At 61.4% G+C, this 56,567-nt stretch carries 53 protein-coding genes (2 of these 53 only partly in view); 25 read left to right on the forward strand and 28 right to left on the reverse strand.

Translation table 11 applies throughout. The features are described from left to right. Both BMZ46_RS24355 and BMZ46_RS24360 read left to right on the forward strand, forming a co-directional pair. A protein-coding gene (locus BMZ46_RS24355) for an NCS1 family nucleobase:cation symporter-1 (protein WP_074688805.1) crosses the window boundary here: on the forward strand, positions 1-49 show its final stretch. Its footprint begins 1,436 nt before the window's first position; only the last 49 of its 1,485 coding nucleotides appear in the window; its start codon lies off the left edge, out of view; the stop codon is at positions 47-49. Between the two features lie 129 nt (positions 50-178). Then, the gene (locus BMZ46_RS24360; RefSeq protein WP_074688804.1) at positions 179-1,462 is read left to right on the forward strand and encodes a Zn-dependent hydrolase; all 1,284 of its coding nucleotides are present in this window, start codon (positions 179-181) and stop codon (positions 1,460-1,462) included. 60 nt (positions 1,463-1,522) lie between these two features. On the opposite strand, the gene BMZ46_RS24365 is transcribed toward BMZ46_RS24360, so the two are convergent. Next, positions 1,523-1,729: a hypothetical protein gene (locus BMZ46_RS24365; protein ID WP_039767201.1), complete on the reverse strand. Its 207-nt coding sequence runs from the start codon at positions 1,727-1,729 to the stop codon at positions 1,523-1,525. Between the two features lie 172 nt (positions 1,730-1,901). Between BMZ46_RS24365 and BMZ46_RS24370 the strand changes: the two genes are divergently transcribed. From BMZ46_RS24370 to BMZ46_RS24380, 3 genes are all read left to right on the forward strand, one after another. Then, on the forward strand, positions 1,902-3,392 hold the full coding sequence (locus BMZ46_RS24370; RefSeq protein ID WP_074688802.1) for a helix-turn-helix transcriptional regulator: 1,491 nt from the start codon (positions 1,902-1,904) through the stop codon (positions 3,390-3,392). 190 nt (positions 3,393-3,582) lie between these two features. Continuing rightward, positions 3,583-3,825 (forward strand): DUF1652 domain-containing protein, encoded by a 243-nt coding sequence (locus tag BMZ46_RS24375; RefSeq protein WP_039767197.1) that lies wholly within the window; start codon positions 3,583-3,585, stop codon positions 3,823-3,825. A gap of 909 nt (positions 3,826-4,734) precedes the next feature. Continuing rightward, complete coding sequence (locus BMZ46_RS24380) at positions 4,735-5,331, forward strand: trimeric intracellular cation channel family protein (RefSeq protein ID WP_254778409.1); 597 nt, start codon at positions 4,735-4,737, stop codon at positions 5,329-5,331. Positions 5,332-5,376: 45 nt separating this feature from the next. Here the strand turns inward: BMZ46_RS24380 and BMZ46_RS24385 are convergent, their stop codons facing one another. Further along, the gene (locus BMZ46_RS24385) at positions 5,377-6,144 is read right to left on the reverse strand and encodes an SDR family oxidoreductase (RefSeq protein ID WP_039767192.1); all 768 of its coding nucleotides are present in this window, start codon (positions 6,142-6,144) and stop codon (positions 5,377-5,379) included. Positions 6,145-6,182: 38 nt separating this feature from the next. Beyond that, positions 6,183-7,250: a phosphotransferase family protein gene (locus tag BMZ46_RS24390; protein WP_074688799.1), complete on the reverse strand. Its 1,068-nt coding sequence runs from the start codon at positions 7,248-7,250 to the stop codon at positions 6,183-6,185. 190 nt (positions 7,251-7,440) lie between these two features. Between BMZ46_RS24390 and BMZ46_RS24395 the strand changes: the two genes are divergently transcribed. Continuing rightward, the gene (locus tag BMZ46_RS24395; protein WP_039767186.1) at positions 7,441-7,836 is read left to right on the forward strand and encodes a DUF4280 domain-containing protein; all 396 of its coding nucleotides are present in this window, start codon (positions 7,441-7,443) and stop codon (positions 7,834-7,836) included. Position 7,837: 1 nt separating this feature from the next. Here the strand turns inward: BMZ46_RS24395 and BMZ46_RS24400 are convergent, their stop codons facing one another. From BMZ46_RS24400 to tssB, 12 genes are all read right to left on the reverse strand, one after another. Next, a complete protein-coding gene (locus BMZ46_RS24400; protein WP_074688797.1) occupies positions 7,838-8,380 on the reverse strand; it encodes a toxin-antitoxin system YwqK family antitoxin in 543 nt (180 codons plus the stop codon). 12 nt (positions 8,381-8,392) lie between these two features. Continuing rightward, a complete protein-coding gene (gene tssI, locus BMZ46_RS24405; RefSeq protein WP_074688795.1) occupies positions 8,393-10,402 on the reverse strand; it encodes a type VI secretion system Vgr family protein in 2,010 nt (669 codons plus the stop codon). A gap of 19 nt (positions 10,403-10,421) precedes the next feature. Further along, positions 10,422-11,336: an endonuclease/exonuclease/phosphatase family protein gene (locus tag BMZ46_RS24410; RefSeq protein WP_074688793.1), complete on the reverse strand. Its 915-nt coding sequence runs from the start codon at positions 11,334-11,336 to the stop codon at positions 10,422-10,424. Positions 11,337-11,365: 29 nt separating this feature from the next. Continuing rightward, a complete protein-coding gene (locus BMZ46_RS24415) occupies positions 11,366-11,956 on the reverse strand; it encodes a hypothetical protein (protein ID WP_074688791.1) in 591 nt (196 codons plus the stop codon). An 83-nt stretch (positions 11,957-12,039) separates the two neighbouring features. Further along, positions 12,040-13,011: a hypothetical protein gene (locus BMZ46_RS24420; protein ID WP_074688789.1), complete on the reverse strand. Its 972-nt coding sequence runs from the start codon at positions 13,009-13,011 to the stop codon at positions 12,040-12,042. 73 nt (positions 13,012-13,084) lie between these two features. After that, entirely contained in the window at positions 13,085-15,625 is a 2,541-nt protein-coding gene (tssH, locus tag BMZ46_RS24425; RefSeq protein ID WP_074688787.1) for a type VI secretion system ATPase TssH, read from the reverse strand. Between the two features lies 1 nt (position 15,626). Then, the gene (gene tssG, locus BMZ46_RS24430; protein WP_074688785.1) at positions 15,627-16,652 is read right to left on the reverse strand and encodes a type VI secretion system baseplate subunit TssG; all 1,026 of its coding nucleotides are present in this window, start codon (positions 16,650-16,652) and stop codon (positions 15,627-15,629) included. Next, on the reverse strand, positions 16,616-18,409 hold the full coding sequence (gene tssF / locus BMZ46_RS24435; RefSeq protein WP_074688783.1) for a type VI secretion system baseplate subunit TssF: 1,794 nt from the start codon (positions 18,407-18,409) through the stop codon (positions 16,616-16,618). Before tssF ends, tssG begins: the two co-directional genes overlap by 37 nt. Further along, positions 18,393-18,836: a type VI secretion system baseplate subunit TssE gene (tssE, locus tag BMZ46_RS24440; protein ID WP_074688781.1), complete on the reverse strand. Its 444-nt coding sequence runs from the start codon at positions 18,834-18,836 to the stop codon at positions 18,393-18,395. Before tssE ends, tssF begins: the two co-directional genes overlap by 17 nt. Before the next feature lie 15 nt (positions 18,837-18,851). Next, positions 18,852-19,349 (reverse strand): Hcp family type VI secretion system effector, encoded by a 498-nt coding sequence (locus BMZ46_RS24445; protein ID WP_025111453.1) that lies wholly within the window; start codon positions 19,347-19,349, stop codon positions 18,852-18,854. A gap of 77 nt (positions 19,350-19,426) precedes the next feature. After that, on the reverse strand, positions 19,427-20,911 hold the full coding sequence (gene tssC / locus BMZ46_RS24450) for a type VI secretion system contractile sheath large subunit (RefSeq protein WP_039767165.1): 1,485 nt from the start codon (positions 20,909-20,911) through the stop codon (positions 19,427-19,429). Positions 20,912-20,940: 29 nt separating this feature from the next. After that, positions 20,941-21,483: a type VI secretion system contractile sheath small subunit gene (gene tssB / locus BMZ46_RS24455; RefSeq protein ID WP_007958861.1), complete on the reverse strand. Its 543-nt coding sequence runs from the start codon at positions 21,481-21,483 to the stop codon at positions 20,941-20,943. A 228-nt stretch (positions 21,484-21,711) separates the two neighbouring features. On the opposite strand from tssB, the gene BMZ46_RS24460 reads away from it, so the two are divergent. The 5 genes from BMZ46_RS24460 to tssA are packed head-to-tail and all read left to right on the forward strand — an operon-like array spanning position 21,712 to position 29,222. Beyond that, a complete protein-coding gene (locus BMZ46_RS24460) occupies positions 21,712-22,158 on the forward strand; it encodes a hypothetical protein (RefSeq protein WP_039767163.1) in 447 nt (148 codons plus the stop codon). Positions 22,159-22,204: 46 nt separating this feature from the next. Next, positions 22,205-23,536 carry a type VI secretion system baseplate subunit TssK gene (tssK, locus tag BMZ46_RS24465; RefSeq protein ID WP_039767161.1) on the forward strand — a complete coding sequence of 444 codons (1,332 nt, stop codon included), beginning with the start codon at positions 22,205-22,207 and terminating at the stop codon, positions 23,534-23,536. Positions 23,537-23,554: 18 nt separating this feature from the next. Continuing rightward, positions 23,555-24,319 (forward strand): DotU/TssL family secretion system protein, encoded by a 765-nt coding sequence (locus BMZ46_RS24470; protein WP_074688779.1) that lies wholly within the window; start codon positions 23,555-23,557, stop codon positions 24,317-24,319. Beyond that, positions 24,316-28,137, forward strand: a complete 3,822-nt coding sequence (locus tag BMZ46_RS24475) for a type VI secretion system protein (RefSeq protein WP_074688777.1) — start codon at positions 24,316-24,318, stop codon at positions 28,135-28,137. Before BMZ46_RS24470 ends, BMZ46_RS24475 begins: the two co-directional genes overlap by 4 nt. Beyond that, positions 28,134-29,222, forward strand: coding sequence for a type VI secretion system protein TssA (gene tssA, locus BMZ46_RS24480; RefSeq protein ID WP_074688775.1), 1,089 nt, complete (start codon positions 28,134-28,136; stop codon positions 29,220-29,222). Before BMZ46_RS24475 ends, tssA begins: the two co-directional genes overlap by 4 nt. Here tssA and BMZ46_RS24485 read toward each other — a convergent pair. Both BMZ46_RS24485 and BMZ46_RS24490 read right to left on the reverse strand, forming a co-directional pair. After that, a complete protein-coding gene (locus tag BMZ46_RS24485) occupies positions 29,219-30,187 on the reverse strand; it encodes a 2-hydroxyacid dehydrogenase (RefSeq protein WP_039767151.1) in 969 nt (322 codons plus the stop codon). The genes tssA and BMZ46_RS24485 overlap by 4 nt on opposite strands. A 172-nt stretch (positions 30,188-30,359) precedes the next feature. Further along, the gene (locus BMZ46_RS24490) at positions 30,360-30,743 is read right to left on the reverse strand and encodes a tautomerase family protein (RefSeq protein ID WP_007958838.1); all 384 of its coding nucleotides are present in this window, start codon (positions 30,741-30,743) and stop codon (positions 30,360-30,362) included. A 274-nt stretch (positions 30,744-31,017) separates the two neighbouring features. Between BMZ46_RS24490 and BMZ46_RS24495 the strand changes: the two genes are divergently transcribed. The 3 genes from BMZ46_RS24495 to BMZ46_RS24505 all read left to right on the forward strand — a co-directional run bounded on the left by BMZ46_RS24495 (position 31,018) and on the right by BMZ46_RS24505 (position 32,970). Continuing rightward, the gene (locus BMZ46_RS24495; protein ID WP_074688773.1) at positions 31,018-31,212 is read left to right on the forward strand and encodes a hypothetical protein; all 195 of its coding nucleotides are present in this window, start codon (positions 31,018-31,020) and stop codon (positions 31,210-31,212) included. Positions 31,213-31,263: 51 nt separating this feature from the next. Beyond that, positions 31,264-31,434, forward strand: coding sequence for a hypothetical protein (locus BMZ46_RS29420; RefSeq protein WP_166742324.1), 171 nt, complete (start codon positions 31,264-31,266; stop codon positions 31,432-31,434). A 255-nt stretch (positions 31,435-31,689) separates the two neighbouring features. Beyond that, positions 31,690-32,970 (forward strand): HAAAP family serine/threonine permease, encoded by a 1,281-nt coding sequence (locus tag BMZ46_RS24505; RefSeq protein WP_064597506.1) that lies wholly within the window; start codon positions 31,690-31,692, stop codon positions 32,968-32,970. A gap of 292 nt (positions 32,971-33,262) precedes the next feature. Here the strand turns inward: BMZ46_RS24505 and acnB are convergent, their stop codons facing one another. Further along, on the reverse strand, positions 33,263-35,872 hold the full coding sequence (acnB, locus tag BMZ46_RS24515) for a bifunctional aconitate hydratase 2/2-methylisocitrate dehydratase (protein WP_039767143.1): 2,610 nt from the start codon (positions 35,870-35,872) through the stop codon (positions 33,263-33,265). A 469-nt stretch (positions 35,873-36,341) separates the two neighbouring features. On the opposite strand from acnB, the gene BMZ46_RS24520 reads away from it, so the two are divergent. Next, on the forward strand, positions 36,342-36,812 hold the full coding sequence (locus tag BMZ46_RS24520) for a DUF1289 domain-containing protein (protein ID WP_039767141.1): 471 nt from the start codon (positions 36,342-36,344) through the stop codon (positions 36,810-36,812). A 42-nt stretch (positions 36,813-36,854) separates the two neighbouring features. Here the strand turns inward: BMZ46_RS24520 and BMZ46_RS24525 are convergent, their stop codons facing one another. Beyond that, entirely contained in the window at positions 36,855-37,718 is an 864-nt protein-coding gene (locus BMZ46_RS24525; RefSeq protein ID WP_074688767.1) for a universal stress protein, read from the reverse strand. Positions 37,719-37,877: 159 nt separating this feature from the next. Between BMZ46_RS24525 and BMZ46_RS24530 the strand changes: the two genes are divergently transcribed. The 3 genes from BMZ46_RS24530 (at position 37,878) to BMZ46_RS24540 (ending at position 40,621) form a co-directional block, all read left to right on the forward strand. Further along, positions 37,878-38,486 (forward strand): MiaE family protein, encoded by a 609-nt coding sequence (locus BMZ46_RS24530; protein ID WP_074688765.1) that lies wholly within the window; start codon positions 37,878-37,880, stop codon positions 38,484-38,486. A gap of 140 nt (positions 38,487-38,626) precedes the next feature. Further along, positions 38,627-39,334 (forward strand): response regulator, encoded by a 708-nt coding sequence (locus tag BMZ46_RS24535; protein WP_011334763.1) that lies wholly within the window; start codon positions 38,627-38,629, stop codon positions 39,332-39,334. Continuing rightward, complete coding sequence (locus BMZ46_RS24540) at positions 39,335-40,621, forward strand: ATP-binding protein (protein ID WP_074688763.1); 1,287 nt, start codon at positions 39,335-39,337, stop codon at positions 40,619-40,621. Positions 40,622-40,654: 33 nt separating this feature from the next. Here BMZ46_RS24540 and BMZ46_RS24545 read toward each other — a convergent pair whose 3' ends face one another. Then, entirely contained in the window at positions 40,655-41,554 is a 900-nt protein-coding gene (locus tag BMZ46_RS24545; RefSeq protein WP_074688761.1) for a bestrophin family protein, read from the reverse strand. Between the two features lie 29 nt (positions 41,555-41,583). After that, positions 41,584-42,582, reverse strand: a complete 999-nt coding sequence (moaA, locus tag BMZ46_RS24550) for a GTP 3',8-cyclase MoaA (RefSeq protein WP_039767130.1) — start codon at positions 42,580-42,582, stop codon at positions 41,584-41,586. A gap of 357 nt (positions 42,583-42,939) precedes the next feature. Between moaA and BMZ46_RS24555 the strand changes: the two genes are divergently transcribed. The 4 genes from BMZ46_RS24555 to BMZ46_RS24570 all read left to right on the forward strand — a co-directional run bounded on the left by BMZ46_RS24555 (position 42,940) and on the right by BMZ46_RS24570 (position 47,962). Beyond that, the gene (locus tag BMZ46_RS24555; protein WP_039767129.1) at positions 42,940-45,264 is read left to right on the forward strand and encodes an FdhF/YdeP family oxidoreductase; all 2,325 of its coding nucleotides are present in this window, start codon (positions 42,940-42,942) and stop codon (positions 45,262-45,264) included. A gap of 109 nt (positions 45,265-45,373) precedes the next feature. Further along, positions 45,374-46,789 (forward strand): cytochrome ubiquinol oxidase subunit I, encoded by a 1,416-nt coding sequence (locus tag BMZ46_RS24560; protein ID WP_074689296.1) that lies wholly within the window; start codon positions 45,374-45,376, stop codon positions 46,787-46,789. Positions 46,790-46,806: 17 nt separating this feature from the next. Beyond that, positions 46,807-47,823: a cytochrome d ubiquinol oxidase subunit II gene (cydB, locus tag BMZ46_RS24565; RefSeq protein WP_074688759.1), complete on the forward strand. Its 1,017-nt coding sequence runs from the start codon at positions 46,807-46,809 to the stop codon at positions 47,821-47,823. Beyond that, the gene (locus tag BMZ46_RS24570; protein WP_074688757.1) at positions 47,810-47,962 is read left to right on the forward strand and encodes a DUF2474 domain-containing protein; all 153 of its coding nucleotides are present in this window, start codon (positions 47,810-47,812) and stop codon (positions 47,960-47,962) included. Before cydB ends, BMZ46_RS24570 begins: the two co-directional genes overlap by 14 nt. An 82-nt stretch (positions 47,963-48,044) precedes the next feature. Here the strand turns inward: BMZ46_RS24570 and BMZ46_RS24575 are convergent, their stop codons facing one another. Continuing rightward, positions 48,045-48,896, reverse strand: coding sequence for a CAP domain-containing protein (locus BMZ46_RS24575; RefSeq protein ID WP_064597492.1), 852 nt, complete (start codon positions 48,894-48,896; stop codon positions 48,045-48,047). Positions 48,897-49,095: 199 nt separating this feature from the next. Here BMZ46_RS24575 and BMZ46_RS24580 point away from each other — a divergent pair, with 199 nt between their 5' ends. Further along, positions 49,096-49,716: a cell wall hydrolase gene (locus BMZ46_RS24580; RefSeq protein WP_074688754.1), complete on the forward strand. Its 621-nt coding sequence runs from the start codon at positions 49,096-49,098 to the stop codon at positions 49,714-49,716. A gap of 87 nt (positions 49,717-49,803) precedes the next feature. On the opposite strand, the gene BMZ46_RS24585 is transcribed toward BMZ46_RS24580, so the two are convergent. The 4 genes from BMZ46_RS24585 to BMZ46_RS24600 form a co-directional block, all read right to left on the reverse strand. Continuing rightward, positions 49,804-51,210, reverse strand: coding sequence for a heavy metal sensor histidine kinase (locus BMZ46_RS24585; protein ID WP_074688752.1), 1,407 nt, complete (start codon positions 51,208-51,210; stop codon positions 49,804-49,806). Beyond that, positions 51,207-51,878: a heavy metal response regulator transcription factor gene (locus BMZ46_RS24590; protein WP_007950581.1), complete on the reverse strand. Its 672-nt coding sequence runs from the start codon at positions 51,876-51,878 to the stop codon at positions 51,207-51,209. Before BMZ46_RS24590 ends, BMZ46_RS24585 begins: the two co-directional genes overlap by 4 nt. Before the next feature lie 12 nt (positions 51,879-51,890). Continuing rightward, positions 51,891-52,148, reverse strand: a complete 258-nt coding sequence (locus BMZ46_RS24595; RefSeq protein WP_064597487.1) for a DUF2790 domain-containing protein — start codon at positions 52,146-52,148, stop codon at positions 51,891-51,893. A gap of 147 nt (positions 52,149-52,295) precedes the next feature. Further along, positions 52,296-53,009 carry a murein L,D-transpeptidase catalytic domain family protein gene (locus tag BMZ46_RS24600; protein ID WP_011334749.1) on the reverse strand — a complete coding sequence of 238 codons (714 nt, stop codon included), beginning with the start codon at positions 53,007-53,009 and terminating at the stop codon, positions 52,296-52,298. A gap of 151 nt (positions 53,010-53,160) precedes the next feature. Here BMZ46_RS24600 and BMZ46_RS24605 point away from each other — a divergent pair, with 151 nt between their 5' ends. Further along, on the forward strand, positions 53,161-54,774 hold the full coding sequence (locus BMZ46_RS24605; RefSeq protein ID WP_074688750.1) for a L,D-transpeptidase family protein: 1,614 nt from the start codon (positions 53,161-53,163) through the stop codon (positions 54,772-54,774). 3 nt (positions 54,775-54,777) lie between these two features. Here BMZ46_RS24605 and BMZ46_RS24610 read toward each other — a convergent pair whose 3' ends face one another. Continuing rightward, positions 54,778-55,293 (reverse strand): HvfX family Cu-binding RiPP maturation protein, encoded by a 516-nt coding sequence (locus BMZ46_RS24610; protein WP_074688748.1) that lies wholly within the window; start codon positions 55,291-55,293, stop codon positions 54,778-54,780. 57 nt (positions 55,294-55,350) lie between these two features. Then, entirely contained in the window at positions 55,351-55,554 is a 204-nt protein-coding gene (locus tag BMZ46_RS24615) for an HvfA family oxazolone/thioamide-modified RiPP metallophore (protein ID WP_074688746.1), read from the reverse strand. 241 nt (positions 55,555-55,795) lie between these two features. Here BMZ46_RS24615 and glsB point away from each other — a divergent pair, with 241 nt between their 5' ends. After that, a protein-coding gene (gene glsB, locus BMZ46_RS24620) for a glutaminase B (protein WP_011334745.1) crosses the window boundary here: on the forward strand, positions 55,796-56,567 show its 5' portion. The gene runs 137 nt beyond the window's last position; the window shows 772 of its 909 coding nt (coding positions 1-772); its start codon is at positions 55,796-55,798; the stop codon falls past the right edge of the window.

Below are 56,567 nucleotides of genomic sequence, written 5' to 3' on the forward strand. Positions count from 1 at the left end.
GTTGTGCGCGATGCGTGCGACGCCTTCGGTAGTGAAATCACCGGTGTAGCAGATGATCGTTCCCACGTTCCGCGTGGGAATGCAGCCCGGGACGCTCCGCGTCCCCACAGCGGACGCAGAGCGTCCATGGATGAATTCCCACGCAGAGCGTGGGAACCAACTGCCTGAGGAGATCCCCATGAACGCAGCCGTAGACGTTCTGCAATCGACCCATCAGCACATCAACCGCGACCGCTTGTGGGCGTCGCTCATGGAACTGGCCAAACTCGGCGCCACGGTCAAGGGCGGGGTCTGTCGCCTGGCCCTGACCGACCTCGACCGCCAGGCCCGCGACCTGTTCGTGCAGTGGTGCAAGGACGCCGGTTGCAACGTCACGGTCGATGAAGTTGGCAACATCTTCGCCCGTCGCCCCGGGCGTAACCCGAACCTGCCGCCGGTGATGACCGGCAGCCACATCGACACCCAGCCCACCGGCGGCAAGTTCGACGGTTGCTTCGGTGTGCTCGCCGGGGTCGAGGTTCTGCGCACCCTCAACGACCTCGGCGTGGAAACCGAGGCACCGCTGGAAGTGGTGGTCTGGACCAACGAAGAAGGCTCGCGCTTCGCCCCGTGCATGATGGGCTCCGGCGTGTTCGCCGAAAAATTCACCCTCGAAGAAACCCTGGCCAAGGTCGATGCCGACGGCGTAACGGTTGGCGAAGCGTTGAACGCCATCGGCTACGCCGGGCCGCGCAAGGTCAGCGGGCACAAGGTCGGCGCCTATTTCGAAGCGCACATCGAACAAGGCCCGATTCTTGAGGACGAGCAGAAAACCATCGGCGTAGTACTCGGCGCACTGGGGCAGAAGTGGTTCGACCTGAAACTGCGCGGCGTCGAAGCCCACGCCGGCCCGACCCCGATGCACCTGCGCAAGGATGCACTGGTTGGCGCCTCGGTGATCGTCGGCGCGGTCAATCGCGCTGCCCTCGGCCACCAACCCCACGCCTGCGGCACGGTCGGTTGCCTGCAAGCCTATCCCGGCTCGCGCAACGTCATCCCCGGCGAAGTACGCATGACCCTCGATTTCCGGCATCTGGAACCGGCACGCCTCGACTCGATGATCGCCGAGGTCAAGCAAGTCATCGAAGCGACCTGCGAAGAACACGGCCTGACCTATGAACTGACCCCGACCGCCGACTTCCCGCCGCTGTACTTCGAAAAAGGCTGCGTCGAAGCCGTGCGCGGCGCCGCCAAAGGTCTGGGCCTGTCGCACATGGACATTGTCAGCGGCGCCGGCCACGACGCGATTTTCCTCGCTGAACTGGGCCCGGCCGGGATGATCTTCGTACCGTGCGAAGGCGGCATCAGCCACAACGAAATCGAAAACGCCGCGCCGGATGATCTGGCGGCCGGGTGTGCGGTGTTGCTGCGGGCGATGCTGGCGGCTTCGGCGGCGGTGGCGGGCAAGCAACGCGCGGCGTAAAGCCAGGGTTGGGTAGTCAAGAGACTGTGGCGATCTGGCAGATCGCCACAGACACCCGGCTCAAGTTGTTCTTTTGTGGCTCAGCTCTGCCTTGCGCCGTTCCTTGCCATCCGGGCTGCCGATGTTCAACAGCCTTCTTTCGATCATCACGTTTTCCAGTGCCTGCCGCTCTGCCGGGTCCATCTGGTGTTCGCGCTTTTTCAGCTCCAACAGAATGGGTGTGGACCACGTGCGATAGGTCCGTTCGGTAATACGGTCGCTCGTCATTTTTGTCTCTCCTTGATCAGATGCCCGGCCGCAGGCGCGGGCACAATCCGTCGAGGTACTAACGTTAGACGAGAAAGCCGCGAGGCGCGAATAGTCAACGCTCAATCGTGGTTGGCACGATCACAACCGTCCGCGGTCGTAAATTTCACATGCGCGAACTTGTGGAGAATCAATGAGCCGGGACGTCCTGACCACCGAAACCAATCGCCGTCAGTTGCAACAAATCATTGCCGGGCTGTCTGACGGGGTGATTCTGTTGGAGATCGACCAGACGATTCTCTGGGCCAACGAAGCGGCGCTGACGATGCATGGCGTCAGCCGCATCGGCGAGCTGGGCAACAACGCCGGGGAATATGCCGAGCGCTTCAATCTGCGGTATCGCAACAACCACGCGCTGGCACCGGAGCAGTACCCGATCTGCCGTGTGGCCGCCGGCGAAACCTTCAGCGACGTGCTGGTCGAAGTCTCCCCGTGCAGTGACGAGGAACGCACCTGGGTGCACAGTGTGCGCAGCATGGTGCTGACCGATCGCGATGGCGAGGTCGAGTCGCTGGTGCTGATCATGAGCGACGTCACCGATTGGGCCAACGCCGAGCAACGCTTCGAAAAAACCTTCAATGCCAACCCGGCGCCGGCGGTGATCTGCCGCCTCAGCGACCTGCGTTACATCAAGGTCAATCCGGGGTTTCTGGAAATGACCGGCTACGCCCGCGATCAGGTGATCGGCGCCTCGACCTATGAGCTGGATATTCTAGAACGGGCCGAGCGCAAGGACCTGGCGATCCAGCGCCTGCGTGATGTCGCGACCATTCCGCAGATGCAGGCCGAACTGCGTCTGCCGGACGGTGGCAGCAAACAGGTTATCGTCGCCGGCCAGCCGTTGGTGCTCAACGACGAAGACTGCATGCTGTTTTCGTTCGTCGACATGGAGCCACGGCACAAGGCCGAGGTCGCCCTGCGCCAGAGTGAGGAGCGGTTCGCCAAGGCCTTTCGCCTGACGCCGGTGCCGATCCTGATTTGCAGTGCCGACGAGCAGCGGCTGATCGATGTCAACCAGGCCTTCCTCGATACCTTGGCTTACGACAGCGACGACGTGCTCGGCAAGACCGTCGCGCAACTGGACTTCATCGATGAACAGGCTGAGCGCGCCCGGTTGCTGGCGGCGCTGGAGAAGACCGGCCGGGTCGATCGCGCCGATATGCGAATCCGCAAGAAAAACGCCGAAGTGCTGGAGTGCGCGGTGTCCGCTGACACCGTCAACATCCAGGACACGGTGTGCTATCTGCTGGTGCTGATGGACATCACCGAGCGCAAGCACACTGAGCTTGAACTGGTGGCAGCGATTGAAGAGGTGATGAAGGATGCGTCGTGGTTCAGCCGCACGCTGATCGAAAAGCTGGCCAATGTGAAGAAGATCAACTCGCCGCAGTTGCCCAGCGTTTCGTTCACCGATCTCACCGCCCGCGAGCGCGATGTTCTGGGGCTGATCTGCGAGGGGCTGGCGGACAAGGAAATTGCTGCACGGTTGAAACTGGCGCCGAATACAGTGCGCAATCATGTGGCGACGGTTTATTCCAAGCTGGATGTGCACAGCCGCAGCGAGGCGATTGTCTGGGCCCGCGAACGGGGGTTGTTCTCGGGGAGCAGCCGGGGGCAGCGGTAAGGTGCAAATGCACTAGTTCATGGGGTGCAAATTCGGGTGTCTGACAAGGCAGGCTGTTCTTAGGCTGGTGGGGTGCGATGCGGGTTTCGTTCGTGATCGTGTCCCTTCCGTCGTTGTTATTGGATCAGACCATGAATGTGTTGTTTGTCATTGAACCTGGCGTGTTGCGTCGATTTTCGGAGCTGGCGCAATGATTTATCTGACGCAGTTGCGGGCGCAACTTGAGCGTAGTTTTTCGCCGTTGGCTTGTGAGTGTGTGGTGGATGGGGATCATTCGCTTACGGTGAAGCTGTATCACCCGGCTTCAGGGCAGGTTGATCTGGTGATTAGTGGGTTGAGTCTGGATGCGTTGCGTACTTCGGAGGCGGTGGATGCTTTGGTTGATGAGTTGCGGTATGAGCTTGAGAGTAATTCGTTGCGAACGCCGGGGTGAACTTGGCGGCCTCTGGGCCGACCAGGTTCTTGTTCGGTTTGGGTGAATATCCGGTTCTTCGGGTGCAGCCGCTGGCGGTTTCGCCCTTACGGCGAGTCACCTTTTCCAAACGCCGAAAAGGTAACCCAAAAGGCTTTACCCTGACGTACGGCCCTCGCTGTGGCTCGGGTTCCTTCGCTCCGGGATTGATCCGGGGGCATCGCCTCCGGTTTGCTTCGCTGCACCTCCTCTCGATGTGTTTGGCTTCGCCAAACGGTCGCTGCGCTCCCACCCCCCGGATCAATCCCTCCACTCAGCCTGCCGACGGGCCCTGCGATCAAAAGCGGTGCTCGAGCTAACGCTCATCGTGGTGAGTGGTGAAGAGCGCTAAGCCGACTTGTTTGATCGTTCCCACGCTCCGCGTGGGAATGCAGCCCGGGACGCTCTGCGTCCCAATCTGACATTCACCTATAGGTGATGGCTTGTCGGCGGTGGCGATTGATCAGTCGACTCATTCCGAAAATCGACAGCAAATCCTGCCAGTTCGAGCCATTTCACTGGCACTTGCAGTCCACTGGTCTATAAGGAATGAGTGGTTCGGTTTCCATAGCCGGGCGTTGTTCTGCTCGGCGACGGGAGTTTTCTTCCATTCATCGCGGGTCATCCTATGAACAATCCTGGGAAACGCGTGTGTGCTTCGTTGTTGTCGGCTTTCGGTCTGGTGCTGCTCAGTGGTTGTGCCAGTCCTCCACCCCCTCCGCCGGCAGCACCGCCTCCGCCACCTGAGCGCACTTGTCAGGTCATGGAAAATACCGAGGTCGCCGGTGATGCCTATGCCGACGGGCAAGTGACTCGACACATCACCAAGACCCGTTGCGTCACTCAATAAGCCGGGCGCCGTTAAAGGCGCGGGTCGAGTGGATTGTGCTGGTGGCCGATCTGGTTGGCACCGCAGTCTTCGCCGTGGAAGGCGCGATTGCGGCGATGCGCAGTCAGCTAGATCTGCTCGGGGTGATGGTGATTGCGTTCATTGTCGCGCTCGGTGGCGGGGTGACCCGTGATCTGTTGATCGGTGCCACGCCGCCCAAGGCTGTGGCGGACTGGCGCTATCCGGCGCTCGCATTTGCCATGGGCGGGGTGGCGTTTGTTTTTCATGAGCGGGTGCTGGGCTGGTCCGGTTCGACGCTGATCGTGCTGGATGCGGCGGGATTGGCGCTGTTTGCCGTGGCCGGGGCGCAGAAGGCGTTGAATTTCGGGATCTCGCCGTTTGTGGCCATGTTGATGGGCACGATTACCGGGGTCGGTGGCGGGGTGCTGCGTGACATTGTGCTGGCGCGGGTGCCGGTGGTGTTGCAGGCGGATTTGTATGCCAGTTCGGCGTTTGTCGGCGCGGCGGTGTTGATTGTCGGGCGCAGGCTGGGCGTGCCGCCGGTGGCGGCCGCGTTGCTGGCGGGGGCGGCGTGTCTGTTGTTGCGGTTGTTGTCGGTGCATTTTGGCTGGCAGTTGCCGAAGGTTCTGGAGGCATGAAAAAGGCAGCCCCTGGGCTGCCTTTTCTTTTGCGTCAGAGGCGGATCAGGACAGGAAGCCGCCGTCCACGTTCAGCGCCACGCCGGTGGTGTAGCTCGACGCATCGCTCGCCAGGTACAGCACGGCGCCGGCCATTTCGCTTGGGTCGGCTACGCGCTTGAGTGGGATCTGCGTCAGGGCCTGTTTCAGGATCGCGTCGTTTTTCACCAGGGCCGAGGCGAATTTGGTGTCGGTCAGGCCCGGCAGCAGGGCGTTGCAGCGGATGCCGAACTGCGCGCATTCCTTGGCGAAGACTTTGGTCATGTTGATCACGGCGGCCTTGGTCACCGAATAGATTCCTTGGAAGATCCCCGGCGAAATGCCGTTGATCGAGGCCACGTTGATGATGCTGCCGCCGCCGTTTTCGCGCATCAGCTTGCCGGCTTCCACCGACATGAAGAAGTAGCCGCGGATGTTCACGTCGACAGTTTTCTGGAAGGCGCCAAGGTCGGTGTCCAGCACGTTGCAGAACTGCGGGTTGGTCGCGGCGTTGTTGACCAGGATGTCCAGCCGGCCGAACTGTTCCTTGATTCCGGCGAAGACCTGGCTGATCTGCTCCATTTCGCCGATGTGGCAGGCGATTGCTGTGGCCTTGCCGCCGGCGGCGATGATGGCGTCGGCCACGTGCTGGCAGCCTTCGAGTTTGCGGCTCGAAACGATCACATGTGCGCCTTGCTGGGCCAGCAGTTTGGCGATGGCTTCACCGATGCCACGGCTGGCGCCGGAGACGAAAGCGATCTTGCCGTCGAGGTCGAACAACTGAGTCTTGGACATGGGATTCCCTTGTAGTAAGCCTTGTTATAACGCCGTCATCAGAGGCTGGATTTGGCAATGACCTGCAGGCTCATCTGCTCCAGCAGTTTGTTCATGTGAATGAACTGCGCGAAGCGTTTGTCCTGGGTCTGGCCATGGAAGAAGCGGTAGTAGATCTGCTGCACGATGCCGGCCAGGCGGAACAGGCCGTAGGTGTAGTAGAAGTCGAAATTGTCGATCTGGATGCCCGAGCGTTCGGCGTAGTAATCGACGAATTCGCGGCGCGTCAGCATGCCCGGGGCGTGGCTTGGCTGGCGGCGCATCAGTTGTACCGGCGCCGGGTCGTCCGCCTGGATCCAGTAGGCGAGGGTGTTGCCCAGATCCATCAATGGATCGCCAAGGGTAGTCAGTTCCCAGTCGAGCACGCCGATGATCTGCATCGGGTTGCTCGGGTCGAGGATGACGTTGTCGAAGCGGTAGTCGTTGTGGACGATGCTGGAGGTCGGGTGATCGGTCGGCATCTTGTCGTTGAGCCAGGCTTTGACCTGTTCCCAGTGCGGTGCGTCCGGGGTCAGGGCTTTTTCGTAACGCTCGCTCCAGCCTTTGATCTGGCGGGCGACGTAGCCTTCCGGTTTGCCCAGATCGCCGAGGCCGCAGGCGTTGTAATCGACCCGGTGCAGCTCGACGAAACGGTCGATGAAGCTCTTGCACAGGGCTTCGGTTTTCGCCGAATCCAGCCCCAGCTCCGGCGGCAGGTCCGAGCGCAGAATGATCCCCTTGACCCGTTCCATCACATAGAACTCGGCGCCGATCACCGAATCGTCGGTGCAGTGCACGTAGGCTTTCGGGCAATACGGGAAACCGTCGCGCAACTGGTTGAGGATGCGGAATTCGCGGCCCATGTCGTGGGCGGACTTGGCCTTGTGGCCGAACGGCGGACGGCGCAGGACGAATTCCTGGTCCGGGTATTCCAGCAGGTAGGTCAGGTTCGACGCGCCGCCGGGAAACTGGCTGATCTGCGGTGTGCCGGTCAGGCCCGGAATATGCGCCTTGAGGTACGGATCGATCAGGCTGGCATCGAGTTCTTCGCCAGAGCGGATACGGGTGGACTGGTCAGTAAGCGCCATGCTTATCCCTTCTGCTTATTTTGGAGGCCAGACATCATTGGCTAATCTAATGGCGCGCTCGGGCGGTCACAAGCGCGGTTCGGTCTTATAGGTTAGCGTGTTGGACGATAATCACCTTTGGGAATGTGCGCGGCAGGCCGCTGGCGACTAAGGTTTAGCGCAGATGCCTTGTTCACAAAGGAGCTTTGAAATGGGCTGCCCGCAAGTCTGTGCCAGCGCCACCCTGCAATGCAGTTTCGGCGCCGCACCGGCGGTGCTCAACGTGCTGCCGGTCAACCGCACGCTGACCGGCGGGATGCCGGCGGCGAACATCATGGATCATATTCCGCTGGTCAACGTCACCACCTTCGGCATGTGCATGAGCATGGCCAACCCGATGGTCGCCGCTGCCACGGCTGCGGCATTGGGCGTGTTGACGCCGATGCCATGCATTCCCGCTACCGCCACGCCGTGGATTCCCGGCGGCCCTCCGACGTTGCTGCTGGGCGGGATGCCGGCGATCGATGCCAACAGCACATTGATATGCAACTGGGCGGGGGTGATCAAGATCGTGATGCCGGGGCAGATGCAGATGTTGATTCCCTGATTCAGGCTTGCTGTGGATCCGTCCACTTGCGCAACCACCAGCGCATCCGGGAAATCGGCTTGCCATCGGCATCCAGCGGCCGCCCGTCCTCGGCAAATCCTTGTTCCGGTTCCATCAACTGTCCATTCAGATAGCGCGCATCCACCGCCGGTTTGCCATTGGGATGAAACCGTTGATAGCGCCCCTCACGCACGCCATCGCGATAGAACTCGGCCTCCGCTACTTTTCCGTCGGGAAAGTAGTTGAACGCCTCGCCATGCAACAGCCCGCGGCGGTAGGTGGCCTTGCGCTGCAACCAGCCCTCGGGTGCGTAGAAACTGGCGATGCCTTGCAGCTTGTCGCGCACGAACGGCATCTGCGCCGAGACCTTGCCGTTGGGGTGATAGAGCAGGGACGTACCCTGCAATTCGCCCTGGCTGTAATTCAGATCTGCCTGCGGGCGACCGTCATCCTTGATATTCAACGGGCCGTCGAGCTGGCCGTCCTGCAGACGCCCCTTGAGGTGTTTGTCGTCCTGCTGCAGGTCCAGCAGTGTGATTGCCATGGCTTCTCCTTGTCAGTTGACCTGTACCAGTCCGCCCTTGATGGTCAGCATGCCGCCGCCGTCCACGGTCTGTGAAGCCGCGCCCTTGTTGGTCAGGCTGATACCGGCGTCGTTGGTCAGCGTCGTCCCGGCCTTGTTGTCCAGCGAGGTACCGGCCTGATTGGTCATGGCGGTGCCGGCCTTCTGGGTGATCGAGGTGCTGGCCGAAGTCGCCAGATCCGCGCCGCTCTTGATCGTGAAGCTGCCGCCACTTTGCAGGGTGAGGGTGCCGCTGACCTTGATCGTCAGGTTGCCATCCACCGTCAGACTGTAATCGCCGGTGACCTTGTCGGTGTAGTTGCCGCCGGTACTGTGGTTCTGGTCGGCGCCGACCTTCACGGTGCGGCTGTCCTTAACATCGAGGCTGTCGCTGCCGGTCTGGATGGTCACGCTGCGTTTGCCTTTCTCCAGCGTCACGGTTTCATCGCCGTCCTTGACCGTGCGGGTGCGGGCGTTCTGTACCGTGAGGGTTTCGTCATGGCCGACGGTGGCGGTGGTGTCGTTGAGCACGTTGATCTTCAGATCTTTCTGCGCTTGCAGGAACACTTCTTCGGCGTCTTTCTTGTCCTCGAAACGCAGCTCGTTGAACCCGCCACCGCCCTTGGACGATTGAGTCTTGATCCCCGACTGGGTCTGGTTCGCCGGCAAGGCATAGGGCAGGGCGTTGTCGCCGTTGTACACGCAACCGGTGACCAGCGGCCGGTCCGGGTCGCCGTCGATGAAGGTCACGATGACTTCCTGACCGATGCGCGGCACAAACTGCATGCCGAAACCCTTGCCGCTCCAGGGCAGCACCACGCGCACCCAGCAGGAACTGGTTTCATCGTTCTTGCCGTCGCGATCCCAGGGGAACTGCAACTTGATCCGACCGTATTCGTCGGTCCAGATTTCTTCGCCGGACTTGCCGACCACGACGGCGGTTTGTGGATGCATGCGCGGTTTTGGTGTGAGGCGTTGCGGACGAAATGGCGTGGCCTTGGGGATCGCTTCGAAGCGATTGCGATAGCTTTCGTGGCTGGCGTCGTGGGTCACCCGAGTGACGACCCAATCGATGTTCAGGGTCGCATCTTCGTGGCCGTCGAGGGTGAACCAGTGACCCGGAATCAGCCAGCGACAATCGCTCTCGCCGACGAAGCGTTTCTCTTCACTGCGCAAACCGTCGACCCGCTGCTTGGTCAACGCATCGCCCCGAGCCTTGGCGTTGTAACCGCCGGGATGTTCATAAATCGAACGCGGCCCGGCCACGGCTTCGGCCTGCCCGTATAGCGAAGTGGTCGGCGTGGTGAATTCGTAATCCGTTGCCTTGTACACGCCGGCCACCGCTTGCAGACACACCTGGCCTGAGCGGATGCCGTGCAACTCACGCTCACCCATTTGTTGACCCAGATACTTGACCTTCGGGCCGTTGGGGATCTGCACGAATGCATCGTTGCTATCACCCAGCACCAGCGTGTGCTTACCCTCGTCGTGGGTGAAAAACCAGAAGATGCCTTCCTCCTCCAGCAGCCGCGAGACGAAGGCGAAATCGGTCTCGCCGTACTGCACGCAGTATTCGCGTGGGGTGTAGCTGCCGGTCAGCGACAGCTTGAAGTCGGTAAAGCCGTGGGCCTTGAAAATCGTCGTGACGATGTCTGAAGTGGCGAGGTTCTGGAATACGCGGTTGTTGCTGGCCAGGGTCAGCCACCAAAGCCATGGCCTTAGCACCAGCTGATAGCGCTCGGCGGTCGCGTCGGCGGGGAGCTGGCGGATCTCGGCGACCAAAGCGTCGAAGGGACGGAGCTGGGCGTCGTTTTGCAGGGTGGTGGTGACGTGGGTGGCGATGGCGGTGGTCAGGGTGAGAGTGGTGCCGTCGTTGAGGCCGTTGAGGGTTTGCGAGCCCAGAACGTTCAGCGTTTCGTCGCCGGACAGCGAATCAGGGTAAAGCGCCGACAGCGAGGTGGCGGTGAGGGAGAGCGTAGTGTTGCTGTCGGTGGAACGGGGCATTGAACGACCTTTACGAGAGTTATTCGAGTGTAGCCTTGAGCGTGAACAGCACCGGGAAATGGTCGCTGCGAATGGCCTGGCCCAGGCAGCGCGGCGCGATGCTGACGGTGTTTCCATCCATGTCGCTTTCGATTTGAACGCTACCGTCGCAGCTTGCCTCCCAAGCGTGTGGGGCATGAACATAGGCGTAGTCGAGCATCAGCAGGATGGGCAGTATTTCGCAACGCTCGATGGCTTCCATGTTCATGTAGTGGTCGAGATAGGAATGCGGCGTATGGTGCATGTCCTGCCCGAATTCCTGGCGCAGGCGCAGTTCGTTGGTCGCCCGCTGCAAGGTGACATTACGTACGCTCAAATGGGTATAGCCGGCACCTTTGGGCAGCAATCTGCTCATGCCGAGCATTGTCTCGGGCCCTTCGACGGCATTCACGTTCAGATCGCCGCCAAAAAACAGCAACTGTTTGATACCCAGGTTATCGGCGTTGCTTTCGATGAAACCGATGGTGTCGAGAATGTTGCCGGGTGCCATGTAGGACGCGTTGGCGTGATAGAACGCAAAACCATAACTTGAAGCTTTGTGACGAATGATCAGCGGTGCGCGTTGCTCGGTGTCCGACAGAATGTAACGCTCGGTGACATCGTCGAACTCTTTGGCGATGGCATCGCGAATCAGCACCATGGAACCGAGAGTGGTGTGTTTCTTCTTGCCTCCTTCCTGCGCGAGCACTGAGGCGAGGGTGTAGCTGCCCATCAAGTCGCTGACCAGACTTTCATTGATCGATCCGGTTTTGCCCACTTCAAACAGAGCAATAATGTCTGGCTTCTTTTGCTGAATGAAATAGTCCAGAAACTGCTTTTTATCCGAATACGCGCTGGAAAGCTTGGCCCGCTGATTATCGAAGTGCTGCGTATTCCAGATCATGATCGAGTACATGCAACGCTCCTTCTGCAAGCTCTTTACGACTAATCGAGTGAGTTCAGAACCGTTCGATACACATCGCTGCCGCGCATCAAAACCACCGAAGTAATCAGGCTTCCGGTATAGGCAAGCACTTCGTTACTGCCGCCCCGAAACAACGGGATGACATAGGAAGGCAGCGTATGGCGTTCGGCGACGTATTCTTCGATGTCTTGCAGGGTGGGGCCGTAAATCTTTCCCTGAATCTCGAACCGGTAGTAACCACCGTGACCGAAATTCTCGGAAATACCGGAGTAAGTCCCGCACGGCACAAAATGACTGTAGTAATTGGGCGTACCGAAAGCCGTTTCCACACCCACCCGAGCAACAATCTCTTGATTGATCTGCTGGGCGTTCAATTGATTTAACGGGACAGGAACATTTCCGAGGATGATTTCCTTGCCGCTGCGCAATGTAGAACAAGGTTTTTGCGCGATCCGGGTGCGTATTTCGTTTTCCAGGTTGGGTTTGATGATCTTTACCTTCTGCAGATAGCTGCCTACGGCAATCGGGGCATTGATCGGCGGCAGGCTGGCTTCAATAACAGCCTGCTCCCATAGTTCAGTGGTGCCTCGATATAGAACAGTCCGGTACATACGCACTCCTTCGCACTCGTTGAACATGAGATAGCAGTCACTGCACTGCTGGAGGGGAAAAACCGTTAATTTCCCGTCGACCGTTACACCTCGACGGCCACGGGCACGGTGACAACGGGCGCCGGCCAGGTGACTGCATCCACTCTGTTGCCGCTAAACAGCAGATTGAAACGAGGATTAGCGGTGTCGACTTTGCACAGTCCAGGCGCCACGAGGGCTGGTATGAACTCTGAAGGGCAGGTGGAGTCGGTCGCGGTAGTCGATGGACGGGCATCTTCCGGGGTATGAAGTGAGGCGCCGTTCACGAGAATCCTCTTGTAGTTATCAATCCATTTCTGGCAATTCTCACAGGCGGCTTTTTTGCCACCGAGGAAGATTTTGCTCTTTGAAAAATGACCCTCGACCATGCCCTTCGTAAAAAACTTGAGCAGCGCCAATTCAGCGTGAACGTTCTCTTCATTGTTTTCGATCACGTTGACGGTTTGTGTACCGATGCTGGCTAACGAAGTCACAAGGTGAAGGCTGCCGGTGGTGGTGTTCAGTTTCTTGGGATCAATGCTTTTGCCCGCCAGTTTTTTATACAGCCAGGCATGCGGAGCCTCGATGTCTTTTGGCAGCTTTGTTTCAATATCGACAATTTTTTTGATCTTGGTCGTTTGTTCTGCGGTCAGGGGGGCGGGGTTGAATGATGCATTGACGGCGTGGACGGCACTGTAGCCGTCTCGATCCTGGGCCGAGTAAAAGTACGCCATACCCAGCGAGTGCAAGGTCACACTCGGTGCACTGAAAATCTTGTGCGCTTTATACAAGAGTTGCATCAGGCTGCTGAGATTGGTGACGCCGCAACGATTGAGCATATTGAGGACACCCGTGTGCTCACGTGGGTTTGCTGCAATAAAAAGACGCTCCTCACCCTGAAAGAACGCGCACTGCACTTCCTGGATATCAAAAGCCCTGGATTGCTCATAAGCATGGGTGACCCAGTTTTGCCCGCTGGCGAGCGAGCCCAGAATGATTGAAATCTTGGCCAGATCGTATTGGTTGCTAAGCTCCATGCGCGTGTCGCCTTCTCTCTGACATCAGTAAAAACCTGTGCCTGCAATGCTGTGACTGGCTAATAGCGTTTCCCTACTCCAACACCCACTCCGCCAATTTCCCTGTCACCTGCGTCATCAACACATTCTCGACATCCCGCGCGCCTGCCGCGCTGCATTTGGCGAGCACGGCTTTGACGATTCCCGAATCAAACTCGAACTGCTTGCCGGTAGCCGCCTTGTAACGGCCCCGCAGTTTTTCCAGCTTCGCCAGCACAATCCCTTCCAGCGTCTGCTCATCCAGTGGTCGATACGCGACCACCGTCATGCGCGCCAGAAACGCCGGGCGGAAGGCTTGCAGGAGGACTTTGTGCAGTGCTTCGTTGAACGCTTCCGAGCCGAGTTGTGCAGTCGGTGTATCGAGCAATAACTCAGCGCCGACATTGCTGGTGGCGAGCATCACGGTGTTCTTGAAGTCGACCACCAACCCGGTCCCGTCTTCCATCAAGCCCTTGTCGAACACGTTGTAAAACGCTTCCAGCACATCCGGGTGCGCCTTCTCGATTTCATCCAGCAACACCACCGAATACGGCTTGCGCCGCACGGCTTCGGTGAGCACGCCGCCACTTCCATAACCAACGTAACCGGGCGGGGCGCCCTTGAGCTGGCTGACGGTGTGGGCTTCCTGATACTCGGAAAGGTTGATGCTGATCAGATTGCGTTCGCCGCCATACAACGCGTCGGCCAGCGCATACGCGGTTTCGGTTTTGCCAACGCCCGTGGGGCCGACCAGCAGGAACACACCGACCGGTTTCTGCGGATCGGTGAGCCCCGCACGATAGGCCTGCAATCGTTGGGCGATGGTATTGAGCGCAGTGCTTTGGCCCATCACTCGCTGGCCCATGCGTGTGCCGAGAGTGCGCACGGCATGGGCTTCGTCGGCGAGCATTTTGCCGACGGGGATGCCGGTCCAGCCGGCGATCACGGCGGCGACGGTTTTGCCGTCGACCTGCTCGGGCACCAGCGGATCGTCCTGACGGATCGCATCGAGTCCGGCTTCCAGGCGCAGCAGTTCGGCGGCAAGGTGGTCGATGCGACTGTCGATGGCTTCGTCGGGCTTGTCGCTGTCGGCGCTTTCGCTCAATGCCAGCAACTCGCGGCGAGTGTCGAGCAGTTCACGCACGGCGACACGCTCTTCGCCCCAACGGGTTTCCAGTTCGCGGATGGCCTGGACGTTGGTCTTCGATTCACTTTCCAGCAGGGTAATGCGCTCGCGGTGATCGAGCCCCGTGGCCTGTTCCCGGCGCAGACGTTCGACTTCTTCTTTGAGGCTTTGCTGACGATGGCGCAGGCTCTCCAGCGGTGGCGGCACGTCGTGCTGGCCGAGGGCGACCCGGGCGCACGCGGTATCGAGGACGCTGATGGCCTTGTCGGGCAACTGGCGACCGGAGATGTAGCGATGGGAGAGTTTCACCGCTTCGTGGATTGCCGCATCCAGCACTTGCACGCCGTGGTGCTGTTCGAGTTTGGCGGCGACGCCACGGAGCATTTCCACGGCGGTGATTTCGTCCGGTTCTTCCACCTGCACCAGTTGAAAACGGCGGGCGAGGGCCGGGTCTTTCTCGAAATATTTTTTGTATTCCATCCAGGTCGTGGCGGCCAGCGTTCGCAACTCACCTCGGGCCAGCGCGGGTTTGAGCAAGTTGGCCGCATCGCTGCCGCCTTCGGCACCGCCAGCGCCGATCAACGTGTGGGCCTCGTCGATGAACAGGATGATCGGCTTGTCGGCGCTGCGAACCGCGTCGATCACACCTTTGAGCCGCTGTTCGAATTCGCCTTTGACCCCGGCACCTGCCTGCAACAGACCGAGATCGAGCACCCGCAAACTGACGTCCTGCAACGACGGTGGCACATCCCCGGCGGCGATGCGCAGCGCCAGACCTTCGACCACGGCGGTTTTGCCTACGCCCGGTGCCCCGACCAGAATCGGGTTGTTCTGCCGGCGCCTCAGCAGAATGTCGATGCACTGGCGAATTTCACCATCGCGACCGACGATCGGGTCGATGCGCCCGGCATGGGCGTCGGCAGTCAAGTCCTGGGTGTATTGATCGAGCACCGAGTCTTGCCGTGGCGTTGAACTCCCCGAAGATGAAGTGCGCGGGCCAACGTGCTCGCGGGAGTTTTCTGTCCACTCCAGCAGATTCGCGCGCAGGGCTTCTTTCGGAATTCGCAGCAATGACGACGCGCTGTTGAGCAGCAAGCTGCGGCGCTCGTCACGGTCGATCAACGCCAATAAAAGCAGCCCGGAACGAATGCTGTCGATCCCCAACACACTGGCCTGTACCACGGCGTCTTCCAGCAATCCCAGGGTGTGCGAAGACAGCGCTGGTGTGCGGGTGCTGCCAGCCTTGAACAAGTCCAGCGCCTTGTTGATTTCCGCCGTCAGCGCATCCCGTTCCAAGCCAAAACGCGGCAGCAGAAACGCAAAATCGCCGCCCTCGATATCCAGCAACTCCAGCAACAGATGCTCGATCTCGACAAAGTGATGCCCGCGCTGCAAGCACCGTTGCGCGGCACGTTCGAGGGCGCGGCGGTTGTCCGGGTTGAGGCGTCCGATCAGGCTGGCCAGTTCCATTTCAGGTGATCTCCAGCTGACGCAGGCGGGTTTCGATCCGTTGCACGGCCAGGCTGGTCTGACGTTGCAGGCCACCGTTCCAGCTCAACAGGGCCGGGGTTTGTCGGCCGAGTTGCAGTGGCCCCGCACCGCGCACCAGCAGCACCAGTTTCACGTCCAGATCCGGGCCGAAATAGAGCGCAGCGAGGCTGGCCAGCGCCGGATGCGCTTCACCATCCGGCAAGAATCGCGCAGCCTGCGCTGAAGACAACGGCCCCAGCGTCAAACGAACTCCGGCATGTTCATCCCAGACCCGAGTACCGGCGACAGCGCTGCGGCCGAGTTGCAGATTGCGTCCGCCGGCCTTCATGACGCTGCGGCTGGCGCGTGGAATCTCACGCCACGCCCCTTCATAAGCGCTCAGTTCCACCGCCACGGTAAACTGCTCACGGACAATCGCCGCGAACCCCGCCAATGACCGGCGGCCATCGGCGTACAACGCGGTGCATGCCAGAACGGCGCAGTCGGGAATCGCCTGGCGCTCTTGCAGGGATTTGGGCAATAACCCGGTCAGCGCCCGCAGTTGCGCCTGCACCGGCGAAGCGCCGGGCGTGGTGAAACCGAGGGCGATCCGGTGTTTGCGCATCACCTTGTACAGCAGACTCAGCAACCGATGCTGGAACAGGTCGAGGAACTCGGCGGGCGCATGATCCTTGGCTCGTGCCCGTTGTTGCAGCCATTCCTGATAGGCGTAAGGCAGCGGGCCGTCGGGGCCGCCGAGGCCGAACATCGGCGAGTTCAGGGTCAGCGGTTCACCGGGGTTTTCCTCCAGGCTTTCGATCTGGCTGGCGGCGAACAACGGCGTCAGCGGCCCGCGCAATTTCAGCGCTTCGGCCTGTGGCGATGTACCCGTACCAAGGGAGTCGGCCTGGGGTTGTTCGCGCTCCAGCAACAGCAACGCCTGCAACCATTCGAACGCCTGCGGATCACGGCGCAGGCGCTGGCTCAGGGTCAGAGCGACAGGGGCATGCCGGCTTGGGGTTGCCATGTCTTGACCTCCTTGTCTGCCTGCATGAGCACCGTGCGCACAAAGCGATTGGCCGTTGCGTACACCGAAAAGAACTGCGCGAGCACCGCCGAGAACAACACCGCGCTGCTGCCGACGAAATGCTGTGGATCAAGCTGCAATTGCACTTCAAGCCCGTTGCGCCAGCCGCGCCAGGCATCGGCGCCGACATGTCCGATCACTCGTTCACAACCGAGGCTCAGCAGACCTTCAATCTGGCGCAGGGCGCTGGCCTCATCGCGCAGGTTGTGCAGGGTCAGGATTTCCTTCAGCGCATCCAGCGCCTGCGGCCCTTCGACCAGCGACAGATGATTGAGGGTCAGTTGCGACACCAGCCGCCAGCGCGAATCACCGTCCAGCCGCGGCAGACTTTGCGGACTCGGCGGATTGCGCAGACGTGCCCACGCCACCGGGCCCGGCCGTTCGAAACCCAGCGGCGTACCGGCGGGCAGGCTCTGGGCCAGATGCCGGTTGGTGCACAGCAATTCGGCGGTCAGGCTGTAATCGGGCAGGTCGGTCTGCGGTTCGAAACGGGTGTCGACGATGCTGACCAGAAGATCGCTGCCGAGCCGGTTCGGCGTCTGTCCGTTGACCCGTCGCGCATGCCAGTAACGTTGCCGGTCACCGCTGCTGTGCTGGCTGCCGTAGTACGCCGGCAGGCGTTGCACACCGCTGGCGGAACTGGCGCGGATGCTACGAATGCTGTGGATTTCGACGCTGTTTTCCCGGTGGCTGTCGGCGATCAGTCGGTATTCGCTGCGGGTGCCGTCCGGGCGCAGCGGCTCCGAAGTGCGCGGAAACAGGTTGATCACCGGTGCGCAACCCAGCGCGATATCGCTGGCCTGCAAGTGCAAGCGGCCGGCCGGGGCCCGATCAAAAACGATGTAGAGATACAGCGTCTGGCTGTCACTCGACACGCCGGACAGTGGCAGATCAAAGAAGTGGAATTTGTCCGGGAACGCGAAGTACTCGGCCAGCAGGCGCATACCTGGATGCACGCCGTCTTCGTCCGGCAGCAGCACCTCGTCGTCGGCGAAACCGACGATCTTCGGCAGGCCTTTCACGCTGGCAGGAGTGCTCCCGGGCAAGCCGGCCAACACTTGCACCGCGTGGGCGCCGAGCAAGTCATAAAGGCTGGCGTTGACCACCGGTGACGCGGCCAGGTGAATGCGCAAGTGGTCGATGCCAAGCTCCGACCACTGGCTGTCGCCGAGACAACGCAGGCTCAGGCGCAGCGCCGAGCGGGACTGCGCAACGCCAGTCAGCGCCTGCGCTTCATCGCTGCCGAGCAACAAGGCTTCGCTGATTTCGACCGGCCACAACCGCACAGCGGCGCTGGTGCGAAAGTGAATGCTTTCGCCCTTGCTGGTGGTGACGAACAGCGGCGTGTCCCGGGGCAGGGGATAGCCGCCGTCGAGGTTGCCCTTGCTCGGATCCGGCTCGAACTGGACGATGGCGCAGGACGGCAGCGGGCGCATGGCCAAGGGATAAAGCTGTTCGAGCAATGCGTCGCTGAACTCGGCGTAGTCGTCATCCAGCCGCCGTTGCAGACGTGCGGCGAGCAGGGCGAAACCTTCCAGCAATCGTTCGACATGCGGGTCCGGGCATTCGCCGGGAGACAATTCCAGACGTCGCGCGACTTTCGGATAACGCTCGGCAAACTGTCCGCCGGCGTGTCGCAGCCAGGTCAGTTCGCGCTGGTAGTAGTCAAGTAGTTGCGGGTCAATCGAGTCGCTCATGGCGCACCTCCAGCCCTTCATTGCCGGGCTCGATGACAAAGGCCACCGGCCAGTGCTGCGAGCCGCTGCGCAACTCGCCGAGCAGGCGAATGCTCAGGCGCTGCGGATGCTCGGGCAGGGGATTGACCTGAACCTCGCCGAGCAGCAGACGCGGTTCGAAATGGGTGACGGCTTCGCGAATGTCCCGCGCCAGCCGACGACGGTCATCGCTGCGCTGTTGTTGCAGGGCGCTCCAGTCGGCGATGCCGTAATCGATGACGCTGGGCGGGGAGGTCAGGGTGCGCGGGCCACGGCGAGTGTTGAACAGGCGCGCCAGTTCGGTGTGCACCGAATCGAGCAGGTCCTGGCGATCGAACACCTGCACGACGTCCGTCTCGCTGGACGCGATGCGTTCGAACAGCGGCGGGAGAATGCCCGTGCCTGCCATGGCCGTTGCGTCCGGTTACTTGCTGGCCTTGTTCGCCGCCAGGTCCCAGACCGTGCCGGCGGTGCCTTCCTTGGTGCCGTCGTCCTTTTGCGCGGTGAGTTCCCATTTGATTTTGGTGAAGTTCAGGGAAAGCGTCTCCACCGGTTTGCCACCGGTGCCGCCACTGACGCTGACGTTTGAGATCACCACGTTGGTCAAGGTGTAGATGATGAACGGCATGATCTGCCCGCTGCCTTCGGCGGCGTTGCGACCGATGGTGATCTTGGCTTCCGGGATCGGCTTGCCGGCGCAGCAATACTCGTTGAGCGAGGGGGTCGAACTGTCAATGAATTTGGTCAGGGTAAATTCACCGATGTGCGGCCGGCCGGAGGTACGCTCCGAGTTGCTGACGTCGTTGGTCACCTGCATCGCCACGTTGTGGCTGTAGGACATGACTTCGATCTTGTCCTTGTAGCCCTCGAGCAGGCTGTCGCCTTTGATGTCGCCGCCGAGGTCGAGAATGATTGCATCCATCGCTTGAAACTCCTGAAAGGTGTCGTGCCAGGCAAACGGGGGAGCGCCCGCAGGAAAATCCTGCGGGCGCAGACAGGTCAGGCTGCTACCGGAGGCGGCAGGGTCGCGACCAGACGGATCGATGCGGTCAGCTCTTCAAGCTGAAAGTGCGGCCGCAGGAACACCGTTGCGCGATAGGCACCGGGCTTGCCGGCGACTTCGGTGACGTCCACCCGCGCTTCACGCAACGGGTATTGCGCCTTGATCTCTTGCGGTGCGTTGTCGTTGATCAGTACGTAGTCGGCGATCCAGTTGTTGAGATAGGTCTGGACGTTGTCGCGGGTCATGAAACTGCCGACCTTGTCGCGCATGATCACCTTCAGGTAGTGGGCGAAACGCGATGCCGCGAGCACGTATGGCAACATCGCCGAGATCCGTGCGTTGGCGTTGGCCTCGTTGGTGTTGTAGACCTTGGATTTGTTGGTGGTCTGGCCGCCGAAAAATACCGCGATGTCGCTGTTCTTCTTGTGGCACAGAGCGATGAAACCGAGGTCGTTGAGTTCCTTCTCGCGGCGGTCGGTGATCGCCACTTCGGTCGGGCATTTGAGCGACAGATCACCGGAGCTGGTGCGGAAGGTATGCGCCGGCAGGCCTTCGACTGCGCCACCACCTTCAGCGCCACGGATCGCCGCGCACCAGCCGTATTTGGCAAAGGCCTCGGTGATGCGTTGCGACAGCGCCCATGCGGCGTTGCCCCACAGGTATTTGCTGTGGTCGGTGCCGTTGGTGTCTTCGACGTAGTTGATGCCTTCCACCGGCGAGGTGTCCGGGCCGTAAGGCAGGCGCAGCAGGAAGTGTGGCAGCACGAGAGAGACGTAGCGTGAGTCTTCGCTTTCGCGGAACGAGCGCCACTTGATCAGCTCCTGGCTCTCGAACACTTTCGACAGGTCACGCGGAACGGCCAGTTCGGTGAAGCTGTTCATGTCGAACAGGCGCGGGCTGGCGGCGGCAATGAACGGCGCGTGGGCAGCGGCGGCGACGTTCGACAGTTTCTCCAGCAGGCCGATGTCCTGCGGGTGACGGCCGAAGGTGTAGTCACCCACCAGCAGACTGAACGGGTGGCCACCGAAGGTGCCGTACTCCTCTTCATAGATCTTTTTGAACAGCGCGCTCTGGTCGAACTCGACGGCTTTTTCCAGGTCGTTCTGCAGCTCTTTCTGGGTCACGTTGAGCAGGCGCAGTTTCAGCCGGGTGCTGGTTTCGGTGTTCTGCACCAGCATGTGCAGGCCACGCCAGGACGCTTCGAGCTTTTGCAGGTCCGGGTGGTGCAGCACTTCGTTGAGCTGGGCGCTGATCAGCTCGTCGATCTGGCTGATGCGGTCGTTGATCATCGCCACGGTGTCCTTGTCGATGGCCATGCCTTCGTCGAGTACCTGGGTGGCGAATTCCGCGAGCATGTCGCGGGCGTAATCCTGCTGACTGTCGTCATGGGCCATGCGGCCCTCGGCGATGATTCGGTCGAGCAGGGATAAAGTCTCGGCAGCAGCATTTTCGCTGGCTTGATTCTGGGCGGCGGCGGGCATGGCGAATTCTTCCTCGGTCAGGTGGACGATCAGGCTTGCGGTTCGGCCGGAGCTTCGGCATCAGCGGCCGGGACAGCGGTGTCCGGGCGGGCCGACTTGATTTCCTGCAAGCCTTCGGTGTTGGCGATGACGTCGCGCAGCAGCTTGTCCAGATCGTCATTGCCGTCGAGTTTGGTCAGTAGATCGCGCAAGCGCTGGCGGGCTTCGAACAGGCGCCGCAGCGGCGTGACTTGCTCCACCACCTTGACCGGGTCGAAGTCGTCGATGTGCTTGAAGTTGAGTTCGATATTGAGCTTGCTGTCGTCGCCGCTGAGGGTGTTGTTGACTTGCAGCGTGGCGCGGGGGGCGATGGAGGCGAGGACGTCGTTGAAGTTGTCGCGGTCGATTTCGGTGAAACGGCGTTCGGTCAGTTTCGCCAAGGGTTCGAGCGGCTTGCCCGAGAGGTCGGCCAGGATGCCGACCACCAGCGGCAATTCCTTTTTCTCGATGGCATTACCGATTTCGACGTCATAGGTGATTTGCACGCGGGGCGGGCGAACCCGGTCGAGCTTGTGCTGGGTACTTTCTGCCATGTCGGCGGACTCCGATGCGATGAGCGGGCGCAATGCATCGGGGAGGCCCGTTCATCGCTTTCCCTTGCTGGACCACAGGTTAGAAAGGGTGGCAGATGACCTGTCGTTCCTTTGACAAACCTTCCTCATTCGGCTGTAGGAACCGAACTACCCAAGACGCTAGAACAGGTCTATAAAAATGCAAGCGAAAAACTTTTTTGGACTGACTGGCGAAAAGGAAAATTCATTTTGTCTGCACGACTTTTTCTAACAATCGGGTTTGCGCTGCTCGCCGGTTGTTCGTTTTTCGGGCCGAAAGTCGATCTCGACAGCCTGACCCTCGACGTCGCCCCCAAGGCCAATGACGACACCCCGATCGCCGTGGATTTCATCGCGGTCAACGATCCGGATCTGCTCAAGCAATTGTCGGGCATCAGTGCCCGCCAGTGGTTTGCCGAGCGCGAGCAGTACCAGCGCGACTATCGTCAGCTGATGAGCGTGTGGGGACTGGAGCTGGTGCCGGGGCAATTCATCGACCGCCAGCCGTTCCCTTTGGGGGGCAAGCGGGCGGCTGGACTTTTGGTCTTCGCCAGCTATAACACTCCCGGAGCGCACCGCCTGCGGCTGGACGATCAGAGCGACGCATGGCTCAAGTTCGACAGTCGCGAGATGAGCCTGGTCAGCAAGGAAAACTGAAACACACCGTCCGCCGCCGGTTCGCGGTGCAGTCGAAGGGAGTCGTATGAGTCTGCTACCTGACGCGGTCTGCTGGCATGAAGGCATGCAATTGCTGCCCCAGCATTTTCAGTTACAGGGCCTGCGGGCCGAGGCCCTTGGAGCGCATCTGGCTCAGTCGTGCAATCCGTGGTTCTTCGGCGTCAGCCACATGGAGTTCGACCCGTCGGCGATGAGCGCCGGGGTGGTGCGGGTGCTGTCGTTACAGGGGACGATGCCGGACGGTCTGCCGGTCAATCTGCAAGTCGGCGTCGACCCGACGCTGGAGCTGGACGTCGCTGCCGCGATCGACGCCACGGAGGATGCGACGGTGACGGTTTATCTGGCGATCAGTCCGCTGTGGCGCGCCGGTCAGTTGTTGCCGCTCAAGGGACGTTTGCAATCGGTGGTCGGCGAGGCATTGCCGGATCTCACCAGCGGTGAATTTCCTGAATCGATCACGGTGTGGCGCCCCAATCCACGGCTGTGCACGCAACTGAACAAGGCCGATTCGATCTGCCTGCCGCTGCTGAAAATCCGCAAGGAGGGCGGCGGTTTCCTGCCATTGCCGTATACGCCGCCGACACCGGTCCTGTTGCCGGAATCCCCATTGGGTCGGCGGGTGGCCGGGCTCTGCGCGCGGGCGCGGGAGAAGTGCCTGTTTCTCGGCGGGCGATTGCGCCAGGCGCAACAGGCCGGCAATCAGGATGACGCGCTGGAAATCCGTCGGCAGATGACGGCGTTGTGGGCGCGGTTGCCGGAAGTGGAAGGGGCGCTGATCAGCCGTGTCGCTCATCCGCAAAGCATTTATGTGCAACTGCTGGGACTCGCCGGTGCGTGGTCGGCGCTGGACCCGCTGGCGGGCGTGCCGGCTTTTGCTCCACTGGATTTTCTCGAATTGCAGCGCGGTTACGAACCGCTGCTCGACTGGCTGGAAAACACCCTGGAGCTGATCCGCGCCGGTTACCGCAGCATCGCATTCGAGCGCGGCGAGCAGAGTTTTTCCATTCAGTTGCCGGACGAGCAACCGAGCCAGCGTCTGGTCATCGGCCTGCGCATGCCCAACGGCGCCAGCGAGCAGGCGGCCGACGAATGGCTGCGCGGCGCGATCATCGCCTCGGCTCCGCACATTACCTTGCTCAGCCGTCAACGCATGAGCGGTCTGACGCATCAGGCCATGAGCCGCAGCGAGCAGGTGGCCTACAGCGTCGGCGACGACACCCGGTTGTTCGTGGTGACCGCCGAAGGTAGCTGGTTCGATGCGCAACTGCCGCTGATGATCGCCGCGCCGGCCACCCGGCTGACCAGCAGTCCGTGGCAAGTAGTGTTGTTTGTCGCCCAGAACAGTGAACGTGCCTGATCACACAAGGAACGTCGTATGTCGCAAGGAAGTGCCGCAAGCCTCGGGTTGCAGGACGCTCCGCTGAGCAGTGCGTTCCGCCACACCTGGCAGCAGTGGTCGCATGACTGGAGCCAGTTGCCCAAGGACAGCGAGGACGAAGCGGCGCTGGTCGAAACCGTGGTCGAACTCTCGACCCAGGCTTCGCAACGGTTGTGGCGCACCGCGTTTGCCCGGGTCGGCGATTCGGCGACCGAGCAGGTCAAGGCGTTGGTGTACGCGTTTGTCGCGCTGGTCGATGAAACCCTGCTGTTCAGCCCGTGGCCGGGCCAGAGTGCCTGGCAGGAAAAGCCCCTGGAGTCGCGACTGTATTCCAGCCGTCAGGCCGGCGAGCAAGTGCCGGCGGCGATCCAGACCCTGCTCGATGAACAGCAGCCCACCACCCGCGATCTGGCCAACGTGTATTTGCAGTGTCTGATCCTCGGTTTTCACGGACGCCTGCGCGGTGAGCAGGGCCAGGTGCAGCGAGAGAAATGGCGGCGGGCGCTGTTCACGTTTGCCTGGCAGGACGAGGCCGATTACGCGGGTGTCAGCCAGCGTCTGGTACAGCCTTCGCTGGCGACACCCTTGCAGTTGCCGGTGCGCACGGCGTTGCCCGATGGCTTTCGTCTGGCGCTGGGCATTCTGGCGATGATTCTGCTGCTGACCGGGCTCGGGCAGTTTCTGTGGCGTGACATCCGTCAGGAACTGGAGCCGGTGTTGCAGGCGCCCGACACGCTGGCGGCGCCGGAGCAAGACTCATGAGTAGCCTGACGATCGTGGCCTGGGTGGTCGTCATCCTTCTGCTGCTGGTGATCATCGCGGTGGCGGTGTGGTGGTTGCGTACCCAGAGCGGCGCGGCGATCCGCAGTTTCTACGCTGCGGTGCGGCACATGGAACAGGAGCAGGGCGCCCACGACCGGTATCAGATGCCGTGGCTGCTGATGCTCGGCGATGAAACCCAGGGCGCGCAACTTGCCACCCAGTGGCGTTTGCAGCCGACCGATAAACCGGCGTGGTTCGGTCGCTGGTGGTCGGACTCCGAAGGCGCGGTATTGGTGGTGCCGCAAGCACTGTTTTTGCCGGAAGACGGCATGCACCTGCAACGCGGCGGCTGGTGGCGTCTGCTCGGGTTGATCCTGCGCCTGCGCAGCAAGCGCCCGCTGGACGGGGTGATCTGGACGGTGCCGGTCAGTCGGTTGAGCAATCTGGAACAGGCTACGCAACTGGGGCTGGCGGCGCGTCGGCGTTTCATCGATCTGTTGCAGCGCTTTGGTCTGAGCCTGCCGGTGTACGTGGTCATCACCGGGCTGGAAGAACTCCCGGGATTTCAGGAACTGATCAGCGCCTTGCCGGACGAGGCTCGCGATCGCACCCTGGGCTGGTCGTCGCCCTATGCCCGCGATGCGGTGTGGCAGGGGCAATGGAGCGATCAGGCGCTGGATCGGCTGCACCGTTCGGTGGCGGAAGCGGTGATCGAAATCGGCACCTTGTCCGGGCATTTGAGTGCGGATCTGTACGCCTTGCCGGAACGCCTTGAAACCTTGCGCCGAGGTTTGCAGAGCGTGTTGGAGCCAGTGTTTCAAGGCAATGCTCAGGGTGAGGCACCGTGTTTTCGTGGCGTTTACCTGACGGCCAATCAGCCGGCCGACGATGCGCTGGACGGCTTTTCTGCCGGTGACAGCGGTCTGCAGCAAAGTGCATTTGTCCGTCAGTTGTGGCGTCAGCGAATAGTCGGCGAACGCGGGCTGGCCCAGGGCGTACCGCGCCTGTTGCGCCTGCGCCAGCGCTGGCAGCGAGTCACCGCCGGGGTGGCGCTGGTGGTCGGGGTGGTGTGGGCGGTGGCGATGCTCTGGGTCTGGCAGGCGTCGGTCAAGGACGCCCATGAATTGGCGCGGCTGCTGCAGGGCGCGCAGAAAAATTACGTGGCGGTCACCGACGACGAGCATCGGGTCGAGCCGACCCGGCGCAACGTGCAGAACTTCTGGCGGGTGCTGGAACGGGCGCCGCACTGGCACTACGTTTCGCTGGCCTTTCCGACGTCATGGTTTTCCTCGCTGGACGGGCGACTCGAACAGGAAGTGTTCAGGTCGACCCAGCGCCACATGCTGCAACCGCTGCACGATCTGCTGGTCGCGGAGCTCGCGAAAATCAAGGCGATCCGCGCCACCGACCGGCGCGCCAGCGTCGAAAGCGAAGACCCGGCGCAGTGGCAGAATTATCAGAAGGCCACGGATCTGGTCGAGCGGGCCTTGCGTCTGGAACAACAGAATCAGTTGTTCGCCCAGGTACAGAACAATCAGCGGACGCCGCTGGAGGATTTGGCGCAGCTGAGCAACAGCGCGCTGTCACTCAACCTCAACGCCGGCACCTTGCCCCATGCCGCCTACTACAACCGGCTGCTCGCAGCCAGTGATGGCGGCGACTTCCAGGCTCTGGATCTGAGCGTTGAACGGCCGTTGATCGTGAGTAATTTCACCGGGCTGATGGAGCGCTGGCTCGATCAGTATTTTCTGGCCGACAACTTCGTCAGCAAGGCCGGCTACCTCAAGTTGCATCTGGAACAGCTTGAAGCCGGGAGTGGCAACAGCCTCACCGAACTGGAAGACCTGCGCGCCCTGATCGACGACCTGCAAGCGGCGATCGCCCTGACCAACTCGACCTGGAGTCGCGGCAAGGGTCAGGAGCTGGTGCCGGGTTATCGCGAATTTCTCGACAAGGTGCGCAAGAGTTCATTGCTGGGCCCGCCCGTAGAGCAGCAGCTTGATGCGCAGGCCGGCAAGTTGCAGCAGAGTTTTCGCGATCAATGGATCGCCCAGGTGGGTTCGCGGGGCAATCTGCTGGTGCAGCAGGGCAGCGGGCAACTGGCGCTGCAGGATCAGGTGGTCAAGCTCAACAATGCGGTGCAGGCCCTGTTCAAGCGCGACTTTGTCTCGATTGCCCTGCGCGCCAGTCAGAACAGCGTCAATCGGCAAGGTCAGACCGTGGACGGCGATGACCTCAACGTGTCTCTGAATTATTTCGCCAGCTATAAAACTTACGTTGCCGAAGAGCTGCCGCGCATTCCGCCGGCCTATCGCGAAGCATTGCTGCAAGCGGCTGAAACCGCCGCGGCGCAGGCGATGTGGTTGAGCCTCAAGGATCACGATGACCAGACTCATGCCTACGCGGTGTTCAACGTGCAGGCGGTGCAGGCAATGAACCTGCAAAAGGCCTTTGTCGAGGTGCATCGCAGTGATCTGGCGGCGCGTCTGCAAGGGGCGTTGAACCGCCGGGCGATGGCGCAGATTGTCGGCGGGCTGGATGAAATTACCGCGCAGCCGCTGTTCGGCGGCCGTACGGAAATCAGCCAGTGGGACGGCTCGAAAAACCTCGGCCTGCAACTCTATGGCGCCAGCGATGTGCAGGATCTGAAACTGAGCCTCAAGCAGCAATTCAACACCATGCTCGGCATCACCGAGCGTCGCGCTCCGGCGCTGGAGTGGCTGAAGACCCAGCAGGGCAATCTGTCGGCGCTGGATTACGAGCGCGTGACCCAGTTCAGCGCGCTCAACGACGAATTGCTCAAGTACAAGGATTCCAACCCCGCCAGTTCACCGGCGCAGATCGAGCAACTGGTCAGCCGCGACTTCATTGAAATGGACACCGGCTCCTGCGTGCAGGTGTTGCAGACCGCCAATCTGACCGGCGGGCGTGGCACCCTGGCGATGCGTGCGGTGGAGCTGCAGCAGTCGGCCCTGCAACGCTGCCAGCTCCTGCAACAGCAACAGGCAGCCGCCGCGTGGAACGAGTTGGCCGGCTATTTCAATCAGTACTTGGCCGATCGCTTTCCTTTTGCCAACGGTGTTCAGGCTCAGGATGCCGACCCGGCGCGGGTTCAGCACTTTCTGGAAATCATCGACAAGTGCTTGCCGGTGGCTCAGGCCGGACTGGTTCTGAGCCAGACCCCGGAGCGGCTGGCGGCGGAAGATTTTCTCAACCGGGTGAAACAGGCCAGCGTCTGGCTGACGCCGCTGTTCGTGCGGGACAAGAGCGGGATTCTCGGCGTCGAACTCGACGTGCGCTGGCGCACCGATCGCGAAGAAGAGAAGGGCGCCGATCAGGTGATTGCCTGGGGCTTGCTGGCCGGTAATCAGCAGATCAGCTATCCCGCTGCCGACCAGCCGAACCTGCGCTGGATGCCCGGTCAGCCGATCCGCCTGACCCTGCGCTGGGCGCGCAACGGCAAGGAGCGTCCGGTCAACGACCCGCTGCAACCGAACCTGGTGGTGCGCGATCTGGAGGCCGGTTGGGAGTATGGCGGGCCGTGGTCGCTGCTGCGCCTGATGCGCGCGCACTTCTCGGTGCAACGTCAGCCGAGCATGGATTACACCGATTTTCCGTTGAGCCTGCGTCTGCCGGTGACCGCGCAGAATGACAGCGTCACCAGCGAATTCACCCGGATGTTCGTGCGCGTGTCGCTGATGAGCCAGGGCTCGAAACTGCCGTTGTCGATTCCGACGTTGCCGACCCGTGCGCCGCGTTCGCCGTTCCAGGTGACCGGTACCACCGCCGCCCTTGAATCGCAGAAGGAGGATTTGTGAGCCTGCCCTCGATCCCATTGCCTGACCTGATCGATCAGTTGCTTGCGCCCATCAGCGACGACGCGCCCTGTGGTGCGGACCTGCGCTATGAGCGCGAGTACGACCAGTTGCGCGATCTGCGCCGTGAGGACGACGCGAGTTTGCCCACCGGCGTCTGGCAGTCGACCCTGAAACGGGCCAACTGGCCGGAAGTCGAGCGGCTGACCACCCTGCTATTGCTCGAGCGCAGCAAGGACCTGATGCTCAGCGCCTGGTTGGGCGAGGCCTGGCTGCACCTGCAGGCACTCGATGGACTGCCGGGCAGTCTGGCGCTGATTGCCGGTCTGTGTGAGCGCTATCCCGAACAGTTGCACCCGCAGGCCGATGACGGTGACCAGTCGTGGCGGGCGATTCCGCTGGAGTGGCTGGTGCGTCGCTACAGTGAAGTGCTGCTGACCCGGGTGCCTTTATTTGGCACGCACAACAGCGACTTTGAGGGTTATACCCTCGAAACCTGGCGACGGATTCAGATGCAGCAGGTGCAGGCCAACGACTCCAAAGGCGCCAAGGCGTCAGCCGAAACTGCGCGCAGCGAACACAAGAAACTCATCGAGCAGGTGCGGACCACGCCCATGGCCTTCTGGCTGCGCCATCAAGGCAATCTGCTGCTGAGCCTGCAACACCTGCAGCGTCTCGATGCCTGGTGCGATGCGTATCTGGGAGATCAGGGACCGGGGCTCGGGCCGTTGCAGGACACCCTTCAAGCGTTGCTGACACTGGTTCAGGAGTTTATCGCCATGCACCCACAACAACCGCTGTCGGCACCGCCGCCTGCACCGGTCGCGGTCTCTCCGGTTGAAGCTTCTGTCATGACCGCGCCCGAAGCAGCTCCAGTGAATCGCGAACCGGCCAGCCGCGAAGAGGCTTATCGGCAATTGCTGTTGATCGCCGAGTACCTGGCCCGCACCGAACCCCACAGCCCGGTGCCGTATCTGATCCGGCGCGGGGTCGAGTGGGGCAACAAACCGTTGAGCGAGCTGCTCGGCGAGTTGATTTCGGCAGACGCCGAATCCCGGCGTCTGTGGACCTTGCTCGGCGTGCTTTAGTGCACGCGCTGGTTGTTGAGTTTCGGCGGTAGCTGGAGCGGCGTCAGTACCGGTTGCCCGGAGAAGAACGCCATCAGATTCTTGCCCACCAGCTCAACGGTGCCTTGGGTGGCTTCCGGTGACAACCCGGCGACGTGAGGGGTAAGAAGCACGTTGCTGAGGTTTTTCAGCGCATCGGGCACTTGTGGCTCGTGATCGAACACATCCAGCGCTGCGCCGGCGATTCGACGTTGTTCCAGTGCGGTGATCAAGTCGGCAGTGGCGATCACGCTGGCACGGGCAATGTTGACGATGAAACCATTGGGCCCCAGGGCATCAAGCACCGGGCGGGTCACCAGATGCTGGCTGCCGATGCCGCCGGGCGTGGCAACCACCAGAAAGTCCGAGGCCCGGGCCAGTTCGGTCGGGGTCGAGCAGAACGCGTAAGGCACGTCGCTGCGCACCTGACGGTTGTGGTAGCTGATCTCCATGTCGAAGCCCAGGCCCGCGCGTTTGGCAATCGCCATCCCCACCGCACCCAGCCCGAGAATCCCCAGGCGCTTGCCGGCCAGCGACGGGCGCATGATTTTCGGCCACTCGCCCCGACGCACCGCCGCATCGCAGCGCGGAATGTCCCGCACCAGCGCCAGCAGCATGGCCATGGCGTGGTCGGCCACCGACGAAGCGTTGACGCCGGCGCCATTGGTCACGATCAGACCCCGGTCGCTGGCGGCCTGCAGGTCGACCTGCTCGTAACCGGCGCCGATCACGCAGATGATTTTCAGCGCGGGCAATGCGGCGATCTCTTCAGCATATAAACCCAGCGGGCCGCGGGTCAGCACCGCGTCAATCCGCGCCCCATGGGTGGCGATGGCTTGCGCGCGTTCGGCAGGGGTCGGTGCAAGAATCAGGTGAAAACCCTGATGTTCGAGAATCGGCAAATAGTCATTGATGGTTTCAACCAGTACCAGAACGGTGGCGGGCATTGCTCGGCTCCTGTGATCGTCGGTCTTCGGGCGCAAAAGTCGGTTCAGAGTGCTGACTCCAGAGCGGTTTGGCAATGGCTGGCGCGGCCCCGCATCAGGCAGTGTAGGAGCTGATGCGGGGAGCGCGCGGGTGCTTCGTCAGAAGGTGAGGCCGGCGCCCGTGGTCACAGGATCAGGTCACATACTGGGCGATGCCGTTGCCGAACGACCAATTCTCTTTTTTCACCTCCACCAGATTGATGAACACATCCTCCTGACGCACGGCCAGTTGCTGGTTCAGGTTGCGCGCGATGGTCTGGAACAGCCGTTGTTTCATCTCGACGGTGCGGCCTTCGCTGATGGTCAGCTGGATGAACACGATGCCGTCGCTGCGCTGGATCCCCAGGTATTGCGGGTCATAGACGAAGTGCTGGTCGTCGTGCTCGGCCAGCACCTGAAAGTTGTCGTGTTCCGGCACATTGATCTCGCTGCGCAGGGCGGCGTAGATCACTTCGCCAATGCGTTTGGCGAACGTCGGGTCCGGGTTCTTCTTGATGTCGACGCGGACGAGGGGCATGGGATGGCTCCACAGGCGAGGGGGACTGGACGGGAATGTCAGTCAATTCGCCATTGGGTATAGCCGAAAAATGCCGGTCAGTGAGGTTGTTTAAAAACGTTAGGAAATGGACGCACCGTCCTGCGGGATTTACGGATGTTGCCTACGAGTGCTGCCGGATTCATCCGCTATACGGCGGGGTGAGAAGCGCGGAACCATAGAGAGCAGGACGGGATGCGCTCTTCAGGACGGAGCGGCAACCCGGACGGAAATTGCCATCAGCCAAGGAAGGCCAATGCTTCATAACGATCGTGAAAGTCTGGAACTCGACAGGTTGGAACATGAGTCACGAAAGCTCGTGGCTGAAAGACAAAAGCTGCTGGCGGAGGAAAAGAAGCTGAGGTGGGAGGCAAACTTGTATCCAGTCGCGGTATTTGGTGGGGTGTTGACTGCATTCACTGCAGTAGCAGGATTTTTTTTCAAATTTTGAGTGTTCGCCTTTCAAAACAGTCAGGCCCAGGGAACCCAGAGGAAGATCAGCATGAGTACATATGACCGCAAGGCCAGAATGGAACGCTCAGAGCGAGAGCACGATGAGTGGGTCGAAAGAATGCGCATCAAACACAAAGGTGAAATGCTTCCGATGTTGGGGTTATTTGGCTTCGGCATCTTCTGCATGTCCCTTGGCTTCATATTGGCCCGATTGATCTGATCGGGCTTTCCCATGGCTCATTCGGCGCCTGCGCATGCCATAAAACGACATTTGGCGTATCTGGTGCCGACAGTCTTTTTCCCAAAAGCGACAAGCCTCCGATCTGCTCCGCACAACCATTCCTCAGCTAAGTCTTTGCTTCTGCTCATTTATCGCGGAGAATCGCGCCCCTGTTTCGGCCGGAGCATGTCTGTCGGTTTTTTCCGACGCGTCCTGACCGAGTGGCAAGTGACCGGAATGCGGAGATCCGACCGGATGAATGATCAGGCCAATAGCGTCGAACAACGCTTTGAGGCGGCAGCACCAGCCGAACTGTCGAGCTGGAATCGCCATGACACTACCTGGATGTTGGGACTGTTTGGGACGGCCATCGGCGCCGGTACCCTGTTTTTGCCGATCAACGCAGGTCTGGGTGGCTTCTGGCCGCTGGTGATCCTCGCGCTGCTGGCGTTCCCGATGACGTTCTACGCACACCGCGGTCTGACCCGCTTCGTGCTCTCCGGTCGCGAAGGCGCCGACATCACCGACGTGGTGGAACAGCATTTCGGCATCAAGGCCGGCGCGCTGATCACCCTGCTGTACTTCTTCGCTATCTTCCCGATCCTGCTGATCTACAGCGTTGGCCTGACCAACACGGTCGCCAGTTTCCTCGAGCACCAACTGCACATCACGCCGCCACCGCGCGCGCTGCTGTCGTTCGTGCTGATCCTCGGCCTGCTGGCCGTGGTGCGCTGCGGCGAGCAAGTGATCGTCAAGGCCATGAGCCTGATGGTGTATCCGTTCATCGTCGCGCTGCTGTTCCTGGCGGTGTACCTGATTCCGCACTGGAACGGCGGCATCCTGACCACCGCTTCGCAAGTGCCGGCACCGTCCGCGCTGCTGCACACGTTGTGGCTGGCGATTCCGGTGATGGTGTTCTCGTTCAACCATTCGCCGATCATCTCGGCGTTTGCTGTGGATCAGAAGCGTCGTTACGGCATTCACGCGGATGAGCGCAGCTCGCAGATCCTGTCTCGCGCGCACCTGCTGATGGTGGTGATGGTGCTGTTCTTCGTGTTCAGCTGCGTGCTGACCCTGTCGCCGGAGCAACTGGCCGAAGCCAAGGCGCAGAACCTGTCGATCCTGTCGTACCTGGCCAACCATTTCAGCAACCCGACCATCGCGTTCGCGGCACCGCTGATTGCGTTTGTGGCGATTTCCAAGTCGTTCCTCGGCCACTACATCGGTGCCAGCGAAGGCCTGAAGGGCTTGATCGTCAAGAGCGGCAAGCGTCCGGGCGCCAAGGCGCTGGACCGCATCGTGGCGGCGTTCATGTTGGTGGTGTGCTGGATCGTGGCGACCCTGAACCCGAGCATCCTCGGCATGATTGAAACCATCGGTGGCCCGGTCATCGCGGCGATCCTGTTCCTGATGCCGATGTACGCGATCCGCAAAGTGCCGGCGATGGCCCGTTATCGTGGGCAGATGTCGAACGTGTTTGTCACCGCAGTGGGTCTGGTGGCGATTTCGGCGTTGATCTATTCGCTGACGGCTTGAGGTTCAACACCAGATCCCGATTGATCTTGTGAAACACAAAGGCCGATCTGCCTCGCGGGTCGGCCTTTTTTGTGCCTGCGATCTTCGCGGGCAGGTTCGCTTCCAAGATGATCGTTCCCACGCTCTGCGTGGGAACGCAGCCAAGGACGCTCTGCGTCCTGAACCGTGACGCAGAGCGTCACAAGAGGCATTCCCACGCAGAGCGTGGGAACGATCAGCGCCAGCCGTTCAGCAGGCATAAAAAAACGCCGCTCATCTCGCGATGGGCGGCGTTTTTCATTGCGTTGCAGCGTTAGGCTTGAACGACCGGGATCTTGGCGTTCGCAGCAGCTTCACGGAACTCGGCAATCTGGTCGAAGGACAGGTAGCGGTAAACGTCGGCCGCCATGCTGTCGATCTTGCCAGCGTATTCCATGTACTCCTCGACGGTCGGCAGGCGACCCAGGATCGAAGCAACGGACGCAAGCTCAGCCGAAGCCAGGTAGACGTTCGCGCCGTCGCCCAGACGGTTCGGGAAGTTACGGGTCGAGGTCGACACCACGGTGCTGTTCGGCTCAACGCGTGCCTGGTTACCCATGCACAGCGAGCAGCCTGGCATTTCCATGCGGGCGCCGGCCTTGCCGTAGATGCCGTAGTAGCCTTCTTCGGTCAGTTGGTGAGCGTCCATCTTGGTCGGCGGCGACAGCCACAGACGGGTTGGCAGCTGACCCTTGACCTGATCCAGCAGTTTACCGGCAGCGCGGAAGTGACCGATGTTGGTCATGCACGAACCGATGAACACTTCGTCGATTTTCTCGCCAGCAACGCTGGACAGCAGACGGGCGTCGTCCGGGTCGTTCGGCGCGCACAGTACAGGCTCGCTGATATCGGCCAGATCGATTTCGATGACTTCGGCGTACTCGGCGTCGGCATCGGCTTCCATCAACTGCGGGTTGGCGATCCAGGCTTCCATCGCTTGAGCACGACGCTCCAGGGTACGCGCATCGCCGTAGCCTTCGCCGATCATCCAGCGCAGCAGGGTGATGTTGGACTGCAGGTACTCGGTGATCGACTCTTTCGACAGCTTGATGGTGCAACCGGCAGCCGAACGTTCGGCCGAGGCGTCGGACAGTTCGAACGCCTGTTCCAGGGTCAGACCTTCCAGGCCTTCGATTTCCAGGATGCGGCCGGAGAAGGCGTTTTTCTTGCCTTTCTTCTCGACGGTCAGCAGACCGTTCTGGATGGCAAAGTAAGGAATGGCATGAACCAGGTCACGCAGGGTGATGCCAGGTTTCATTTTGCCTTTGAAGCGCACCAGGATCGATTCCGGCATGTCCAGCGGCATGACGCCGGTGGCAGCGGCGAACGCGACCAGGCCGGAACCGGCCGGGAACGAGATGCCCATCGGGAAACGGGTGTGCGAGTCACCACCGGTACCGACGGTGTCCGGCAGCAGCATGCGGTTCAGCCACGAGTGGATGATGCCGTCGCCCGGACGCAGGGAAACACCGCCGCGGGTCATGATGAAGTCAGGCAGGGTGTGGTGGGTGGTCACGTCGATCGGCTTTGGATAAGCCGCGGTGTGGCAGAAGGACTGCATCACCAGATCAGCGGAGAAGCCCAGGCACGCCAGGTCTTTCAGTTCGTCACGGGTCATTGGACCGGTGGTGTCCTGAGAACCTACGGTGGTCATCTTCGGTTCGCAGTAGGTGCCAGGACGAACGCCTTTGCCTTCTGCCAGACCGCAAGCCTTGCCGACCATTTTCTGCGCCAGGGTGAAGCCCTTGGTGCTTTCAGCCGGTGCTTCCGGCTTCTTGAACAGGTCGAACGCTGGCAGACCCAGTTCGGCGCGAGCCTTCTCGGTCAGGCCACGGCCGATGATCAGCGGGATACGGCCGCCGGCGCGGACTTCGTCCAGCAGGACCGGGGTTTTCATTTCGAAGGTGGTGATGACTTCGTCGGTACCGTGCTTGCAGACTTTGCCTGCGTGCGGGTACAGGTCGATCACGTCGCCCATGTTCATGTTCGATACGTCGAACTCGATTGGCAGTGCGCCGGCATCTTCCATGGTGTTGTAGAAGATCGGGGCAATTTTGCTGCCGAAGCAGAAACCGCCAGCGCGCTTGTTCGGCACGTAAGGGATGTCGTCGCCGAAGAACCACAGAACCGAGTTGGTCGCCGATTTACGCGAGGAACCGGTACCGACCACGTCACCGACGTAGGCGATAGGGAAGCCCTGGCCGCGCATTTCTTCGATCTGCTTCATCGGGCCGGTCTTGCCTTGCTCGTCCGGAACGATGCCGTCACGGGCCATTTTCAGCATGGCCAGGGCGTGCAGCGGGATGTCTGGACGCGACCAGGCGTCAGGAGCAGGGGACAGGTCGTCGGTGTTGGTTTCGCCAGTCACCTTGAAGACGCGCAGGCTGATCTTGTCGGCCAGCACCGGACGCTTCTTGAACCACTCGCCGTCAGCCCAGGATTGCAGCACGGCCTTGGCGTGAACGTTGCCGTTCTTGGCCTTTTCAGCCACGTCGTGGAAGGCATCGAACATCAGCAGGGTGTGCTTGAGTTCCTCGGCGGCCACTGGCGCCAGCTCGGCGTTGTCCAGCAGTTCAACCAGGGTCACGATGTTGTAGCCGCCCTGCATGGTGCCGAGCAGTTCTACAGCGCGCTTCTTGTCCAGCAGAGGGGAGGAGACTTCGCCCTTGGCCAGTGCGGAGAGGAAACCGGCCTTGACGTAGGCGGCTTCGTCCACTCCTGGTGGTACGCGATTGGTGATCAGGTCAACGAGGAAAGCTTCTTCGCCAGCCGGAGGATTCTTCAGCAGCTCGACCAGGCCTGCAGTTTGTTCGGCGTTAAGCGGCTGGGGAACGATACCCAGGGCTGCACGCTCTTCGATATGTTTGCGGTAGGCTTCAAGCACAGTTATTACCCTCATCAGTGGTCCCAAATGGGTGTCCGGGACGCTCATCCCGAAATTGCCGTACTCATGCTCCTCACGACGTTGTGGGTCGTTCGGCCAGAATTACCGGCAATTCCTTACAGAAGCTGCTTTCAAAGTTTTACGCCTGCAGAACGGGGAGCTGATGAGGGTTGGCGTATGGCTTTTCCCCGCTGGAAAAACCTTACGCCAACACCGCTCTGAAGGAACGACTGTGCTCGTGACGCTTTGAAAACAGCTTCTAACGGACATTGGCGCCTAAAAAGGCTGGCTGATTCTACGGCAAAAAAAATTTAAAGGTAAGTCGCGCTCTATTGGACTTTGGTTGCGTTGTGCGCAGGTGGGGCAAACCCTGATCCGGCGCTTGCCCCTGACGTTTGAGGGGTGATGAATGGCGGACAAAGGGCTAACATGCCGACCTGTTCCGCGTTTCAAGTGTTTTGCCCACTCTATGCCCAATCAGACCATCAAGACCCCCTGCGTCGGCCTCTGCTCCACCGTTTACGGTGATCTGGTGTGCCGTGGCTGCAAGCGTTTCCACCACGAAGTGATCCATTGGAACGGTTACAACGAGGAGGAAAAGCGCGCGGTCTGGCTGCGTCTTGAGCAATTGCTGTCACAAGTGATGGCGAGCAAGGTCGAGGTCTTCGATCCGGCGCGCCTGCGTCTGCAGCTGGAACAGCGCAAGATCCGCTTCGTGCCGCATCAGTCGGAATATTGCTGGGCGTATCAGCTGATCGCCCGGGGCGCGCGGGTGATCATTAATCTGGAAGCCTACGGCATGGTGCTGCTGCCGGAGTTTCGCGACTGGAACCTGCCGGAACTGCGCGATGCCATTGATCGGGAATTTTTCCTGCTGTCGGAAGCGCACTATCAGCGCTACATCGCGCCCGGTTTTCTTAAGGATGCGCTCGGCGACTGAGGTTGGCTTACGGCCAGGGAGATTGCTCCCTGGCCGCAAAGGTCAATGCTTGACCGCCAACTCCACCAGATGGTCTTCAACCTCCTGAGGCTTGAGCACCAGCACGTCGCTTTCCAGCTGATCCAGCACCTGTTCGGCGGTATTGCCAATTAACGCACCGGATACCCCGCTGCGCGCCACGGTGCCGATCACCGTCACCGCCGCCTGCAGCTTGTGCGCCACGAACGGAATCAGCACATCGGCCGGGCCTTCCTCGACGTGCAGGTGAGCGTCATCGATGTCGAATTCAGCCTGAAACGCCCGGCATTGCTCGCGATAGCGCGCCTCGATGGTTTCCTTGAGCTGGAACGTCGGGTCGGCCGCCGACAGCATCGGCGACGGATGGGCGGTGATCACGTGCAGATGCCCCTTGGCCAGGCTGGCGATGTCGAAGCCGTGGTCGATGATCGTGGTGTGCAGATGACGGTGTTCGCCGTCGGCATTGCCCACGTCGACCGCCGCAAGAATCACCTTGTCCTTCCACGAACCGGCGGTTTTCACCAGCAGCACGGGAGTAGGGCAATGGCGCAGCAGTTTCCAGTCCGCCGGGGTCAGCAGGGCCTTCTTCAGCGAGCTGTCGGGGAAATGCTGTTTGATCACCAGCCCGCAACCTTCGGCCTGCTGCACGTCGATGATGGTTTCGTGCAGGCTCTCGTTCCACGCCTGTTCGGTGGTGACGCTGTAGCCGTCCGCCAGCAGCGCGGCCTTGAGCACGCTGAGCATGCCGGCGTGATCGTGCTTCTTGTCGCAGACCAGCAGGTGCAGATGGGCCTGGGTCACCCCGGCGATCAGCTTGGCGCGCTTGAGCGCCAGGCTTTCCGCGTGTTCGGGTTCGATAACCACCAGAATGCTGCGAATGGCTTGCATAGCGGAGTCTCCAGCAATGAAAAGGCACGGCGTTGCACAACTATAGTTGCTGCTGCCGTGCCTGCGACTTGATGCATATCAACGCCGGCCGCTGGTGGTCTGCGGGCAGGCCGGTATAATCGGCGCCCTTCGCTCGAACACCTTTTGACCGTGAGCCCCATGATCCTTCCCGAAATCCACGACTTCCTTGGTTGCCGCACGCCTGACGCCTGGGTCCAGGCCGCGCTGGCCGATCAGGAAACCCTGCTGATCGACCACAAGAACTGCGAGTTCAAGGCCGCCAGCACCGCCTTGAGCCTGATCGCCAAGTACCATTCCCATGTCGATCTGATCAACATGATGTCGCGTCTGGCCCGGGAAGAACTGGTGCACCACGAGCAGGTGATGCGCATCATGAAGCGACGCAAGATCGAACTGCGCCAGCTGCATGCAGGCCGTTATGCCTCGAGCCTGCGCAAAGTGGTGCGCAGCCATGAACCGGTGAAACTGGTCGACACCCTGGTGGTCGGCGCCTTTATCGAAGCGCGCAGTTGCGAGCGGTTCGAAGCGCTGGTGCCGCACCTGGACGAAGAACTCGGCAAGTTCTACTTCGGCCTGCTGAAAAGCGAGGCCCGGCATTTTCAGGGTTACCTGAAACTGGCCTATCAGTACGGCGACGCCAAGGACATCGCCCAAGTGATCGAGAGAGTCCGCGCCGCCGAGCGGGACCTGATCGAATCGCCGGACGAGGAATTCCGTTTCCACAGCGGCGTACCTGTCGCGGCATGAATTGTTAAAAACTCTTAAGAGTATGAAACATCAACGAAAACCGGCCCCGGAGCCCGGTTTTTGCTGCCTGCGATAAACGACTCGCCCGCGAATGCCGCCATAATGGCGCCCACTTCACAAAGCGGTTGGCGGCGGTTGTTATGGATAACCTGGGTTTTGGCAGAGTCCTGCTGGTGGAAGACGATGAGCGGCTGGCCGCGCTGATCGCCCACTTTCTCGAACAACACGGCTACGAGGTGCGCACGGTGCATCGCGGCGACCTGGCCGTGGCCGCGTTTCTCGAATTCAAGCCCAAAGTGGTGGTGCTCGACTTGATGCTGCCGGGGCAGAGCGGCCTGCACGTGTGCCGGGAAATCCGCAGCGTGTCGGACACACCGATTGTCATCCTGACCGCCAAGGAAGACGATCTCGACCATATTCTGGGCCTGGAGTCCGGCGCCGATGACTACGTGATCAAACCGATCAAGCCGCCGGTTCTGCTCGCACGCCTGCGTGCCCTGCAACGCCGGCAGGTGCCGGACAGCGGCGTGGTCAGTTCACTGGAGTTCGGCAACCTGATCATCGACCGCAGTTGCCGCGAAGTGCGTCTGGCGGGCGAGCTGATCGAGCTGACCACCATGGAATTCGAGCTGCTGTGGCTGCTGGCCAGCGCCGCCGGCAAGATCCTGTCGCGCGATGACATTCTCAACCGCATGCGCGGCATCGCCTTCGATGGCCTCAACCGCAGCGTCGACGTGTACATCAGCAAGTTGCGCAACAAACTCAAGGACAACCCTCGCGAGCCGGTGTGCATCAAGACCGTGTGGGGCAAGGGTTACCTGTTCAATCCGTTCGCGTGGGAGTTGTAGATGCTGCGGTTATTTCTCGGGCTGTTTCTGGTGATGACCGTCGGGCTGGTGGCGGCGCTGCAAACCGTCGAGCACACCTTCAACGCGTTGCTCGACAACCAGATGCAGGCCTACAACCGTGAAGCGGTGCGCGGTCAGGCCTGGTCGCTGGTCGAACACATGCGCGACCAGCAGGGCGCGGCGCGCGAGGCGCAACTGGAGGCGTTACGGCCGCACTACGGGCTGACGTTGAGCCTGGTCGAGGCTGACCAATTGAACCTCAGCGATCAGGAAAAAGCCGAACTGGCCCAGGATGTGTTGGTGATCCGCGATGACTACACCCAGTTCATCAGCAACATCGACGGTGGTTCGCAGTTGCTCAGTATCAAGCTGCCGCCCGAGCCGAGCCTGATGCCGTTCTACATTGCCGGGGCCTATATGATGTTGGCGGTGCTGCTCGGCATCGTTTTGTACTTCTGGGTTCGTCCGCACTGGCGCGATCTGGAAAAACTGCGGCTGGCCGCCGAGCGTTTCGGCGACAACGATCTTTCGGTGCGGATCCAGCTGTCCAAACGCTCGAACATCCGCGACTTGGCCGGCCACTTCAACCTGATGGCGGCGCGCATCGAAGGCCTGATCGCCAATCAGCGCGAACTGACCAACGCGGTCTCCCACGAACTGCGCACGCCGATTGCCCGGTTGTCGTTCGAGCTCGATCAGCTCAAGCAGCAACCGGACGCCAGCCAGAACCGCGAACTGATCGCCGACATGTATGCCGACCTCGGCGAGCTGGAAGAAATGGTCTCCGAACTGCTGACCTACGCCAGCCTCGAACGCGGCGCGACCGTGATCACCCGCGAGAATATTCAAGCTGCCAACTGGCTCGACAGCGTGGTCGGCAGCGTGGCGCTGGAGGCCGAGGCGGCCGGGGTGCAGCTATTGATCGTTGATTGCCGGGTCGATGAAGTGCGGATCGAACCGCGGTTCATGGCGCGGGCGGTGATCAATCTGCTGCGCAATGCCATCCGGTATGCCGAGCAGCGTGTCGAGGTGTCGCTGGTGCGCATCGGTGATCAATACGAAGTGCAGGTCAACGACGACGGCCCGGGCGTGCCGCTGGATGGACGGGAGAAAATCTTCGAACCGTTCTCGCGTCTGGACGCCAGCCGCGACCGCCGCACGGGCGGCTTCGGCCTCGGCCTGGCGCTGGTGCGGCGGGTGTCGCAATCCCATGGCGGGCAGGTCGAGGTCGGCGATTCATCATGGGGCGGGGCGTCGTTCCGCATGACCTGGGCGCATCTGGATTAATGACTCTCCCTTCCCGGAAATGGAGGCAGTCGATTAACTGAGGACGTAGTCCACCGGTTTCAGCGCTGGCGGCAACGGTTCCGTTCCCAGCTCCGAGAGAATATCCCGCTCGATGCTGCGCACCAGCGCATCGGTCGGCAAATCGTTTTCATCCCGGCCGAACGGGTCTTCCAGCTCATCGGCAATCGCATCCAGCCCGAAGAAGGTGTAGCTGACAATCGCCGTGAACAGCGGCGTCAGCCAGCCCAGCGGTTCGGCCATGGCGAACGGCAGCAGGATGCAAAACAGATAAATCGTGCGGTGCAGCAGCAAGGTGTAAGGGAAGGGCAGCGGCGTGTTCTTGATCCGCTCGCACACCGCCTGCGCCTGGGTCAGGCTGGTCAGGTGATTGGCCAGCAGCATGTAGCGCCATTCGCTGAGATCACCTGATTCGTGCAGATCGGAACATTGCTGGCCGACGGTTTGCAGGATTCGCCCGCTGTAGTCCGGTACCTGCGCATCGTGTTGCGGGGTGATCCACTCGGCGCTGGCGGCGGCTTCGTCTTCCCGGCGCAACCGCGCATTCAGCGCGTGGGCAAAACCTGCGAGGTTGAGCAGCAACAGACGGCGCTGGGCCGATTCGCGAATCACATGGGTCTCGCGGATCACCGAGCGCACATGCACGATCACTTCGCCCCAGGCCTTGCGCGCTTCGTACCAGCGGTCGTAACAGGCGTTGTTGCGAAAATTCATGAAGATCGACAGCGACAGGCCGAGCAGGGTGAACGGTGTGGCGTTGACCTTGGTGAAGTTGCTCGGGTGGAGCATTTCCACCAGCACGATGGCCGACGCCAGCAGCGTCACCATCAGGGCGCGCAGGGCGATGCGCTTGGCAATCGAGCCCTTGAGGGTGAAGAGAATGGCGAATTGATTGACCTTGGGTCGGATAATCATGCGGCTCTCTGCCTTGCAAACGTGGCGGATCAGCCGCCGGTCATGTTCATGAAACGCACCACTTGCACGTCGTCGTTCACTTCAAAGTTGTGCCGGTAAGGCTTGAGTTTCATCGCTTCAATGATGGCTTTCTCGAGCCGTTCCGGTTGGCCCGGATGAGCCCGCAGCACCGCTTTCAGATCCACCGAATGCTCGTTCCCCAGACACAGTAGCAAACGCCCCTCGACCGTCAGCCGCACCCGGTTGCAGGTGCCGCAGAAGTTGTGGCTGTGGGGCGAAATAAACCCCAGCCGGATGTGCGGGGCTTCGGCCAGCCGCCAGTAACGCGACGGGCCCTGGGTCGATTCGGCGGAGTCGATCAGGGTGTAGCGCTCGGCGATCTTTTCGCGCACCTGAGTGCTGGAAAAGAACGACTCGGCGCGGCTGTGTTCGCTGATGATCCCCAGCGGCATTTCCTCGATGAAGGAAATGTCCAGATCCCGCTCGATGGCGAACTGCACCAGATCATTGATCTCGTGATCGTTGCGGCCCTGCATCACCACGCAATTGAGTTTAGTGCGGGTAAATCCGGCGGCGCGTGCGGCGTCGATGCCGTCGATCACCTGGCCCAGGTCGCCGGTGCGGGTCATCTGTTTGAAGCGCTCGGCATCGAGGCTGTCGAGGCTGACGTTGAGGCGTTTGACCCCGGCGTCGAACAGCGGGCTGGCGAGTTTGCCGAGTTGCGAGCCGTTGGTGGTCAGGCACAGTTCGCGCAGGCCGGGCAGGGCGGCGATCTGCTTGCACAAGCCGACGACGCCGGGGCGAATCAGCGGCTCGCCGCCGGTCAGGCGGATCTTGCGGGTGCCCAGTGCAACGAAGCTCTGCGCCAGTTGATAGATCTCCTCCAGCGTCAGCACCCGTTGGCGCGGCAAAAACTGCATGTCTTCAGCCATGCAATACACGCAGCGGAAGTCGCAGCGGTCGGTGACCGACATGCGCAGGTAGTCGACGCGGCGGTTGTAACCATCGATCAAGACGCGCTCTGACATGACAGCCTCGCTTGGGTGAAATCCGCTATTGAAGGGATTGGGTCGGCGCAGGTTATGAGCAACTTCGAACAGCGTCCAATCACTCTTGATTACCGGCCGATTGATGCTGTCGATGATGAAAAATTTATTCGTCATTTTTCCCTTCCTGGTTTTGCAAGTGCCCGGATTTAAAGGGATTAAGTTGGTGATAGATGCTTTCGATAACGCAGTCATTAATAGCGATTAGACAAGGTTTTGCAGCGGTTTCTATCCTTGGCCCCGTCAAACGAAACGACCGCTTTTTTAACCTGAAAGTCAGTCGTCGCTGTTTAAACCCGATCAGGTTTTTGCCTGTGTGCATCGTCGTGGAGAAGTCCCATGTCACAAGTCGACCGTTACAAACCCTACAAGGGCGCCGCTGCGGGTTGGGGCGCTGTGATCAGCCTCACCAAGAACTGGCTGGGCAGTGAAAATGCCCTGAAAAACATCCGCGCCATGCTCAAGACCAACCAGAACGGCGGCTTCGACTGCCCCGGTTGCGCCTGGGGTGAAGCACCCGGCGCGAGCATGCTCAAGTTCTGCGAGAACGGCGCCAAAGCGGTGAACTGGGAAGCCACCGGCCGCCTGGTCGATCCGGCGTTCTTCAACAAGTACACAGTCTCGAGCCTGGCCGAGCAAAGCGATTACTGGCTTGAGTATCAGGGCCGGATCACCCATCCGATGCGTTACGACGCGCGGGTCGACCGCTATGTCGAAACCACCTGGGACGACGCCTTTGCGCTGATCGCCAAGCACCTCAAAGGCCTGAAATCGCCCCACGAGGCCGAGTTCTACACCTCGGGTCGCGCCAGCAACGAAGCGGCGTTTCTCTATCAGTTGTTCGTCCGCGCCTACGGCACCAACAATTTCCCGGACTGCTCGAACATGTGCCACGAAGCCAGCGCCGTCAGCATGGGCGAGAGCCTGGGCGTCGGCAAAGGCACGGTGGTCTATGAAGACCTGCACCACGCCGACGCGATTTTCGTGATCGGCCAGAACCCCGGCACCAACCACCCGCGCATGCTCGAACCGCTGCGCGAAGCGGTGAAACGCGGCGCGCAGGTGGTGTGCATCAACCCGCTCAAGGAGCGTGGGCTGGAGCGCTTCCAGAATCCGCAGAACCCGATCGAGATGCTCAGCAACGGCTGGGAAGCGACCAACACCGCGTACTTCCGCCCGGCACTGGGCGGCGACATGGCGATGATTCGCGGCATGGCCAAATTCCTGCTGGAGTGGGAGCGCGAAGCCCAGGCCACTGGCGGCGAACCGGTGTTCGATCACGCCTTCATTGCCGAGCACACGTCGGGTCTCGACAGCTACCTGGCCGAAGTCGATGCCACGAGCTGGGAGCACATCGTCGAGCAGTCCGGCGTGCCGCTGCATGACATCGAACTGGCCGCCCGCATGTACGCCCGCGCCAAGAGCGTGATCATGTGCTGGGCCATGGGCCTGACCCAGCACGTACACTCGGTGCCGACTCTGCAGGAAGTCATCAACCTGCAACTGTTGCGCGGCAACGTTGGCCGTCCGGGCGCCGGGCTGTCGCCGGTGCGCGGCCACAGTAATGTGCAGGGCGACCGCACCATGGGCATCAACGAACTGGCCCCGACCGAGCTGATGGACGCCCTGGAAAAACGCTTCAACTTCAAGGTGCCGCGCATGCACGGCCACAACACGGTGATGGCGATTGGCGCCATGGAACGTGGCGAAGCCAAGGTGTTTATCGGGCTCGGCGGCAACTTCGCTCAAGCCACGCCGGACACCCCGCGCACCCACGCCGCGATGCGCAAACTCGACCTCACCGTGCACATTTCGACCAAGCTCAACCGCAGCCATCTGGTGACCGGGCGTGATGCGTTGATCCTGCCGTGCCTGGGCCGTACCGACATCGATGTCCAGGCCGAAGGTCCGCAAGGCGTGACGGTGGAAGACACCTTCAGCATGGTGCATTTGTCGTTCGGCCAACTGAAGCCGAAGTCGGCGCACCTGAAATCCGAGCCGGCGATCATTGCCGGGATCGCCGCCGCCACATTGGGCAAACACCCGATCGACTGGGAATGGGCGGTGGGCGACTACGGGCGCATCCGCAACCTGATCGCCGACGTGATTCCGGGCTTCGAGAACTTCAACGAGAAACTGCTGATCCCCGGTGGTTTCCACCTCGGCAACAACGCCTCCGACCGGGTCTGGAACACCGAATCCGGCAAGGCCCAGTTCACCCCGTGCGTGCTGCCGGAACATCTGATCAGTGAAGGCGTGCGCAACCTACCGGTCAAACCGCACCTGATCCTGCAAACCATGCGTTCCCACGATCAGTACAACACCACGCTGTACGGCCTCGACGACCGTTATCGCGGTGTATACGGGATGCGCGACGTGGTGTTCGCCAACGAACAGGACATCCGCCGGCTCGGTTTCGAACCGGGGCAAAAGGTCGATCTGGTGGCGCTGTGGGGCGACGAGCGTGAGCGTCGGGTCAGCGGTTTCACCCTGATCGCCTACGACATTCCCGCCGGGCAGGCTGCCGCGTACTACCCGGAAACCAATCCGCTGGTGCCGCTGGAAAGTTACGGTGACCGCACCTACACGCCGACCTCCAAATTCGTGGCGATCCGCCTCGAAGCGGCCGAGGCGAGCAACCTGATTCCGTCGTCGGTGGCCTGACCGACCCACGCGATCCAACCCTTTTGCAATTTGACTGGCTGCAGGCGTTCGCGCCTGGCGGTGGCCCGGCCGTGTGCTGCCGCTTTTCAGCCTGGATGAGGACATCATCATGTTCAACCTGGAGGCACTGGACCTGGCGCGAATTCAATTCGCGTTCACGGTTTCGTTCCACATCATCTTCCCGGCGATCACCATTGGTCTTGCGAGTTTCCTGGCGGTGCTCGAAGGCCTGTGGCTGAAAACCGGTAACGACACTTACCGCGATCTTTACCACTTCTGGTCGAAGATCTTCGCCGTCAACTTCGGCATGGGCGTGGTGTCGGGGCTGGTCATGGCGTATCAGTTTGGCACCAACTGGAGCGGGTTTTCCGACTTTGCCGGCAGCGTCACCGGGCCGTTGCTGACCTATGAAGTGCTGACCGCGTTCTTCCTCGAGGCCGGGTTCCTCGGGGTGATGCTGTTCGGCTGGAACCGTGTCGGCCGTGGCTTGCACTTCTTCGCCACGGTGATGGTCGCCATCGGCACGCTGATCTCGACCTTCTGGATTCTCGCCTCCAACAGCTGGATGCAGACCCCGCAGGGCTTCGAGATCGTTGACGGCCGGGTGATGCCGGTCGACTGGCTGGCGATCGTGTTCAACCCGTCGTTCCCGTTCCGGCTGGCGCACATGGCGATTGCCGCGTTCGTTGCCACGGCGTTCTTTGTCGGCGCTTCGGCGGCCTGGCATTTGCTGCGCGGCAACGACAGCAAACCGGTGCGCAAGATGTTTTCCATGGCGCTGTGGATGGCGCTTATCGTCGCGCCGATTCAAGCGGTGGTCGGTGACGCCCATGGCTTGAACACCCTGGAACACCAACCGGCAAAAATCGCCGCCATCGAAGGTCACTGGGAAAACGCCGACAACGGTCCAACCCCGCTGGTGTTGTTCGGCATCCCGGACATGCAGGCGGAGAAGACCAAATACGCGATCGAGATTCCGTACCTCGGCAGCCTGATCCTCACCCACAGCCTCGACAAGCAGATTCCGGCGCTCAAGAGCTTCCCGAAAGAAGACCGGCCGAACTCGACCGTGATCTTCTGGAGCTTCCGCGTGATGGCCGGGCTGGGCATGTTGATGATTCTGGTCGGTGTGCTGGGCCTGGCGCTGCGGCGCAACGGCAAGGTCTACCGGCATCGCGGCTTCCAGCGGCTGGTGCTGCTGATGGGGCCGAGCGGTCTGATCGCGCTGCTGGCCGGTTGGATCACCACCGAAGTCGGGCGTCAGCCGTGGGTTGTTTACGGTCTGATGCGCACTCATGACGCCGCGTCCCATCACTCGGTGGCGCAGATGAGCACCTCGCTGGCGCTGTTCGTCGTCATCTACTGCACGGTGTTCACCGTGGGCATCGGCTACATGATGAAACTGGTGAGCAAGGGCCCGCAGCCGCACCACGAACATCCGCCCGAAGGCACTCAGGTGCAGACCCCGCGCCGGCCACTTTCGGCGGTCATCGACAACCTCGAATCCGCGACCCGGGTCCACTGAAAAAGGAGCATTGAGTCATGGGTATTCAAGGTATCGATCTCTCGTTGATCTGGGGCGTGATCATTGCCTTCGGGGTGATGATGTACGTGATCATGGACGGCTTCGATCTGGGCCTCGGGATCCTGTTCCCGATGATCAGCGACGAGCAGGAACGCGACGTGATGATGAACACCGTCGCACCGGTGTGGGACGGCAACGAAACCTGGCTGGTGCTCGGCGGGGCGGCGTTGTACGGCGCGTTTCCGCTGGCTTACGGGGTGATTCTCGAGGCGCTGTATCTGCCGCTGATCTTCATGCTGGCGGGGCTGATTTTCCGTGGGGTGGCGTTCGAGTTTCGCTTCAAGGCGCCGGCTGAAAAACGCCATCTGTGGGACTGGGCGTTCATTGGCGGTTCGCTGCTGGCGACGTTCTCCCAGGGCGTGGTGATCGGCGCGTATGTGGCGGGGATTCCGGTGGTGGATCGGCAGTTCGCCGGTGGCGGTCTCGACTGGCTGGCGCCGTTCCCGCTGGTCTGCGGCGTCGGTCTGGTGATCGCCTACGCCTTGCTCGGCAGCACCTGGTTGCTGGTCAAGACCGAAGGCATGCTCGAATCGCGGATGCGTCACTACAGCCGTCCACTGGCGTGGCTGCTGCTGGCGATGGTGGTGGTGATCGGCGTGTGGACGTTGCAACTGCACCCGGAACTGGCCAGCCGCTGGTTCAACCATGCGCACCTGACCGTGTTCGCCGGGCTGGTGCTGTTGGCGGTGCTGGCGTTGTTCGGGCTGTTGCGTTCGCTGCGTCAGCGCCACACCCACTGGCCGTTCGTGTTCACCCTGGTGCTGATGTTCCTCGGTTACATCGGTCTGGCGCTGAGCATCTGGCCGAACATCATCCCGCCGTCGGTCAGCCTGTGGGCGGCGGCTTCACCGGCCACCAGTCAGTTGTTCGCCTTGATCGGCGCGCTGTTCATCCTGCCGGTGATCCTGATGTACACCTTCTGGAGCTACTACGTGTTCCGCGGCAAAGTGAGGATTGGCGATGGCTACCATTGAGATGCGTGAAGTGAAAAGCCGCTGGTACAAACGCCTGGGCTGGTTGCTGTTGATCTGGTCCGGCAGCGTGGTTTCGCTGGCGGTGGTGGCGAGCCTGCTGAAACTGGCGATGTACGCGGCGGGGATGAGAACTCACTGAGCATAAAAAAACCGGAGCCTGGCTCCGGTTTTTTATTGCCTGCATTTTTCATCCTCCCCTAAAGGGGAGGATGCCTTGAGGTTTACTCCCCGCCAAACATCGCGGTCCAGTAGATCCCGGCGCTGCTCTTCGGATCGACCGCGTAGGCAGCGCCCAGCTCGCGGTATTGCGGGTTCATCAGGTTGGCGCAATGACCGGGGCTGGCGAGCCAGCCGGCGACGACCTTCTGCACCGTGTCCTGCCCGGCGGCGATGTTCTCGCCGACCTGCTGGCCGCTGTAACCGGCCAGTTCGGCGCGGTCGCCGGGAGTGCCGCCGTTGCGGTCCTTGTGGTCGAAATAATTGTTGTTGGCCATCTCGCGGCTGTGTTCCTGGGCAACGCCGCCAAGCACGGCGTTCCATGCCAGCGGCGTGGTCGCCGCGAATGCCTGACTGCCGCACTGGCGCGGTTGGGCGCGGGCGGCATTGAGTTGTTCGAGGAGTTTCTGGCCTTCCGCCTGACCGTCGCCGAGGCGGGCGGACAGCAGCGGTCGGGCCAGAGTGATGCGCCAGTCACGGTCGGCGCGACTGACGCCGATATCGACGAACTGCGGATCCAGCACCACCTGACAGAAGCTTTCCTGAATCGCCTTCATCGCCGACGCCGCGTCCCGTGGTCCGTTCAGGGTGATCGCCTGCACGTTGACCATCGGGTAGCGAGCGCTGGACATCGCCTGCTGCAAATCCACCACGCCGGTGGCCGGCAGAATCAGGCGCGGATCGGCCGACAGCGGCGGCAATTCGCTGGACGCCTGGCTGCCACAACGCTGCGGCTGGCTGCGGTAGCTGTTGATCGATTCGATCAATTGCGACTCGTCGGTGGCCATGGCCGAAGTGGCCAGCGCCAGGCCCACGGACAACGCGGCGAGTCGCAGAACGGATGGCATGAAGCGCATGGAAATCTCCCTTGGGCTGAGTGCGCACATCATGCGCGAAAGGGCCCCGGTTGGTGCAATGTCTTTTTCTTCATGGCACGGATTTTTCTGCGGAACGATGCTGTGAAAATTGCCGTCTACACTTCGCGAAGAGCCCGGGATCCGGGCGTCTCAACCACGTAACACTTTGCCCGCAGCGGGCCCTGCCGGAAGAATGATCATGGGATTGAACGGGTTGCTTTGCTGTCTTGCGTTGACCCTGCTGAGCGGCGCGGCACTGGCCACCGATCAGGCACCGATCAAGGAAAAGGCCGAGGCGAAAGCCGAGGTTTTGGAAGAGAAGGCGGCCGACAAGCCCGACGCGCCCCCGGCACCCAAATCCGAAGCCATCACCCCGACCGAAGCCCAGGCGGTCGACCCCGCCGGCGCTGCGCCACTGGACGATCCGATCACCTGTCTGGCGCGCAGCATCTATTGGGAAGCCAAGGGCAAGGACAATGCCGACATGGAAGGCGTGGCCAGTGTGGTGATGAATCGCTTGGGGCATGACGGCTTTCCAGGCACGGTCTGCGCGGTGGTCAAGCAGGGCTCGGAAAGCAGGAGCTGCCAGTTTTCCTGGTGGTGCGACGGGCGTCCGGATCAGGTCAAGGAAGATGCCGAATACGCGCTGGCCAAGGAAATCGCTGGCAAGGCGCTGAACCGCCAGCTCACCGACCGCACCCACGGCGCGCTTTATTTCCACGATCGCAACGTTCATCCGAGCTGGGCGAAGGAGTACAGGAAAACCGCCGAGACCAGGAAATTCCTGTTCTATAAGCCCGCTGGCGGGGATGCGCGTTAGGCGCAGACTTCGCGCACACAATGGCGCCGTCGCACTGCATTTTCCTTGTGGGACCAGGTTCGCTCCCACAGGGAGAACTTGGCGAAATCAGTCGCGGGGTTGTCGGGCCGGAAAGAACAGTTCAAAGCAGGTGATCCCGTCGGCGCTGCTGACGCTGTAGCGGCCCTGATGCAATTGCATGATGGTCGCGACAATCGACAGGCCCAGTCCGTTGGATTGGGCAGAGCGCTCGCGAGACGGATCGACGCGGTAGAAGCGTTCGAACAGCCGCGACAGGTGTTCGGCAGGAATGGTCGCGCCCTGATTGCGTACCCGCAGATAACTGCCGTCCGCTTCGGCCACGGCCTCGACCTGCAGCGTCGAATCTGCCGCGCCGTACTTGATCGCGTTGGCGCACAGATTGGCCAGGGCCCGGCGCAGCAGCATCGGTTCGGCCCAGATCACACCGCTGCCACTGGCCTCGATGGTGATACCGACGTCCGCCGCCAATCCCTCGAAGTAATCGGCAATGCGTTGCATCTCATCGCCGGCGTCCAGCTCCTGACGCTGGCTCAGCGCGCTGGCCGGGTCGGTGCGGGCAAGAAACAGCATGTTGTCGAGCATCCGCGCCAGCCGCTCGAGTTCTTCGACGTTGGAGGCGAGCAACTGCTGATAGGCGTCCACGCTGCGGCTCTGTTGCAACGCGACCTGGGTTTCGCCAAGCAGGTTGTTGATCGGCGTGCGCAGTTCGTGGGCCATGTCGGTGGAGACCTGGCTCAGTTGCGCAACCCCTCGGTCGAGCCGGTCAAGCATCGCATTGAAAGCTTCGATCATCGGCTGCAATTCCCGGGGCGTGCCGTGGCGGTCGAGGCGTTCGCCGAGGTTGGCGATGCCGATCCCGTGGGCATGCCGGGCAATCCGCCGCAATGGCAGCAAACCGCGATACACCAGCAGGCAGCCGACCAGCGCCAGCACAATCGCGGCCAATGAAGCGAGGCCGTACACGCTGAGCCGGTAATTGGCGAGCATTGCCGTGCGCTCGGTCATCAGGCGTCCGGTGAGCACCTGCAGGTTGCCCAGATCGCCCGAGTCGATGGTCGCCGCCACCGCCGAAAATGGCACACCGTCGACGCTCGGCAAGTGCTGTACATCGCTCAGGGCCATCGGGTGATCGATCGGTACGGCGGGCAAGTTCGGGGTGGCGAGGTTGCCGGGGTTGACCACCAGCAACGGCGGCTGGCCGGGTGCGCCGATGGTCAGCAAGGCTTCGCGGTTGCCGAGCATGTTCTGAAACAGCGCCGGCTTGTTCTTGATCAGTTCCAGGGTGTTGCTGTCGTTGAGGAAGGTGCGCAACTGATCGACGCGACTGACCAACTGGATGTCGTCGCGGCGAATCAGAGCTGCTTCCAGTTGGTTGTACAGCGCCGCGCCCAGGCCTCCCAGCGCGGCGAAGGCGAGCACGGCGAAGACCAGCGCCAGACGCAAGGTCAGAGAGTAAGTGCCGGCGATTTTCATGGCTGGGTATCGAAGCGGTAGCCGATGCCGCGCACGCTGTGGATCAGCTTGAGCGGGAACGGATCGTCGATTTTCGCCCGCAGGCGGCGCACGGCGACATCGACCACGTTGGTGTCGCTGTCGAAATTCATGTCCCACACCCGCGAGGCGATCAGCGAGCGCGACAGCACTTGCCCGGTGTGGGTGGCGAACAGTTGCAGCAGGGCGAATTCCTTGTTGGTCAGGGTGATCCGGTTGCCGGCGCGGGTGACTCGACGTTTGAGCACGTCGATCTGCAGATCGGCCACCTGCAATTGCTCTTCTTCATGGATCGGCCCGCGCCGGGTCAGGGTGCGCAGGCGCGCCACCAGTTCGGCGAAGGAAAACGGCTTGATCAGGTAATCGTCAGCGCCCAATTCCAGGCCTTTGACCCGGTCGGCGATGTCATCGCGGGCGGTGAGGAACAGCACCGGCGTGTCGGTTTCCTTGCGCAGCCGGCGCAGGACTTCCCAGCCATCCATTTTCGGCATCATCACGTCCAGCACGATCACATCGAAGTCGAATTCCAGCGCCAGGTGCAGACCATCGGCGCCGTCCCGGGCCAGGCTCACGCTGTAGCCCAGTTCCTGCAGGCCGTTGAGCAAATAATTGCCGGCCTTGGGTTCGTCTTCGACAACAAGGATATTCATGGCTACTGCGCCTCAATGGTCGTTGGTGCAGCCGCTGCCTTGTACTTGATAGTCCAGCACATGTTCACGGCCCTGGTGGTCGAGGTAGTCGAGCTGCGCGGGGATCACGCCGCAGGCCTGGGAAATATCGGTGCTGGAGAGGACTTTGTCGACATCCAGGTGCACGAAGAAGCCGGTTTTGTCATGAATGACGGCAGCGTCCGGCGCAGGCGCGGCGAACACGGAACCGGTGGCGAGGAGGGCGGTGAAGGCGAGGATCAGGGTTTTCATGATGGGGCACTCGAGTCGTTGAAGTTGATCGGCGTTCTGGCCGGGACAACTTCAAGCTACCGGGCGATCCGCTCGGCAAACCGACAACTCGATGACAAATCTGTAATAAACCGAACCTGTGGGAGCCAGCGCACTCCCACAGAGTATTCAGCTGGCGTGAGTGCTGAGAATGCTCGCGATCTGTTGTGGCTGGCAGTTGAGGTACGGCGAGGATTTCAGCCACTGCTGATCCGGGTACCAGGAGAACATGAATTGGCCATTCTTCAGGCTGTCGATCACCCGTTTGGCAACCTGCGGTCGCACCGCCGGGCAACCCTGGCTGCGGCCCAGGCGGCCGGTACGTTTGCTCCAGAACGGGTTCACGTAGTCGGCGGCGTGGATCACGATGGCGCGGTCACGGGCCATGTCGTTGATGCCTGGTTCCAGACCGTCCATGCGCAGCGAGTAACCGTGGGTGCCCTGGTAACTTTCCTGGGTGCGGAACAGGCCGAGGCTGGATTGAAAACTGCCTTCACGGTTGGAAAACCGGGTGGCGAAGTTTTCCCCGGAATTTGAACCATGGGCGACCAGATCACGCAGCACCAGTTTTTTCCGGGTCAGGTCGAAGATCCACAGCCGGCGCTCGGTGGACGGCTGCGAATAGTCGATGATCGCCAGGTGACGGGACTGCTTCGCGCCGTTGTTGATCGCACATTGCATGGCGTTCAAGGCACCTTTCAGCGCCTGGGGATTGAGTTCCGGAGCGGCGTGCGCGAGGCTGGTGTACAGAACCGGCGAAGAGGTGCCGGCGGCAAAGGCTGGGCTGGTCAGCACGCCAAGGGCGGTGGCAGTCAGCAGAAGTCGGCGCAAAAACGTCAACATTTAAAGTGAGTCTCCACTTGCTACTTGTTTGGCACTTAGGCTCCTGACGTCCAGTCGTTCCCGGCAAGCCCGCGAATCGGGCCTGACTGTGCACCGCACCTGAGGTAAGGTTGACCGTCAATCAAGACGGCCATGGATTGGAGTAAAGCAGTTGTTCAAAAAGTACGCATGCTACTTGAGCATTTGTTTGCTCGCTGCGCCGTTTGTCGCTTGCGCCGAAGAGCCGTTGCCGGGACTTCCGACGCTGCCGCCCGTGCCGACGGAAATGCCCATCGAACCGCAGAGCCCGTTGCAGGCTGCGCTGATCAGCCTGCCCCAGGCGTGCCCGACGATCGGCACCAGCCTCAACGGCCCGGCGCTGGATCAGTTGCGCGCGTTCTACCAGCAGCAGGACTGGCTGCCAGTGTGGGCCGATGGCGGGCAATTGCCGGCCTTGCATGCGCAATTGCAGCTGTTGGCCGACGATGGCCTAAACCCGAAACGCTATCCGGTAGCGCTCACTGCCCCGCAGGACGGCGAACTGTGCGCCGATATCGAGATCAGCCGCTATTACCTGCAAGCCCTGCAGGATCTGCATTACGGCCGCCTGTTGCAATCGCACTTCGAACCGCTGTGGCATTCCGACGAAACGCCACGCGACCGGCAGGCCGAATTGCTGGCGATCGCCGTGCCGGGCGTGCACAACGTTCCCGCCGCCTTCGATCTGGCCCGGCCGCAGTTGGCGCAGTATCAGAATTTGCGCCATCTCTACGCAGCTCAACGCCTGAAAGCCTTGCCGCAGTGGACGTCGGTGGGCAATGGGCCGTTGCTGCGTCCGGACATGGAAGACAAACGCGTGCCGGAACTGGCCCGGCGGCTGTACAGCGAAGGCTACCTGAGCAGTGTGGTCGGCACGCCGGACAACGCTTATCACGGCGTATTGGTGGAGGCAGTGAAGAGCTTTCAGGCCAACCATTCGTTGCAGGCCGACGGGGTGGTCGGGCCGGGGACGATTGCCGAACTCAACATCAGTCCGTTGACTCGCCGCGAACAGTTGCGGGTCAACCTTGAACGTTTCCGCTGGATGGCCCAAGACATGGAGCCGGACGGTCTGCTGGTCAACGTCGCCGCTGCCGAGCTGACGCTTTATCAAGGTGGCCTGCCGGTGTGGCAGACCCGCACCCAGGTCGGGCGCGCCGAACGCCAGACCCCGCTGCTCAAATCCCGGGTCACGCGCCTGACGCTGAACCCGACCTGGACCGTGCCGCCGACCATCTGGAAGGAAGACAAACTGCCGGAAATCCGCAAGGATCAGACCTTCCTCAGCCGCCAGAACCTGCAAGTGCTCGACGCCAACGGCCAGCCGCTGGCTGCCGCCGACATCGACTGGGACAACCCCGGCAACATCCTCCTGCGTCAGGACGCCGGGCCGCGCAACCCGCTGGGGCAAATGGTCATTCGTTTCCCCAACCCGTTTTCGGTGTACCTGCACGACACGCCGAGCAAGGCGCTGTTCGACAAGGGGCCACGGGCGTTCAGTTCCGGCTGCGTGCGGGTCGAGCATCCGATGAAGCTGCGCGATTTGCTGCTCAGCCCGGCGGAGAAGGCGCGCACCGACACCTTGTTGGCCACCGGCACCACCCATGAATTCCGCCTGAGCAATCCGGTGCCGATCCTCATGACTTACTGGACGGCACAGGTCGACGGCCAGGGTCGTGTGCTCTACGCGCCGGACATCTACAGCCGTGACAGCGCGTTGCTGGCGGGGCTGGACCGGGCGCATTGATCCTCAGTGGCTGGCGTGTTTCCAGAAAAACCGCGCCAGCCACGCATCCACGCTCAACTTGCCGGCCCCGGCAAACACCAGCGGTACCAGCGCAGCCAAATAAATGGCCGGCAGCTTGAAGTTGCCGAAGCCTTTGTTGGTGATCGCGTAACCCTGGGCCAGCTCACTCAACGATGACCAGTCCGCCGGCCAGTGCACGGCAGCGGTGGCGACCACGGTCACGACGATCAGAGAAATCGCCGAAATCCGCGTGCCGAATCCGATCAGGATCGCCAGCGCGCAGATCAGCTCGGCCCACATCGACAGTTCCCAGTTCAGCGTGGCCGGCAAGTGGTCGAAGGGAAACGGAAACCGCTCCTGAATGTCTTCGAACCAGTTCTGGCCGTTGAATTTCTCCAGCCCCGATTCGAAAAATTCCCAGGCGATGAACAGGCGCAAGGTCAGCGGCGCGAGCCACTGGCCGGCGCGGTCGAGGTTCCAGTGCAGGCCTTTGACGGCCGACGAGAGAGCTGTGGTCATGGGAAGGCTCCATTCATTCGAAAGAAAACGGGGCACCAACGTGCCCCGTGAAAAGGGTTACTCGCCGGCGCCACACTTGCCTTCGCCGCATTTGCCTTCCGAGGTTTTTTCCGCCGAGTCGGCCTTGGCCTGGGTCTGGCTGTAGCCGTGATCCAGTTGCTTGACGGTGAACGCTTCGGAAGCCGAAGCGGCGTTGGACAGGGCCAGGCCACCGGCAAGCAGCAGGCCCAGAGTCAGGGAGGTTTTCGAGAGCTTGGTCATGGTGAATCTCCGATGCGATAGGTGAGTTCAAAGGCTTGATCGGGGTTGCCGATCGACAGGTTCATTTGAACGCCGGGCTGTATCGGTGATGTGTCGCGAAGGGCCGGATTTGTGGGCGGGATGTGTCGGGCGTCGGGCCGTACACACTGCGATACACCGCGCCGGTGTGATTCGATTGCCGGGCGCAGCGTCTAGCCACCGTGTCCCCGCAATCCCATGGGGCGAGACTTCGAGACCCGGCATGCAAGCGCTGTTGAACGAGATCCTTGACGCTGTCCGGCCCCTGATCGGGCAGGGCAAGGTGGCTGACTACATTCCCGCCCTCGGCACCGTGCCGGCCAATCAGCTGGGCATCGCCGTGTATGGCAACGACGGCGAGATGTATTGCGCCGGCGACGCCGAGACGCCGTTCTCGGTGCAAAGTATTTCCAAGGTATTCAGCCTGGTGCAGGCCATCGAACATTCTGGCGAGGCCATCTGGGAGCGTCTGGGCCATGAGCCGTCCGGCCAGCCGTTCAACTCGCTGGTGCAGCTGGAGTTCGAACGCGGCCGTCCGCGCAATCCGTTCATCAATGCCGGGGCGCTGGTGATCTGCGACATCAACCAGTCACGCTTTGCCGCACCGGCCTTGTCGATGCGCGACTTCGTGCGGCGGCTGTCGGGCAACCCGCAGGTGATGGTTGACGGCAAGGTCGCTGACTCCGAATACCAGCACCGCGCGCGCAACGCGGCGATGGCGTACCTGATGCAATCCTTCGGCAATTTCCACAACGACGTTGAAGCGGTGCTGCGCAGCTACTTCAGCCACTGCGCGTTGCGCATGAACTGCATCGATCTGGCCCGGGCGTTCTGCTTCCTGGCCAACGACGGTTTCTGCAAGCACAGCGGTGAGCAGATTCTTACTCGCCGCCAGACCCAGCAAGTCAACTCGATCATGGCCACCAGCGGCCTGTACGACGAGGCGGGCAACTTCGCCTACCGCGTTGGTCTGCCGGGCAAGAGCGGCGTCGGTG

The sequence above is a fragment of the Pseudomonas sp. NFIX49 genome, from assembly GCF_900115915.1.
GTDB classification, from domain to species: domain Bacteria; phylum Pseudomonadota; class Gammaproteobacteria; order Pseudomonadales; family Pseudomonadaceae; genus Aquipseudomonas; species Aquipseudomonas pharyngis.

Coding starts and splice junctions, on each gene's coding strand:
- BMZ46_RS24495 (WP_074688773.1), top strand. CDS start 31,018: ATGCTTCATAACGATCGTGAAAGTCTGGAACTCGACAGGTTGGAACAT.
- BMZ46_RS24375 (WP_039767197.1), top strand. CDS start 3,583: ATGATTTATCTGACGCAGTTGCGGGCGCAACTTGAGCGTAGTTTTTCG.
- tssF (WP_074688783.1), bottom strand. CDS start 18,409: ATGAGCGACTCGATTGACCCGCAACTACTTGACTACTACCAGCGCGAA.
- cydB (WP_074688759.1), top strand. CDS start 46,807: ATGGGTATTCAAGGTATCGATCTCTCGTTGATCTGGGGCGTGATCATT.
- BMZ46_RS24390 (WP_074688799.1), bottom strand. CDS start 7,250: ATGGCGCTTACTGACCAGTCCACCCGTATCCGCTCTGGCGAAGAACTC.
- BMZ46_RS24395 (WP_039767186.1), top strand. CDS start 7,441: ATGGGCTGCCCGCAAGTCTGTGCCAGCGCCACCCTGCAATGCAGTTTC.
- BMZ46_RS24475 (WP_074688777.1), top strand. CDS start 24,316: ATGAGTAGCCTGACGATCGTGGCCTGGGTGGTCGTCATCCTTCTGCTG.
- tssK (WP_039767161.1), top strand. CDS start 22,205: ATGAGTCTGCTACCTGACGCGGTCTGCTGGCATGAAGGCATGCAATTG.
- BMZ46_RS24580 (WP_074688754.1), top strand. CDS start 49,096: ATGGGATTGAACGGGTTGCTTTGCTGTCTTGCGTTGACCCTGCTGAGC.
- BMZ46_RS24595 (WP_064597487.1), bottom strand. CDS start 52,148: ATGAAAACCCTGATCCTCGCCTTCACCGCCCTCCTCGCCACCGGTTCC.
- BMZ46_RS24400 (WP_074688797.1), bottom strand. CDS start 8,380: ATGGCAATCACACTGCTGGACCTGCAGCAGGACGACAAACACCTCAAG.
- BMZ46_RS24545 (WP_074688761.1), bottom strand. CDS start 41,554: ATGATTATCCGACCCAAGGTCAATCAATTCGCCATTCTCTTCACCCTC.
- BMZ46_RS24585 (WP_074688752.1), bottom strand. CDS start 51,210: ATGAAAATCGCCGGCACTTACTCTCTGACCTTGCGTCTGGCGCTGGTC.
- tssE (WP_074688781.1), bottom strand. CDS start 18,836: ATGGCAGGCACGGGCATTCTCCCGCCGCTGTTCGAACGCATCGCGTCC.
- BMZ46_RS24535 (WP_011334763.1), top strand. CDS start 38,627: ATGGATAACCTGGGTTTTGGCAGAGTCCTGCTGGTGGAAGACGATGAG.
- BMZ46_RS24470 (WP_074688779.1), top strand. CDS start 23,555: ATGTCGCAAGGAAGTGCCGCAAGCCTCGGGTTGCAGGACGCTCCGCTG.
- BMZ46_RS24590 (WP_007950581.1), bottom strand. CDS start 51,878: ATGAATATCCTTGTTGTCGAAGACGAACCCAAGGCCGGCAATTATTTG.
- moaA (WP_039767130.1), bottom strand. CDS start 42,582: ATGTCAGAGCGCGTCTTGATCGATGGTTACAACCGCCGCGTCGACTAC.
- BMZ46_RS29420 (WP_166742324.1), top strand. CDS start 31,264: ATGAGTACATATGACCGCAAGGCCAGAATGGAACGCTCAGAGCGAGAG.
- tssI (WP_074688795.1), bottom strand. CDS start 10,402: ATGCCCCGTTCCACCGACAGCAACACTACGCTCTCCCTCACCGCCACC.
- BMZ46_RS24385 (WP_039767192.1), bottom strand. CDS start 6,144: ATGTCCAAGACTCAGTTGTTCGACCTCGACGGCAAGATCGCTTTCGTC.
- BMZ46_RS24445 (WP_025111453.1), bottom strand. CDS start 19,349: ATGGATGCAATCATTCTCGACCTCGGCGGCGACATCAAAGGCGACAGC.
- BMZ46_RS24490 (WP_007958838.1), bottom strand. CDS start 30,743: ATGCCCCTCGTCCGCGTCGACATCAAGAAGAACCCGGACCCGACGTTC.
- BMZ46_RS24600 (WP_011334749.1), bottom strand. CDS start 53,009: ATGTTGACGTTTTTGCGCCGACTTCTGCTGACTGCCACCGCCCTTGGC.
- BMZ46_RS24540 (WP_074688763.1), top strand. CDS start 39,335: ATGCTGCGGTTATTTCTCGGGCTGTTTCTGGTGATGACCGTCGGGCTG.
- BMZ46_RS24505 (WP_064597506.1), top strand. CDS start 31,690: ATGAATGATCAGGCCAATAGCGTCGAACAACGCTTTGAGGCGGCAGCA.
- BMZ46_RS24410 (WP_074688793.1), bottom strand. CDS start 11,336: ATGTACTCGATCATGATCTGGAATACGCAGCACTTCGATAATCAGCGG.
- tssH (WP_074688787.1), bottom strand. CDS start 15,625: ATGGAACTGGCCAGCCTGATCGGACGCCTCAACCCGGACAACCGCCGC.
- BMZ46_RS24555 (WP_039767129.1), top strand. CDS start 42,940: ATGTCACAAGTCGACCGTTACAAACCCTACAAGGGCGCCGCTGCGGGT.
- BMZ46_RS24530 (WP_074688765.1), top strand. CDS start 37,878: ATGATCCTTCCCGAAATCCACGACTTCCTTGGTTGCCGCACGCCTGAC.
- BMZ46_RS24610 (WP_074688748.1), bottom strand. CDS start 55,293: ATGACCACAGCTCTCTCGTCGGCCGTCAAAGGCCTGCACTGGAACCTC.
- BMZ46_RS24420 (WP_074688789.1), bottom strand. CDS start 13,011: ATGGAGCTTAGCAACCAATACGATCTGGCCAAGATTTCAATCATTCTG.
- BMZ46_RS24360 (WP_074688804.1), top strand. CDS start 179: ATGAACGCAGCCGTAGACGTTCTGCAATCGACCCATCAGCACATCAAC.
- BMZ46_RS24525 (WP_074688767.1), bottom strand. CDS start 37,718: ATGCAAGCCATTCGCAGCATTCTGGTGGTTATCGAACCCGAACACGCG.
- BMZ46_RS24560 (WP_074689296.1), top strand. CDS start 45,374: ATGTTCAACCTGGAGGCACTGGACCTGGCGCGAATTCAATTCGCGTTC.
- tssC (WP_039767165.1), bottom strand. CDS start 20,911: ATGCCCGCCGCCGCCCAGAATCAAGCCAGCGAAAATGCTGCTGCCGAG.
- BMZ46_RS24570 (WP_074688757.1), top strand. CDS start 47,810: ATGGCTACCATTGAGATGCGTGAAGTGAAAAGCCGCTGGTACAAACGC.
- tssG (WP_074688785.1), bottom strand. CDS start 16,652: ATGGCAACCCCAAGCCGGCATGCCCCTGTCGCTCTGACCCTGAGCCAG.
- BMZ46_RS24365 (WP_039767201.1), bottom strand. CDS start 1,729: ATGACGAGCGACCGTATTACCGAACGGACCTATCGCACGTGGTCCACA.
- BMZ46_RS24415 (WP_074688791.1), bottom strand. CDS start 11,956: ATGTACCGGACTGTTCTATATCGAGGCACCACTGAACTATGGGAGCAG.
- BMZ46_RS24520 (WP_039767141.1), top strand. CDS start 36,342: ATGCCCAATCAGACCATCAAGACCCCCTGCGTCGGCCTCTGCTCCACC.
- BMZ46_RS24370 (WP_074688802.1), top strand. CDS start 1,902: ATGAGCCGGGACGTCCTGACCACCGAAACCAATCGCCGTCAGTTGCAA.
- BMZ46_RS24575 (WP_064597492.1), bottom strand. CDS start 48,896: ATGCGCTTCATGCCATCCGTTCTGCGACTCGCCGCGTTGTCCGTGGGC.
- tssB (WP_007958861.1), bottom strand. CDS start 21,483: ATGGCAGAAAGTACCCAGCACAAGCTCGACCGGGTTCGCCCGCCCCGC.
- BMZ46_RS24615 (WP_074688746.1), bottom strand. CDS start 55,554: ATGACCAAGCTCTCGAAAACCTCCCTGACTCTGGGCCTGCTGCTTGCC.
- BMZ46_RS24485 (WP_039767151.1), bottom strand. CDS start 30,187: ATGCCCGCCACCGTTCTGGTACTGGTTGAAACCATCAATGACTATTTG.